General features: G+C 36.3%; 56 protein-coding genes, 1 pseudogene, 1 riboswitch and 1 other annotated feature. Of the genes and pseudogenes, 19 read left to right on the top strand and 38 right to left on the bottom strand.

What is annotated here, in order from left to right:
* Positions 1–240: 240 nt before the first annotated feature.
* The 9 genes from Hs30E_RS02340 to Hs30E_RS02300 all read left to right on the top strand — a co-directional run bounded on the left by Hs30E_RS02340 (position 241) and on the right by Hs30E_RS02300 (position 6,005).
* Complete coding sequence (locus Hs30E_RS02340) at positions 241–477, top strand: YneF family protein (RefSeq protein ID WP_172207667.1); 237 nt, start codon at positions 241–243, stop codon at positions 475–477.
* Between the two features lie 69 nt (positions 478–546).
* The gene (gene racE / locus Hs30E_RS02335; protein WP_172207666.1) at positions 547–1,341 is read left to right on the top strand and encodes a glutamate racemase; all 795 of its coding nucleotides are present in this window, start codon (positions 547–549) and stop codon (positions 1,339–1,341) included.
* Positions 1,338–2,270: a nucleoside-triphosphate diphosphatase gene (locus tag Hs30E_RS02330; protein WP_172207664.1), complete on the top strand. Its 933-nt coding sequence runs from the start codon at positions 1,338–1,340 to the stop codon at positions 2,268–2,270. The genes racE and Hs30E_RS02330 overlap by 4 nt, the downstream gene beginning before the upstream one ends.
* Before the next feature lie 7 nt (positions 2,271–2,277).
* Positions 2,278–2,790 carry a metallophosphoesterase gene (locus Hs30E_RS02325; protein ID WP_172207663.1) on the top strand — a complete coding sequence of 171 codons (513 nt, stop codon included), beginning with the start codon at positions 2,278–2,280 and terminating at the stop codon, positions 2,788–2,790.
* 12 nt (positions 2,791–2,802) lie between these two features.
* The gene (cbpB, locus tag Hs30E_RS02320; RefSeq protein ID WP_172207661.1) at positions 2,803–3,270 is read left to right on the top strand and encodes a cyclic-di-AMP-binding protein CbpB; all 468 of its coding nucleotides are present in this window, start codon (positions 2,803–2,805) and stop codon (positions 3,268–3,270) included.
* On the top strand, positions 3,251–3,973 hold the full coding sequence (xerD, locus tag Hs30E_RS02315; RefSeq protein ID WP_172207660.1) for a site-specific tyrosine recombinase XerD: 723 nt from the start codon (positions 3,251–3,253) through the stop codon (positions 3,971–3,973). The genes cbpB and xerD overlap by 20 nt, the downstream gene beginning before the upstream one ends.
* 14 nt (positions 3,974–3,987) lie before the next feature.
* Positions 3,988–4,737: a segregation/condensation protein A gene (locus Hs30E_RS02310; RefSeq protein ID WP_172207658.1), complete on the top strand. Its 750-nt coding sequence runs from the start codon at positions 3,988–3,990 to the stop codon at positions 4,735–4,737.
* Positions 4,730–5,302, top strand: coding sequence for an SMC-Scp complex subunit ScpB (gene scpB, locus Hs30E_RS02305; RefSeq protein ID WP_172207657.1), 573 nt, complete (start codon positions 4,730–4,732; stop codon positions 5,300–5,302). Before Hs30E_RS02310 ends, scpB begins: the two co-directional genes overlap by 8 nt.
* Positions 5,289–6,005, top strand: a complete 717-nt coding sequence (locus Hs30E_RS02300; protein WP_172207656.1) for a pseudouridine synthase — start codon at positions 5,289–5,291, stop codon at positions 6,003–6,005. The genes scpB and Hs30E_RS02300 overlap by 14 nt, the downstream gene beginning before the upstream one ends.
* 161 nt (positions 6,006–6,166) lie before the next feature.
* Here Hs30E_RS02300 and Hs30E_RS02295 read toward each other — a convergent pair whose 3' ends face one another.
* Positions 6,167–7,546: an ISNCY family transposase gene (locus Hs30E_RS02295; RefSeq protein ID WP_172207670.1), complete on the bottom strand. Its 1,380-nt coding sequence runs from the start codon at positions 7,544–7,546 to the stop codon at positions 6,167–6,169.
* Between the two features lie 148 nt (positions 7,547–7,694).
* A riboswitch (FMN riboswitch) is annotated at positions 7,695–7,825 on the top strand.
* A gap of 60 nt (positions 7,826–7,885) precedes the next feature.
* On the opposite strand from Hs30E_RS02295, the gene Hs30E_RS02290 reads away from it, so the two are divergent.
* The 4 genes from Hs30E_RS02290 (at position 7,886) to xerS (ending at position 11,026) form a co-directional block, all read left to right on the top strand.
* Positions 7,886–8,476, top strand: a complete 591-nt coding sequence (locus tag Hs30E_RS02290; RefSeq protein WP_172207655.1) for an ECF transporter S component — start codon at positions 7,886–7,888, stop codon at positions 8,474–8,476.
* Positions 8,477–8,520: 44 nt separating this feature from the next.
* Positions 8,521–8,655 (top strand) — a sequence feature (ribosomal protein L10 leader region).
* 26 nt (positions 8,656–8,681) lie between these two features.
* Positions 8,682–9,185 (top strand): 50S ribosomal protein L10, encoded by a 504-nt coding sequence (gene rplJ / locus Hs30E_RS02285; RefSeq protein ID WP_172207654.1) that lies wholly within the window; start codon positions 8,682–8,684, stop codon positions 9,183–9,185.
* A gap of 83 nt (positions 9,186–9,268) precedes the next feature.
* A complete protein-coding gene (gene rplL, locus Hs30E_RS02280; protein WP_172207653.1) occupies positions 9,269–9,631 on the top strand; it encodes a 50S ribosomal protein L7/L12 in 363 nt (120 codons plus the stop codon).
* Positions 9,632–9,955: 324 nt separating this feature from the next.
* A complete protein-coding gene (xerS, locus tag Hs30E_RS02275; RefSeq protein WP_172207652.1) occupies positions 9,956–11,026 on the top strand; it encodes a tyrosine recombinase XerS in 1,071 nt (356 codons plus the stop codon).
* A gap of 150 nt (positions 11,027–11,176) precedes the next feature.
* Here the strand turns inward: xerS and Hs30E_RS02270 are convergent, their stop codons facing one another.
* On the bottom strand, positions 11,177–12,325 hold the full coding sequence (locus Hs30E_RS02270) for an AI-2E family transporter (RefSeq protein WP_371864126.1): 1,149 nt from the start codon (positions 12,323–12,325) through the stop codon (positions 11,177–11,179).
* A gap of 234 nt (positions 12,326–12,559) precedes the next feature.
* Here Hs30E_RS02270 and Hs30E_RS02265 point away from each other — a divergent pair, with 234 nt between their 5' ends.
* Positions 12,560–13,570 (top strand): lactonase family protein, encoded by a 1,011-nt coding sequence (locus Hs30E_RS02265; protein WP_172207651.1) that lies wholly within the window; start codon positions 12,560–12,562, stop codon positions 13,568–13,570.
* 22 nt (positions 13,571–13,592) lie between these two features.
* Here the strand turns inward: Hs30E_RS02265 and Hs30E_RS02260 are convergent, their stop codons facing one another.
* The 8 genes from Hs30E_RS02260 to aroC form a co-directional block, all read right to left on the bottom strand.
* Positions 13,593–14,204, bottom strand: coding sequence for a class I SAM-dependent methyltransferase (locus Hs30E_RS02260; RefSeq protein WP_172207650.1), 612 nt, complete (start codon positions 14,202–14,204; stop codon positions 13,593–13,595).
* A 7-nt stretch (positions 14,205–14,211) separates the two neighbouring features.
* Positions 14,212–16,590, bottom strand: a complete 2,379-nt coding sequence (recD2, locus tag Hs30E_RS02255) for an SF1B family DNA helicase RecD2 (RefSeq protein ID WP_172207649.1) — start codon at positions 16,588–16,590, stop codon at positions 14,212–14,214.
* Positions 16,583–17,197, bottom strand: coding sequence for a histidine phosphatase family protein (locus Hs30E_RS02250; protein ID WP_172207648.1), 615 nt, complete (start codon positions 17,195–17,197; stop codon positions 16,583–16,585). The genes recD2 and Hs30E_RS02250 overlap by 8 nt, the downstream gene beginning before the upstream one ends.
* The gene (locus tag Hs30E_RS02245; protein ID WP_172207646.1) at positions 17,194–17,715 is read right to left on the bottom strand and encodes a tRNA (cytidine(34)-2'-O)-methyltransferase; all 522 of its coding nucleotides are present in this window, start codon (positions 17,713–17,715) and stop codon (positions 17,194–17,196) included. The genes Hs30E_RS02250 and Hs30E_RS02245 overlap by 4 nt, the downstream gene beginning before the upstream one ends.
* 313 nt (positions 17,716–18,028) lie before the next feature.
* The gene (gene aroA, locus Hs30E_RS02240; protein ID WP_172207645.1) at positions 18,029–19,312 is read right to left on the bottom strand and encodes a 3-phosphoshikimate 1-carboxyvinyltransferase; all 1,284 of its coding nucleotides are present in this window, start codon (positions 19,310–19,312) and stop codon (positions 18,029–18,031) included.
* Positions 19,309–19,497, bottom strand: coding sequence for a hypothetical protein (locus Hs30E_RS02235; protein WP_172207643.1), 189 nt, complete (start codon positions 19,495–19,497; stop codon positions 19,309–19,311). The genes aroA and Hs30E_RS02235 overlap by 4 nt, the downstream gene beginning before the upstream one ends.
* On the bottom strand, positions 19,481–20,584 hold the full coding sequence (locus tag Hs30E_RS02230) for a prephenate dehydrogenase (protein ID WP_172207641.1): 1,104 nt from the start codon (positions 20,582–20,584) through the stop codon (positions 19,481–19,483). The genes Hs30E_RS02235 and Hs30E_RS02230 overlap by 17 nt, the downstream gene beginning before the upstream one ends.
* 158 nt (positions 20,585–20,742) lie before the next feature.
* Positions 20,743–21,909, bottom strand: coding sequence for a chorismate synthase (gene aroC, locus Hs30E_RS02225; RefSeq protein ID WP_172207640.1), 1,167 nt, complete (start codon positions 21,907–21,909; stop codon positions 20,743–20,745).
* Positions 21,910–22,099: 190 nt separating this feature from the next.
* Here aroC and Hs30E_RS02220 point away from each other — a divergent pair, with 190 nt between their 5' ends.
* Positions 22,100–22,711 carry an ion transporter gene (locus tag Hs30E_RS02220; protein ID WP_172207638.1) on the top strand — a complete coding sequence of 204 codons (612 nt, stop codon included), beginning with the start codon at positions 22,100–22,102 and terminating at the stop codon, positions 22,709–22,711.
* A 41-nt stretch (positions 22,712–22,752) separates the two neighbouring features.
* On the opposite strand, the gene aroB is transcribed toward Hs30E_RS02220, so the two are convergent.
* The 3 genes from aroB to aroE are packed head-to-tail and all read right to left on the bottom strand — an operon-like array spanning position 22,753 to position 26,204.
* Positions 22,753–23,823, bottom strand: coding sequence for a 3-dehydroquinate synthase (aroB, locus tag Hs30E_RS02215; protein WP_172207637.1), 1,071 nt, complete (start codon positions 23,821–23,823; stop codon positions 22,753–22,755).
* Positions 23,820–25,334: a DNA/RNA helicase domain-containing protein gene (locus Hs30E_RS02210; protein ID WP_172207635.1), complete on the bottom strand. Its 1,515-nt coding sequence runs from the start codon at positions 25,332–25,334 to the stop codon at positions 23,820–23,822. Before Hs30E_RS02210 ends, aroB begins: the two co-directional genes overlap by 4 nt.
* A gap of 51 nt (positions 25,335–25,385) precedes the next feature.
* Positions 25,386–26,204, bottom strand: a complete 819-nt coding sequence (gene aroE / locus Hs30E_RS02205; protein WP_172207634.1) for a shikimate dehydrogenase — start codon at positions 26,202–26,204, stop codon at positions 25,386–25,388.
* Between the two features lie 208 nt (positions 26,205–26,412).
* Here aroE and Hs30E_RS02200 point away from each other — a divergent pair, with 208 nt between their 5' ends.
* Complete coding sequence (locus Hs30E_RS02200; protein ID WP_172207632.1) at positions 26,413–26,994, top strand: VanZ family protein; 582 nt, start codon at positions 26,413–26,415, stop codon at positions 26,992–26,994.
* A gap of 24 nt (positions 26,995–27,018) precedes the next feature.
* Here the strand turns inward: Hs30E_RS02200 and Hs30E_RS02195 are convergent, their stop codons facing one another.
* The 16 genes from Hs30E_RS02195 to Hs30E_RS02120 form a co-directional block, all read right to left on the bottom strand.
* Positions 27,019–27,672 (bottom strand): HAD-IA family hydrolase, encoded by a 654-nt coding sequence (locus Hs30E_RS02195; protein ID WP_172207631.1) that lies wholly within the window; start codon positions 27,670–27,672, stop codon positions 27,019–27,021.
* Positions 27,665–29,260 (bottom strand): aldolase catalytic domain-containing protein, encoded by a 1,596-nt coding sequence (locus Hs30E_RS02190; RefSeq protein WP_172207629.1) that lies wholly within the window; start codon positions 29,258–29,260, stop codon positions 27,665–27,667. Before Hs30E_RS02190 ends, Hs30E_RS02195 begins: the two co-directional genes overlap by 8 nt.
* A 48-nt stretch (positions 29,261–29,308) precedes the next feature.
* Positions 29,309–29,971, bottom strand: coding sequence for an acylneuraminate cytidylyltransferase family protein (locus Hs30E_RS02185; protein WP_172207628.1), 663 nt, complete (start codon positions 29,969–29,971; stop codon positions 29,309–29,311).
* Entirely contained in the window at positions 29,934–31,187 is a 1,254-nt protein-coding gene (locus Hs30E_RS02180) for a lipopolysaccharide biosynthesis protein (RefSeq protein ID WP_172207627.1), read from the bottom strand. Before Hs30E_RS02180 ends, Hs30E_RS02185 begins: the two co-directional genes overlap by 38 nt.
* Positions 31,181–32,212, bottom strand: a complete 1,032-nt coding sequence (locus Hs30E_RS02175; RefSeq protein ID WP_228461972.1) for a hypothetical protein — start codon at positions 32,210–32,212, stop codon at positions 31,181–31,183. Before Hs30E_RS02175 ends, Hs30E_RS02180 begins: the two co-directional genes overlap by 7 nt.
* 105 nt (positions 32,213–32,317) lie before the next feature.
* The gene (locus Hs30E_RS02170; protein WP_172207624.1) at positions 32,318–33,163 is read right to left on the bottom strand and encodes a 6-hydroxymethylpterin diphosphokinase MptE-like protein; all 846 of its coding nucleotides are present in this window, start codon (positions 33,161–33,163) and stop codon (positions 32,318–32,320) included.
* On the bottom strand, positions 33,153–34,313 hold the full coding sequence (locus Hs30E_RS02165) for a glycosyltransferase (protein WP_172207622.1): 1,161 nt from the start codon (positions 34,311–34,313) through the stop codon (positions 33,153–33,155). The genes Hs30E_RS02170 and Hs30E_RS02165 overlap by 11 nt, the downstream gene beginning before the upstream one ends.
* 2 nt (positions 34,314–34,315) lie before the next feature.
* Complete coding sequence (locus tag Hs30E_RS02160; protein ID WP_172207621.1) at positions 34,316–34,936, bottom strand: sugar transferase; 621 nt, start codon at positions 34,934–34,936, stop codon at positions 34,316–34,318.
* A gap of 29 nt (positions 34,937–34,965) precedes the next feature.
* Entirely contained in the window at positions 34,966–35,697 is a 732-nt protein-coding gene (locus Hs30E_RS02155) for a tyrosine-protein phosphatase (protein WP_172207620.1), read from the bottom strand.
* A 9-nt stretch (positions 35,698–35,706) separates the two neighbouring features.
* Positions 35,707–36,399: a CpsD/CapB family tyrosine-protein kinase gene (locus Hs30E_RS02150; RefSeq protein ID WP_371864127.1), complete on the bottom strand. Its 693-nt coding sequence runs from the start codon at positions 36,397–36,399 to the stop codon at positions 35,707–35,709.
* A gap of 10 nt (positions 36,400–36,409) precedes the next feature.
* Positions 36,410–37,288, bottom strand: a complete 879-nt coding sequence (locus tag Hs30E_RS02145) for a YveK family protein (protein ID WP_172207617.1) — start codon at positions 37,286–37,288, stop codon at positions 36,410–36,412.
* 35 nt (positions 37,289–37,323) lie between these two features.
* Positions 37,324–38,073, bottom strand: a complete 750-nt coding sequence (locus Hs30E_RS02140; RefSeq protein ID WP_172207616.1) for a hypothetical protein — start codon at positions 38,071–38,073, stop codon at positions 37,324–37,326.
* Between the two features lie 151 nt (positions 38,074–38,224).
* Complete coding sequence (locus Hs30E_RS02135) at positions 38,225–38,761, bottom strand: class D sortase (protein WP_228461971.1); 537 nt, start codon at positions 38,759–38,761, stop codon at positions 38,225–38,227.
* Positions 38,762–38,891: 130 nt separating this feature from the next.
* Entirely contained in the window at positions 38,892–39,506 is a 615-nt protein-coding gene (locus Hs30E_RS02130; RefSeq protein WP_172207612.1) for a hypothetical protein, read from the bottom strand.
* Positions 39,507–39,720: 214 nt separating this feature from the next.
* The gene (locus Hs30E_RS02125; protein WP_172207610.1) at positions 39,721–40,662 is read right to left on the bottom strand and encodes an AEC family transporter; all 942 of its coding nucleotides are present in this window, start codon (positions 40,660–40,662) and stop codon (positions 39,721–39,723) included.
* Positions 40,663–40,887: 225 nt separating this feature from the next.
* Positions 40,888–45,171: a 2-hydroxyacyl-CoA dehydratase gene (locus Hs30E_RS02120; RefSeq protein ID WP_172207608.1), complete on the bottom strand. Its 4,284-nt coding sequence runs from the start codon at positions 45,169–45,171 to the stop codon at positions 40,888–40,890.
* Positions 45,172–45,343: 172 nt separating this feature from the next.
* Here Hs30E_RS02120 and Hs30E_RS02115 point away from each other — a divergent pair, with 172 nt between their 5' ends.
* Positions 45,344–45,958: a TetR/AcrR family transcriptional regulator gene (locus Hs30E_RS02115; RefSeq protein ID WP_172207606.1), complete on the top strand. Its 615-nt coding sequence runs from the start codon at positions 45,344–45,346 to the stop codon at positions 45,956–45,958.
* 101 nt (positions 45,959–46,059) lie between these two features.
* Here Hs30E_RS02115 and Hs30E_RS02110 read toward each other — a convergent pair whose 3' ends face one another.
* The 9 genes from Hs30E_RS02110 to Hs30E_RS02070 all read right to left on the bottom strand — a co-directional run bounded on the left by Hs30E_RS02110 (position 46,060) and on the right by Hs30E_RS02070 (position 54,228).
* Positions 46,060–47,238 (bottom strand): M20 metallopeptidase family protein, encoded by a 1,179-nt coding sequence (locus Hs30E_RS02110; protein ID WP_172207605.1) that lies wholly within the window; start codon positions 47,236–47,238, stop codon positions 46,060–46,062.
* 46 nt (positions 47,239–47,284) lie between these two features.
* Positions 47,285–48,448, bottom strand: coding sequence for an ArgE/DapE family deacylase (locus Hs30E_RS02105; RefSeq protein ID WP_172207603.1), 1,164 nt, complete (start codon positions 48,446–48,448; stop codon positions 47,285–47,287).
* A 19-nt stretch (positions 48,449–48,467) separates the two neighbouring features.
* Entirely contained in the window at positions 48,468–49,772 is a 1,305-nt protein-coding gene (locus tag Hs30E_RS02100; RefSeq protein WP_172207602.1) for an MFS transporter, read from the bottom strand.
* Between the two features lie 223 nt (positions 49,773–49,995).
* Positions 49,996–51,396 carry a flotillin family protein gene (locus tag Hs30E_RS02095; RefSeq protein WP_172207600.1) on the bottom strand — a complete coding sequence of 467 codons (1,401 nt, stop codon included), beginning with the start codon at positions 51,394–51,396 and terminating at the stop codon, positions 49,996–49,998.
* Between the two features lie 179 nt (positions 51,397–51,575).
* Positions 51,576–51,959 (bottom strand): hypothetical protein, encoded by a 384-nt coding sequence (locus tag Hs30E_RS02090; RefSeq protein WP_172207599.1) that lies wholly within the window; start codon positions 51,957–51,959, stop codon positions 51,576–51,578.
* Positions 51,960–51,964: 5 nt separating this feature from the next.
* Positions 51,965–52,303: a hypothetical protein gene (locus Hs30E_RS02085; RefSeq protein ID WP_172207597.1), complete on the bottom strand. Its 339-nt coding sequence runs from the start codon at positions 52,301–52,303 to the stop codon at positions 51,965–51,967.
* Positions 52,304–52,306: 3 nt separating this feature from the next.
* Positions 52,307–53,041 (bottom strand): zinc metalloprotease, encoded by a 735-nt coding sequence (locus Hs30E_RS02080; protein WP_172207596.1) that lies wholly within the window; start codon positions 53,039–53,041, stop codon positions 52,307–52,309.
* A gap of 10 nt (positions 53,042–53,051) precedes the next feature.
* Positions 53,052–53,657: a class I SAM-dependent methyltransferase gene (locus Hs30E_RS02075; protein WP_228461970.1), complete on the bottom strand. Its 606-nt coding sequence runs from the start codon at positions 53,655–53,657 to the stop codon at positions 53,052–53,054.
* A complete protein-coding gene (locus tag Hs30E_RS02070; RefSeq protein WP_172207594.1) occupies positions 53,650–54,228 on the bottom strand; it encodes a GDSL-type esterase/lipase family protein in 579 nt (192 codons plus the stop codon). Before Hs30E_RS02070 ends, Hs30E_RS02075 begins: the two co-directional genes overlap by 8 nt.
* 85 nt (positions 54,229–54,313) lie before the next feature.
* On the opposite strand from Hs30E_RS02070, the gene coaA reads away from it, so the two are divergent.
* Both coaA and Hs30E_RS11075 read left to right on the top strand, forming a co-directional pair.
* Positions 54,314–55,234: a type I pantothenate kinase gene (gene coaA, locus Hs30E_RS02065; RefSeq protein ID WP_172207593.1), complete on the top strand. Its 921-nt coding sequence runs from the start codon at positions 54,314–54,316 to the stop codon at positions 55,232–55,234.
* A gap of 26 nt (positions 55,235–55,260) precedes the next feature.
* A pseudogene (locus Hs30E_RS11075) lies at positions 55,261–55,452 on the top strand (hypothetical protein); the annotation flags it as partial.

Here is a 55,452-nt window from a genome sequence, read left to right as displayed (position 1 = left end):
TTTCTTTTTCTTACCATCGTGTACTAACTTGATAACACGATACTTTTTCAATTCATTCACAGTGAGTAATATCCTTTTCATAAGTATTAGTTTAACATTTGGGACATTTTATGTTTCGACCTACTTAGGACATTATCACTTTCGAATGATAAACTTTGTATGGATTTGATTTTTGAAATGGACAGATTATGTAAAATCTGATATAATAGAGTGACTAAGAAAAAAAGAAAAGAGATTAAAATGCCAATCGTACTCGCTATTTTACTGATTATCGTTGCTGCTTTAGGCGGACTTGCTGGTGGCATGTTGCTTGCGCGCCGTCAAGTGAAACAAATGATGCTTGATAATCCACCATTGAATGAAGATGCCGTGCGTATCATGATGGGGTCAATGGGGCGCAAACCGAGCGAAACACAAGTTCAACAAGTTTTGCGTCAAATTCGCTCAGCAGCTAAACAAGCCGACAAGAAAAAATAAAGGTTATGGATAAAAGCTGAGAACTTCTCGGCTTTTGTTATTTTATCATGCTATTGTGAGGGAGTCAACATGGATAATCGACCGATTGGTTTTTTGGATTCTGGGGTCGGTGGGCTGACAGTGGTCAAAGAACTCATGCGCCAACTGCCTGATGAAGAAGTTGTTTACATCGGTGATTCAAGTCGTGCGCCATATGGCTCAAGACCAGTTGAACAGATTCGGAAATTCACTTGGGAAATGGTCAATTTTCTTTTGTCAAAGAATGTCAAAATGATTGTTTTTGCTTGTAATACAGCGACCGCAGTGGCTTGGGAAGAAGTGAAAAGTAAGCTAGATATTCCAGTCTTAGGTGTTATTTTACCAGGTGCAAGTGCTGCTATCAAAGCGACGCAAATTGGAAAAATTGCTATTATTGGGACAGTGATGACAATAAAATCTGACATTTATCGCGAAAAAGTGCAACTTTTATCGCCAAGTCTAGCAGTCAAATCTTTAGCTTGCCCTAAATTTGTTCCAATTGTTGAGTCGAACGAAACTAAATCAAGTGTGGCAAAAAAAGTCGTTTATCAAACACTGAAACCGCTTGTCGGTCAAGTTGATACGTTGATTTTGGGGTGTACACATTATCCTTTGCTTCGACCAATTATTCAAAACGTCATGGGAAATGAAGTTAAACTCATTGACAGCGGTGCTGAATGTGTGCGCGATATTTCTGTTTTGCTCAATTATTTTGAAATAAATCGTGAACGAATTGACTTAAAATTAAGACATCAATTTTTCACAACGGCGAGTAGTCAAGCCTTTGATCAAATTGCTGAAAATTGGCTACAAATTCCTGTCAAATCAAGGACAATTAAACTATGAAAAAACTTTATAAACACAAAAAATCAGCTATTTTTGCTTATGAGTTAGCAGAACGCAAGCTCATCATTCAAAATATTTTTGATGATAATTTAGAAATTCCTCTATATGATGTCTTTTTTAGATATTTTCCAAGAAAATCGGGCTTGAAAATCGTTGCTGTTGATGAAAATGCTACTGATATTATTGACTTGTTTTTCCAAATTTTACGTGATGTGACTGGTAAAGCTTATCAACATAGTCTAGCTGATAAATTAATTGTTAGCCTTGACGATAAGCAAACCCATTCGGAAACAGTTGATATTATAACGAAAACAGATAAAACAATCTTGATTGCAACGAGAAATGAGGGAAAAACGCGCGAATTTAAGGAAATGTTTAGTCAGCTAGGTTATACTATAAATAACCTCAATGATTTTCCTGACTTACCAGAAGTGGCTGAGACAGGAATGACTTTTGAGGAGAATGCACGACTCAAAGCTGAAACAATTGCTGAATTGACGGGGCAAATGGTACTGGCTGATGATAGTGGGCTTATGGTTGATGTCTTGGGCGGTTTACCTGGTGTATGGTCAGCAAGATTTGCTGGTGACAATGCAACAGATGCAGCAAATAATGCAAAACTTTTGCACGAACTTGCAAGCACGGCGGTAACACCTGAAAGACGGACGGCAAGATTTCACACAACACTTGTTGTTGCAACACCTGAACGTAACTCTTTGGTCGTTGAGGGCGAATGGTTAGGGGCAATTGCGACGATTCCAAAAGGTGATGACGGTTTTGGTTATGATCCGTTATTCATTGACGATGAAACGGGGAAAACGGCGGCACAAATGACTTTGGCACAAAAAAATAAAGTCTCACATCGTGCTCGTGCGCTAAAAAAATTATTAGAGAAATGGCCTGAATGGCTAAATGAAATAACGAGGTAAACTATTTATGATTATTGTAATGAGTGATTCACACGGCAATCGAAAAGTTGTTGAGGACATCAAAGAGAAGTATCTAGGAAAAGTGGATGGCATTTTTCATTGCGGTGATTCCGAGCAACAATTGATGGACGAAACTTGGGATAGGATGTCAATGGTTGTTAAAGGAAATTGTGATTATGATTCTTTTCCGACCATTTCTGAGATGTTAATTGGTAATGACCATGTTTTCACAACACATGGTCATCTACATGGTGTTGCTTGGGGATTGGAGCGTTTAGTTGCAGATGCTAAAAAGTATGACTGTAACATTGCCCTTTTTGGTCATCTTCATCGTCCTATTGCGACTGTGGAAGATGGGGTTTTATGTCTCAATCCTGGTAGCGTTTCACAACCACGTGGTAAGCATAATATCAAAATGTATGCTAAAATTGAGCCAACGACAGATAGTTATAAAATCAGCTACATGGATTTAAATCACCAAGAAATTCCTGAACTTCAGTTTAATTTACCAAGGAAATAAAAGGAACGCGCAATGATTAACAAGCATATCGAATATTTTTTGATGAAACAAAGCGATACTTTTTTGAAACCTGCTAGCGAAGTTGCTGTTTTGCTCAATGAGCATAATGTGTCGCATGCTAAGCTCCTTTTGAGCCAGTACCAATATTCTAAGGTGCCTGTAATCAATCAAGCTCACGAATTTGTTGGTATTTTGGGTTGGACAGACATCATCAATTTTGAAATGAAACATGATTTTTTCTATGATAAGTCAGACAAAACGCCAATTTCGGAGATTGTCAATACTGCTGTGCCGACGATTCAAAAAGATTATGAGCTAAAAGAAATCTTGCATTTGATGGTTAAGGAGCCATTTTTGCCAGTTTTGAAAGGTCGTGAATTTTACGGTATCATTCCGCGGCAAGAAATTCTCAAGGCATTCAATGCTTTTGCCCACAATTTTACGAAAGAGTATGAGATTATTGAACGAAAAAAAGATTAAGGCTTTCATTGCCACGCGTCAAAAAGCCTCCCAAAATACGAAATTAGCTTATTTCTATGATTTACGTGCTTTTTTAACTTTTTTAAATGATGCGCCATTAACACAAACTCAACTAAATCTTTATCAGGCGCAACTTCAAATGCTTGCTAAATCATCACAACATCGTAAAATTACGAATATTAACACTTTTTTGAAATATCTTTATCAAAATGGTGAGTTGGCACACTTTTTTGAGTTACAATCGGTTAATTATCAATATCAGAAAAATGAAGTAATTGTTAAACCGCTTGCCCACTCCCTAGAGTTAGCTGCTTACTATCACGCTATTTCACGCCCAGGTGATTTGATTGCGCTTTTAATTTTGGAATTTGGTTTGAAACCTTCAGAAATTCAACAGTTACATTGGGCTGATTTTAACTGGGATTATAAAATTTTGACGGTTGATAATGGTGGTATTAAACGAATTTTACCCATTCGTGATAAATTTGCTAGACTAGCACGCCCTATCAAAAATGGAGACGAATTATTTTCAAAATCTCGTCAATTTTTGCATTATGAATTGAAAAAATCAAGTCAATTAACGGCAAAATCATTGCGTGAACAATATATCTTACAACGTGTTTCAGAAAAACTACCCATTTCAGAACTTGCTGGTTATTTAGGTTTAAAGTCTAATCAGTCCCTTGAAAAATATTATAGATAGGGAGTTTACATAAAATGAATTATGTAAAAGAAGAAATTACCGTTAAATTTCAAGATTTTGAAGGACCGCTTGACTTATTATTACATTTGGTCAATCAATATAAGGTTGATATTTATGAAGTACCTTTGGTTGAAGTGATTACGCAGTATTTAGCTTATCTGAATGAAATGAAAGAAATGGCGCTTGATATTGCTTCTGAGTATTTAGTAATTGCTAGTCAGCTTGTTTTAATTAAATCACGACGTTTATTACCAACGACTTCAGAAGAATTTGATGAAGAAACGCTTGATTTAGAGCAAGAAATTTTGAGTCAGATTGATGAATATCGCAAATACAAAGCTTTGAGTTTAGAATTAGCAGACAAACATTTAGAACGTAGCTTATTTTATTCAAAAAGTAAGACTGAAATTATCTCTGATGAGGTTAATTTGACTTATGATAAAAATGCTTTAGATTTATATTTCGCATTCTCAGCGCTGATTCAAAAAAAGCAGACTGAGTTTCGCGATCATCATAATACGATTAACTCAGATGAATTTTCTGTGGCAGATAAAATTCAAGACATCACCGCTGTTTTACATAAAAATAAATATGTAAAATTCTCAAATTTATTTCATCAAACAAATTCCCTAGATGAGGTTGTTACCGTCTTTTTAGCCATGTTGGAGTTAATCAAAAATCATTTTCTTGATTTTCAACAAGATAAGGCATTTGGTGAGATTATCCTAGCGAAAACGGAGGTTGTAGAAGTAGAAAATGACTAAAACTGCTGAACTAGAGGCACTCTTTTTCGTAACTGGAGAAGAGGGGCTGACCCTTAGGGAATTGTCGGGACTGCTAACTATCACACCGAGTGCTGTGAGTCAACAAATTGAGAAACTATCTGATAACTATCGCAATAATAAAGACTCAGCATTGACAATTATCGAAACAGCTGGTAAATATCGCTTGGCGACAAAAGCAACGTTCAACGATTTGTTGCAACATTATGCCAAAACACCAATGAATCAATCTTTGTCAAAAGCAGCGCTTGAAGTTTTAGCAATTATTGCCTATAAACAACCTTTAACACGCCTTGAGGTTGATAAAATTCGTGGTGTTAATTCATCTGGGACGATGACAACATTGCAAGCTTTTGAGCTGATTGAAGTCGTTGGAAAAAAAGAGGTTATCGGCGCTCCCAATCTTTATGCAACAACTGCCCATTTCTTGGATTATATCGGCATTAACAACTTAATTGAGTTGCCTGAAATAAATGAAGAAGCACTTATGAATATTGATGAAGTCGATATTTTCAATGAAAAGGAATTAAATCATGAGAATCAATAAATATCTAGCCCATGCGGGTGTCGCAAGTCGTCGTAAGGCTGAAGAACTGATTAAAGCTGGCGATGTGACGGTCAATGGCAATGTCATGACTGATTTGGCTTATCAAGTCAAGTCTGGCGATAATGTCGAGGTTAAGGAAACACAGATTTATAAGGAAGAACCCGTTTATTATGCCCTCAATAAGCCACGTGGTGTGATTTCATCTGTTTCGGATGAAAAAGGTCGAAAGACTGTTTTGGACTTTTTCCACCATATTCCTGAGCGCATTTATCCTGTTGGTCGACTTGATTGGGATACAAGTGGCTTGATTCTTCTGACAAATGACGGTGAATTTGCAAATTTAATGACCCACCCACGACATGAAATTGAAAAAGTTTATATTGCCAAAGTCGAAGGACAAGCCAATAAAGAAAATCTTCGTCCTTTGACACAAGGCATTAAGATTGATGGACAAAAGACTAAGCCTGCTGTTTATCAAATCATTAAACAAGATATTTCAACTAAAAAATCGGTTGTACAATTGACAATTCACGAAGGACGCAATCATCAAGTTAAAAAAATGTTTGAGGCGATTGGCTTACCTGTCCAGAAACTTTCTCGTGTACAATATGGGACACTTATTTTGACAGGTCTACAAGTTGGTGAGTTTCGGAGATTATCTAAAAAAGAGATTAGTCAGCTTATCAATCTTGCCAAAGAATGATTTTACATAATTTGTATTATGTAAAACAAAGGTGTTGGTCATGCTAATTCAAAGACTGTCAAGCGAAATTGAAAATGTCCCAAAAAAAGTCTAAACATGAGTTACATTTATAAAGCAAAATTTGCTTTTAGATTCCATTTTTGATATGATTGAGTTATGATTTAGGCTGAATTTTCAGCTTGATATTCCAGAAGCGTCTTACCGATTCTTCTGAGATACTTTTCGAAAGATGCAAGTTTCCACGGATGAGACTGTTGGGGAATATACTTGCGTTTTTCTTTTTTGCCTTCTTTGGGTTGATCAAATTCTTTTGAGTAAATTTCATGTGTTAGTAACTTTCTTGAGCTATAAATTTTGTCCTCGATATTGATATAAATATTACCGTCAAAGGCTTCCATAACAAGTGCCTTAGATTTTTTAGTAAAGTACATTTCCTTGTCTCCTTTAATTGGTAAGTAGAAGTGATTGTTATAACGGATGTGGTGGCCACTGTCAACGACACGTTTCGCCACGCGAGCTAGCAGTAAATTAATCTTAGAAGCTGAAGGGGCCTGTTCAAAAACGGTCTCTTTTGTTTTATTGCCAAACTTTTGGTTGAACTGTCTGACCCATTTGTTTAGAAAGTCATTAGCGTCTTCAATTGTTGTAATTCCAGCTCTTTGTAGGTCAATCGGTAATCTTGACTGTAAAGTCCCATTTAAACGTTCTACTCGTCCTTTAGCTTGAGGTATGGACGAAGTTTTGACATCAATCCCTAACTGATGACAAGCAAAGCCAAACTGTGTTAAAGTATCGTCTTCCATTTTTTTCCTCGCTTTTTTATGATACTCGAAAACCGTTCGCTTATCTGTCAAGAAAGCGACAGGGATGCCATGTTTAGTTAAGATTTGATGTAAGACATGATAATATCCTTTGAGTGTCTCTTGTGTATCGAAATAAGCGCCTACGATGTTTCCAGAGGCATCATCAATTGCGACATGTAGATGTGTGATTTGTCCACCAAACCATTGATAAGAGCTAGCGTCCATTTGTATTAATTCCCCACTGTATTTCTTTCTCGGCCTGCTTGGATGTGCTTTTTCGACTACTTCTAATCTTTCTTCTGCTTTGTGAAGTAGTGCAGTTTCTTGTGTCTGACTTTCTTTTTTCTTGCTTAGCGTCTTGATTCTTCTTCTCGTTTTCCTTTGAGACTTTGGAGAGAGTAAGCCATCGCTATATATGATTGCCCGTATGGTTGTGTCAGAGTAATGAATGTCCTCCATTTCTGCTAGTATTTCAGTGAAATGTTTGATGTTTGGTGTTAGGTCTTGATAGGCTTTATAATGTTTGATAATTTTTTCCTTGATTTCAAAGGAGATGGCGTGGGCAGGTCTCACGCCTCTATTACCGTGTACAAAGGCTTGTTTCCCTTTTTCTTGATAAGCTTTTAGGAGGCGATTGACTTGTCTAAGAGACAAACCAAGCTCGACACTAGCACGTTGTTTCTTTTTCTTACCATCGTGTACTAACTTGATAACACGATACTTTTTCAATTCATTCACAGTGAGTAATATCCTTTTCATAAGTATTAGTTTAACATTTGGGACATTTTATGTTTCGACCTACTTAGGACATTATCACTTTCGAATGATAGGTGTTTGTCATGCTAATTCAAAGACTTGCAATTTTGTAAGTCTTTTGTTATACTTAAATGGTCTTCAGGGCGGGGGTCGTTTCCCCACTGGTGGTTAAAGTCCATGAAGCTTATCGAATTCTTGGTAGGCCCGAACTTGTGAAAATCAAGTACCAACTGTTAAAGTCAGGATAAAGAGGAGGCAAGAAAATTGAATACCCAATATGATATTTTCAAGTCTTCTAAATAAAATTTAGGAGGTGCCCCAATGACAAATACAACTCACACACGCAAACTGGTACTTGTTGCCATGCTTGCCGCTATCTCATTTATTTTGATGATTTTCCCGCAGTTTCCGCTGATTCCAGGGGCTGATTTCCTCAAAATCGATTTTTCAATTATTCCGATTTTGGTAGGGCTTTATCTCTTTAACTTGCCCGCTGCCTTTACAATTCTGGTTTTGCGTTCGTTACTCAAACTTTTGCTCAATAATGAGGGTGTCAACACTTGGATTGGTTTGCCACTCAATATTGTAGCAATTGGTTCATTTCTTGTGATTTTCGCCATTTTCTTTAAAAAGGAAACAGAGACAAAATCTTATGTAATTGGGAGCATTTTAGCTACAATCGCAATGACGGTAGCAATGGTTGTGATGAATTTTATTTATGCGATTCCTTTGTACGCAAAATTTGCCAATTTTGATATTGGGCAATTTATTGGTATTAGTAAATATTTGATGACAATGGTTGTCCCCTTTAATCTGGCTGAAGGTGCCATTTTTTCAGTCTCATTTGCCATTGTTTTTATTGCCTTAAAAACAATTTTAGATAACATTGCCAAAAAAACTTTAAAAAAATAAGAAAAATGCTTGAAAAATACGGAAAACTCTGCTATACTTAAGTAGTTGCGAAAGTAACTTGACCGAAGACAGTTGGTGACGAAAGTCGTAAATCCAACCGAGGACAACTATTTATTAGATTATAATGAATTTTTGTACTCTCTATGTCTATGGTTGGCGTGGAGTTTTTTTACGCCATCAAATAATAGAGGAGGAAAATCAAACAATGAGTGAAGCTATTATCGCTAAAAAAGCTGAGTTAGTTGACGTTGTTGCCCAAAAATTTGCGGACGCATCTAGTATCGTTATCGCCGATTCTCGTGGGTTGACAGTTGGACAAGACACTGAATTGCGTAAACAATTACGTGAGGCTGGCGTTGAGTTCAAAGTTATCAAAAACTCAATCTTGCGTCGTGCTGCTGAGAAAGCTGGTTACGCAGAACTTACGGAACAATTCGTAGGGCCATCTGCTATTGCCTTTTCAAATGAAGATGCGATTGCACCAGCGAAAATCTTAGCAGATTTCGCTAAAACAGCTGACGCACTCGAAGTTAAGGCTGGTGTTATCGAAGGCAAAGTTGCTTCTAAAGAAGAAATTGCTGCCATCGCATCATTACCATCACGTGAAGGATTGCTTTCTATGCTCCTTTCAGTACTTCAAGCGCCAGTTCGCAATGTTGCCTACGCTGTCAAAGCTGTTGCCGACAAAGCAGAAGAAGATGCTGCTTAAATTGCTATCTCTTCATCTAAAAAATGCGCGCAAGTCGCTTAATTCTTGCACATTAAACTAAAAAATCTAAGGAGATTCCAACAATGGCATTGAACATTGAAAACATCGTTGCTGAACTTGAAACAGCAACTATTCTTGAACTTTCTGAGCTTGTAAAAGCAATTGAAGAAAAATTTGACGTATCTGCAGCAGCTCCAGTAGCAGCAGCAGGTCCTGCAGCTGCAGCTGAAGAAAAAACTGAATTCGACGTTGAGTTGACATCAGCAGGCGACAAAAAAGTTGCAACTATCAAAGCTGTCCGTGAGGCAACTGGTCTTGGCCTTAAAGAAGCTAAAGATCTTGTTGATAGCGCACCAGTTATCATCAAAGAAGGTATTTCAAAAGCTGATGCAGAAGCACTCGTTGAAGCTATCGGCGCTGCTGGTGGTTCAGCAGGTCTTAAATAATCTTTGTGATTATATGACAAAAAACGTTCATTTGCTGAAAATGGGCGTTTTTTGATTTTATCTTATATTGGGTTGGGGAAATACGTTTAAAATTATGAAATCAAGCTAGAAGTCTTTTTGAGACAAACTTTACATTTCATGCGTTTGTCGTGGGTGGTCTGAGAAATTTCATTTTACATAATATTAGTTATGTAAAAACATTGGCAAACTAATTATTAGTCAACTTATAAACTCAATTCCCTAAAATAGGAACCATCCCCAAACATCTTTCCGAAAAACTATAATTTTCTTGACAAATGTTTGGAAATGCCTTATACTATTACTATGAAAAGAGAACGTTTAATTGAGAATATCGAGACTTTGAAGGCTATTATGCCTAACTTTGTACTCGAATATTACCGCTCCAAGTCAACTGTCCCATATTCCCTCAATACTTTGTATGAGTATCTCAAAGAATATCAGCGATTTTTCAGCTGGCTGATAGAGGCTGATGTCACAAATGCTGAAAAAATGTCTGAAATTTCCTTAAAAACATTAGAAAACTTAAAAAAATCTGACCTTGAAACTTATATTTTATACCTACATGAGCGCCCGAGAATGAACACACATTCTAACCGAGAGGGCGTCTCACAAACAACGATAAACCGAACATTATCAGCGCTTTCAAGTCTTTACAAGTATTTAACCGAAGAAGTTGAAAATGAAAATGGTGAGCCCTACTTCTATCGGAATGTGATGAAGAAAGTTGCAACACGCTCAAAACCTGAAACACTTGCTGCGCGCGCGGAAAATATTAAAAATAAACTATTTTTAGGCAATGAAACACAAGAATTTTTAGATTTTATCGACAATGACTATGAAATTAAGTTGTCCAATCGTGCTATGTCATCTTTTATACGAAATAAAGAGCGAGATTTGGCGATTATTGCCTTGATTTTAGCTTCTGGTATTCGTTTGTCTGAAACGGTCAATATTGACTTGAAAGATTTGAATTTACGAACAATGATTGTTGAGGTAACACGAAAAGGTGGCAAGCGTGATTCGGTCAATATTGCATCATTTGCAAAATCTTATCTGGTTAATTATTTAGCAATTCGTGATAAACGTTATTATGCTGAAAAGCATGAAACTGCGCTGTTTCTGACACTTTACAAAGGTAAAGCAAATCGGATAGATAATTCTAGTATTGAAAAAATGGTTGCTAAATATTCAAAAGTCTTTAAAATTCGTGTCACACCGCATAAATTACGCCATACATTGGCGACAAGACTATACGCTGAAACAAATTCGCAAGTTTTGGTCAGTCATCAACTCGGTCACGCCTCTACTCAGGTAACTGACCTTTACACACACATTGTTAATGAAGAGCAAAAGGATGCTTTGGACAAACTATAGTTCAAAGCATTTTTCCGAACACGTTAATTCTATTTATTGTACTTCGCATCAAATGATGTTGGAATATAGCTTGATGCCATTTATTAATTGCAATATCATTATTATCAATTTGAAATTTTTGCGATGTTAAAATTTCAAAAATTTCTTTTGTCATTCCTCATCTTCATAAAGCCGAGAAATTTTTCGATACCATTTATAAAAATAAACGATAATTACTTTAGCTGACGCATAGACGGGAATGCCGACGAGAACACCCCAAACGCCGAAAATCTTACCTGATGTTAATAAAACGAGCAAAATTGTAATCGGATGAATGTTGAGCTTGCTACCAAGGACGAGCGGGCTAACGAAACGCCCTTCAATCGTTTGCTCAATGATAAAGACAATGATAACTTTAAGGAGCATGATTGGTCCTGCAACCAAGCCAATGATAATCGCGGGAATCATGGCTAAAAATGAGCCAAGATAGGGAATCAGGTTTAGAAAGCCAGCCGAAACGCCGATAACAATCGCATATTTCAGCCCAATAATCGAAAACATGATTGAGAACATAAAGGCAACGGTAATTGCCACAATAATCTGACCACGAACATAGCTAGATAGCTGCGAATTGACCTGTGTCAGAACAGTTGACGTATCATTGCGCCAAGCGTTTGGCAAAGCATTTGTAATATATGTATTGAGATTTTTACCATCACGCAAGAGATAAAATAAGATAAATGGGAAAATCAGAACTGAAATAATCACACTTGTTGCTGTTGAAACAAAAGAACTCGTTCCATTGACTAGATTTGTTGAGAAATTTTTGAAAAGATCAATCAAACTATCTGACAAATTGGTTACTGTCGTTTCAATTTGCGGTCTAAACTGTCTAAAACGCTCGTCCTGCAAAAGTTTCGTGATATGTTTTTCACCCGTTTCAACATATTCTGGAAAATTCGCTGCAAATTTCTCAATTTGTGTGGCAACATTTGGAATCGCAACCGCAACACCCCAGATAATCAATGCCAAGATAATGGCAAACAAGAGCGTAATCGTAATGACACGTTTGATTTTATGTGTCTCAAAAAAGTCAACAATTGGATTGAGTATGTAATAAAAAATCGCTGCAAGTACAATTGGCAACATAATCACACCCAAAAAATCGGCAATTGGCTGAAACATAAAACTCAGCTTTGTCAGCAAAAGCAAATTCAGCAAAAACAACAAAATAACCGCAAAACCTGTTGCGATTTTATTGTCAATAACCCATCTGAAAAACCAAGAATTTTTAAAATTATTTTTTTCGTTCATATTCATACTTTATTTACTAACCTCACTACTTTTACGTCAAAAAAGATGACTATAAGTTCATTATATCACAAATGACTGTTTAAATTGGTAAATAAAAATTGTAGTTTAACTTATCTTTTAAATGATACCTATTTTACAATAACAGCTAATTTTATGGTAAAATGGTAGTATGCTCGAAACAAGCACAAAAAATATCTCGATTTGTTCGAGACGATACTATTTGAAAAGGATGATTCTATTTTGACAGACACACTTTATTTTGGGACTTACACTAAAAAAACTTCTGAAGGCGTTTATCGTGCTAATTTAGACATGAAAACAGGACTTCTAAGCAACCTTGAATTGGTTGCCAAAGAGTCAAATCCAACTTACTTGACTTTCGACAAAGCGGGGCATCTCTATACTGTTGGCGCTGAAAATGGTGAGGGTGGTATTGCAGCTTTTGATACTGATAGCAAACTCCTTAACCACGTTGTCGAAGCTGGCGCACCGCTGTGCTATGTGGCGGTTGACGAGGCGCGCGACCTCGTTTATGGTGCAAATTACCATAAAGGGGAGGTTTTGGTCTATAAACGCGCGACTGACGGTTCGCTGACCCTTGCTGACAAAGATGTTCACACAGGTAGTGGACCACATGAAAATCAAGCAACACCGCATGTTCATTTCACTGACTTAACACCTGATAAATACTTGGTAACTTGTGATCTTGGTACTGATGAAGTGATTACTTATGATGTGACAGCTGACGGCAAACTCACGAAACTTGCGACTTACACTACTGCTCTTGGTGCTGGTCCGCGTCATATTGCTTTTCATCCAACAGAAAAATTTGCTTATCTGATGAATGAATTAAATAGCACGATTGAAGTGTTACTTTACGAAGGTGTTGGGCGTTTTTCTCTCTTTCAAACAATCTCGACATTACCAAAAGATTGGACAGCATTTAACGGAACGGCAGCGATTCGTGTCTCATCTGACGGTAAATTCGTTTATGGTTCAAATCGTGGACACGATTCAATCGTCGTTTACAAAATCGGTGCTGATGGCATGTTAGAATTGAGTCAACTTGCGCCAACAAATGGTAAAATGCCACGTGACTTCATCCTATCTTCTGACGAAAACGTTTTGATTGCACCACACCAAGATTCTGATAATGTGACAACTTTCTTCCGCGACTCAAACACAGGGCTTTTGAGTGAAATTCAACATGATTTCGTTGTTCCTGAGGCAGTTTGTGTTTACGTGAAATAACTTAAAAGCCTGATTAAATTCGTCAGGCTTTTTTATGTGCTTGAAAATATTGAATTTGCCAATGTTTTTGTCCTTTTATCAAAACAAAACCTGCTTTTTCAAGTAAAGTGGCTAGTTCGTCAAAATCGTAAACTTTGACATCGCCCTCCTTTGAAAATTGGGCAAGATACCAATTATAAAATTGTCGAAAAATTGGCAATCTAATTTCAGCTATGACTAATTTTCCGCCAACGCTTAATGTTCTCATCACTTCTGCAAGAAATGTCTCAGGATTTGGAAAATGATGAAATGAAGCTGAACAAACAATCACATCAAAGCTCTGATTTTCAAATGGCAACTGCATAGCTGAACCTGTTACAAACTCAAATTTGGGATAAGTTGCCTGTGCTAATTTTGTCATTTCAGAAGAAATATCAAGTCCAAAACCATCGAAATCAGACTTTTCAGATAATAGCGTCAAAAGTTTACCAGTTGCTGATCCAACATCTAAAACTCGTGAACCATCAGGAATATCAAGCTGTTTGACGATATAACGCTTAAAAAAGCCTGATAAGAAGCCATCAAAGGAATCCTCAAATTTCTTAGCATGGGTATTATAATAATTTTCAGATAATTTTTCATAATCTTTTGACATAAATGGCTTATCTTTTTCTATTAAATATGATAAAATCTTTTTCCGTGAGACCAATCATCGGGTTAATTGCTTGATAATTATCTGCTGTTAAGATATAATTATCAGATGTTTCAAGTGAATCGACTTCTGCAATCGTAAGATTTTCAGTTTTCTGAACATCATTTTCAACAAGACCAAAGCGCTCAATCAAAAAAGTCTTGCGGTTAGCACCTTGCCGTGCAACAGCAGTCTGAAAACTGTGCATTTCGCCAAGCAAAATCAGTGATTGCTTGGCGCGCGTAATGGCCGTGTAGAGGAGATTGCGCTCTAGCATGCGCGTATAGCTAGAAACCATAGGTACGATAACGCTCGGAAATTCGCTTCCTTGTGATTTATGAATCGACATGGCATAGGCAAGGGTGATTTTATACCACTCGCCACGCGGATAGTTGACCTCATTACCATCAAAACTCATAATCATCTCATCTTGCTTGGAGTCGCTATATTTGGCGGGGATAAGATCCATAATCTCGCCAATATCGCCATTAAAAACGTCTAGTGCTGCTTCATTGACCAAGTGTAGCACCTTGTCGCCTTTTCGGAAAATCGTTTCCTGAAAGCGAAATTCTAATCTATCATTTAAAGGATTAAAAAGATTTTGCAAAATTTTATTAACATTATTAATGCCCGCAAACCCTTTGTACATGGGAATCAGAACTTGCAAATCAAAAGGATTGTTGCCACGTTTCAACCAAGCACTTGCAATCTGCTCAATGTAGGCTGGAATAGCTGCCGCATTGCTTTCAAAGTAAGAACGATCAGGCTTTTTAGCCGTAAAATCTGCTGGCAATTGCCCATTTTTGATAGCATGTGCCAGATTGGTAATCGTGGAATCTTCCCCTTGACGAAAAATTTTATCTAATTTGACTGTTGCAAAATCTGAAATTTTCAACAAGTCCGCAAAAACTTGACCAGGACCAACAGAGGGTAACTGGTCACTATCCCCGACTAAAATCACTTTCATTGATGGCGGAATTGCGGCAAATAATTTATTAGCCAACCAAGTATCAACCATCGAAAACTCGTCCACAATCAAGAGTGAACCCGCAAACTCATTCCCCCAATCATCATCAAGGTTATCAGAATTAGTCAAGCCAAGTTGGCGATGTATCGTTGCTGCAGGTAAGCCAGTCAATTCATTCATTCGTCTTGCTGCACGTCCAGTTGGCGCAACTTGAACGATTGGAAAAACATCATCTGTATAATTGTCAGGATTTAAATCAAGTTTATTCAAAATCGCATAAGCTCTGATAATACCCGTGATAACAGTTGTTTTACCAGTCCCTGGACCACCAGTTAGGATAAAAAATTGATTGGTTAATGCTTTTTGGATGGCATCTTTTTGTAAAGCGTCATAAGAAATGGCAAGTTCTGTTTCAACTTCTGAGATGATTTTATCAAATTTTGCTTGGTCAACCTTATCAGCAACACGAGTTGTCAGTTTATTAAGACTTTTATAAATGCCCTCTTCTGCAAAATAGAGTGAATTTTCAAATATTTTTGTCTCATCTTGCTGAATTTTGGCATCTGACAAAAGAAAATTGATATTTTCAACAACTTGATCAGCTAAAATTTCAACATTTCGCGATGATTCTAAGAGAAAAATCGTCTTTTCAAGCAAATCACGTGCTTCAATATAGGTATCGCCAGTTTCAAGCGAGTTGGTTAGTACGGTATGAATCACGCCAGCTCGAATACGTGCATCACTGGTCGCTGAAATTCCCTCTTCCTCAGCAATTTTATCTGCTTTTTTAAAGCCAATACCCTTGATGTCAAAAACAAGCTGATAAGGATTTTCCTTGATAATATCAAGTGTTTTTTCCTTATACAAGTCATAAATCTGAAAATTTATCTTGCTTGCAAGTTCATACTTAGCAAGACGCGACAAAATTTTTTCCATACCGTGATTTTCAGCTAGACACGTGACAAAAGCCTTTAATTTTACAGCAGACAAAACGCCAGCCAACTTTTCAGGCTCATCTAAAATGTGATCAATCGTCTCAATTGGAAAAATAGCAACAATTTTCTCAGCCGTCTTTTTACCAATACCTGGAAAATGGTCACTAGATAAATATTTGACCAAACCCGCACCAGACGTTGGCACATTTTTCTCATAAGTTGAAATTTTTAACTGCTCGCCATATTTAGGATGAGTGGTCAACTCGCCATAAAATTTGTAAGAATCGCCTTCAACAACATCTCCAATAATACCATTAACCACGATTTCATCATCAGAAAAATCAGCATTAGTATCTGTAATCTCAAGCAGAATAACCTTATAAAAATTGCTAGGATTGCTGAAAAAAATTGCTTGGATTGTTCCTGTAAAATAAAGTTGTTCAGCCATGTTTTTCATTCCAATTTGTTAAGACGTAATTTTCGCCGTCATAATCAACAATTGACAAGCTATTATTGTCCAAGCCAACACCAAAAGGGCGCAAGTCGCCAATCGGTGTACCTGTTAAAAGTTTAAGCGAACTAGACAAAAAAGCACCATGGCTAATAATCAAGACGTTTTCATAGTCTTGTGTTGATAACCAAGTCATAAAATGACTAAAGCGTTGATAAACTTCTGTCAAATTTTCAGCACCAAATGGATTGCCCCAAAATTGCTCAGGATGATGTCGAAAAGCAGTCATATTTGTAGGTGCTAACTGGTGCGCTTCATCAATCAGCATGCCTTCAAAAGTACCGAGATTCCATTCAAATAACTCCGTTTTCTTAATGATTTCCCGTGGTTGATGATTGTGTCTGGATAAAATCATTGCCGTGTCAACTGCACGCTTTGACGGACTTGAAAAAATGGCATCAAAGGGCGTATCTGCCAAATAGTCGCCAAGTTTAGCAACTTCAATCAAAGCTTCTGCTAACAAGGGTGAGTCGCCTGTCATACCTTGTAAACGGCGCTCTTGATTCCATTCAGTTTTACCATGGCGCACAAAATATAATTTCATTTTAATTTATCTTTCTCATAAGTATGGACTAACTCTAATCCTTGATAATGCTGTTGTCTTAGGCATTCGTAGATGACAATGGCAGCTGCATTTGATAAATTCAGACTTCTGACATGTGCATCATTCATGGGGAGTCTCAGCGCTTTCTCGGGATTTTCTCGCATAAATCTCTCAGGTAAGCCTGTATCTTCTCTACCAAATAAAAAATAATGGTCAACTTTATCAGCTGTGTAAAGTCCATTTTCTGAGTAATCATGTTCTGCGAATTTGGTAATCAGGTGCAATTTAGCGTTCTGATTGGCATTAACAAGGGCTAAAAAGGTCGCCAAATCATCATGGTAGCTGATGTCAACCTTGTCCCAGTAATCAAGCCCAGCGCGCTTGAGATGCTTGTCAGTAATCTCAAAACCAAAAGGGCGAATGAGATGGAGATGTGTATTTGTTGCCGCACAAGTTCGGGCAATATTGCCAGTATTAAAATGGATTCTTGGCTCAAAAAGTGCAATGTGATTTGTCATAGTAGTTAAATTATACCAAATTTTAGCGTATTTTTCTTGAATCATAGTCAAATAAGTCAATTGAAACAAAAAAACTAGAGTACTCGGAGTCAATTTCGGCGAGTTACCCTAGTCGGCAAATGAGATTTGCTTTAATCATAACAGGTTTGATTAAAACAAATTTCTATATATCTAATACTATCAATTATTAAGCGGTCTGTCAAGGTGTTTTTGACAAATTATTTAATTTCATGAGAAATTTTTCTCAAAGCAATCGTTTCCTTTCGTATTTCGTTATTATTAATGATATTTATCTTGCTTGGTTTACTTAAATCTAAACCAACAAATCAGCCAAATCATCAAAAAATGACGGATAAGACGTCCGAATCGCTTCAGAACGCTCCAAAATAACTTCCTCATCATCTACCAACAAACTAGCAATTGCAGCTGTCATGCCGATACGGTGGTCGCCTTGTGTGTTAATCACAGCACCAGTCAACTGAGACTGACCTTTGATAATCATACCGTCAGCCGTTGGCGTAATATCAGCTCCCATGGCATTTAGCATATCCGCTACAACTTGAATCCGATCAGTTTCCTTAACTTTCAACTCCTCAGCATCACGGATAATCGTCGTACCATTTGCCTGTGTCGCAAGTAAGGCAATGACAGGCAATTCATCAATCAAGCGCGGAATAATATCGCCAAAGATATCAGTTGGCTGAAGTTTCGACGTTTTTACTGTCAAAGTCGCTGATTTTGCGACATGATTCACATCAGAAATCGTCAAATCGCCACCCATGGCTTGAATCACATCAATAATCCCTGTTCGCGTTTCGTTAATACCAACATTTTTCAGAATAAGCTCACTATTTGGCACAATGAGTCCAGCCACCAAGAAAAAGGCAGCACTTGAAATATCGCCAGGCACCACAACCTCAGTCGCTGTAAACGTCTGCCCACCTTTGACACGAATTTCCTTGCCATTGACCGAAATTTTACCACCAAACTGGGCAATCATATCTTCGGTGTGGTTGCGCGTGATTTCTTTTTCAGTAATGACAGACTCGCCGTCCGCTTGAAGTGCCGCAAAAATCAAGGCCGATTTGACCTGCGCCGAGGCGACAGGTAGGGTATAAGTAATTGGTTTGAGCGGTACTTCTGAACCCGTGATTTTGAGCGGTGGCAAATCACGATCAGTTTGTCCCGAAATCGTTACACCCATTTGGCGCAAAGGCACAGTCACACGATCCATAGGACGTTTTGAAAGCGAATCATCGCCAAACATCTCAGCCATGAACGGTTGCCCAGCCAAAACGCCAGAAATCAAGCGAATTGATGTGCCTGAATTACCCATATCAAGCTTATTTTTCGGCGCTTGTAACCCTTTAAAACCCACACCGTGAATCACGACTTCTGCGCCATTATCCTCGATTTTAACGCCAAGTTCACGAAAAACACCCATGGTTGATAGCACATCTTCGCCTCGCAAAATGTCGTGAACCCTTGTCACACCGTGAGCGAGCGCACCAAACATGATGGAGCGGTGGCTGATTGACTTGTCGCCAGGCACCTTGAGCTGTCCGCGAAGACCAGCGGCGCTTGTTTGTAATTTCACTTTTCCGTATCCTCATCTTTCTTAACTAGCAAATCATATCCTTTGTCATTTTTTCGACTCCGCGTATAAATCCCCGATTTAGTACCATTTTTCGACTTGACAAATTTTTTAAGTTGATTCTTATTTTTCCGCTTTTTCTTGCGAATGGCAAGTAACATCGCCTCACGCTCACTTGTAGACATCATAGTTTGAATGCTCCTGAATCAAGCGTTCCGCTGTCGCTTGATCATTTTCTGTCTTAAAAGTAAGTTGTAAAACGCCGTTAAGCTCAACACGCGTCTCATTGATTTTAATGTTGATAATACTGAGATCATGCCCTGCAAAATACCCCAAAACTTCATAAATCACGCCCGATTTATCGGGTACGCTGATGAACAAATCATAGAAATTCTCCATTGCACCTTTGTGAATGGGCATCTGACTTCTCAATTGTCGTGCTTTGTCAAAAAATGCCCAAATTTCAGCGCTCTGCTTTTGGGAAATCAGCCGTTTAACCGCATTTAATTTCTCATTAAATCGATCAATTTGATGAACAATATGCTCAGAATTTGACATGAGAATTTCTGACCACATATCTGGCGAACTCTCAGCAATCCGTGTCATATCACGGAAACCACCCGCTGCCAAATTTTCAGTAAAAGGCATAATGGCTGCAAAATCATGCGTATTGTCAACTAAACTTGCTGCAACAACATGCGGAAAATGACTGGTCACTGCCGTCATGGCATCGTGTTCTTCTGCGGATAATTCAACAAATTTCGCACGTGTTCGAGCTAAAAGGTTTTTGAGTTCGTCGAAATCTGCTGCTTTAGATAAACGTGATGGTGTCAGAATATAATAAGCATTTTCAAACAGCAACTCGCTTGAGGCAATCACACCAGTCTTATGTGAGCCAGCCATGGGATGACCGCCGATGAATCTGACCGCTTTACCTTTAAAAATCTCCTCTGCTGCTGTGACAATTTCAAACTTTGTCGAACCAGAATCCGAAATCAGCACATTTTTTTTCAGTGACAATTCTGATAAAAAATCAAGAAATTTAATAGAAAGTTGAACAGGGAAATTCAGAATAATCACATCAGCTTTAACTGCCAAATCGGCAAAATTATCTGAAACTTCATCAACAAGCCGCTCTTGAATGGCAAAATCTCGCGGTGCTTGACTGCGATTATAAGCTGAAACATGATAATCAGGATGACCAGATTTGATTGCGCGCGCTAGTGACCCACCGATAAGACCTAGACCCGCGATTAAGATATTTTTTTTAGGCATCACCTACCTCCACTTTGAACAACTTTAGGAAAAATTCTTGTTTGAATGCTCGAAAATTGTTAAACTTTTCACATCATTTCAACAACACCAGTCAAAACATTTAAAAGAAACATTAGTAATGATAGAAGTTAGCATTTTATTATTTCTTTAAAATTCAATCAGAAGCCTTTGATATAGTCATTATGACGGGCAATGTTTTCTTTCAATTCCGCCAGATTGTCAGATGCGAATTTTGCCAAAATTTCCGTTGCCAAGACTGTTGCGACAACATGTTCTGCAACAACTGCAGCAGCTGGCACAGCGGTTGGATCAGAACGCTCAACTTGCGCTTTATAAGGCGCATGATTTTCTGTATCAACAGACATCAAAGGCTTGTATAGTGTCGGAATTGGTTTCATTACCCCACGCACAACAATCAGCTCGCCATTGGTCATGCCACCCTCGAAACCACCAAGATTATTGGAATTGCGTGTGTAGCCGTCCTGTTCTGACCAGACAATTTCATCCATAATCTGACTGCCCAATTGATAGGCAGAATCAAAACCGACACCAAATTCGACGCCTTTGAAAGCATTAATTGAGACAACTGCTTGGGCAATTTTCGCATCCAATTTTGTATCCCATTGAACGTATGAACCAAGACCGACAGGCACGCCTCCCGCAACGACTTCAACCACGCCACCAATGGTATCACCGTCTTTTTTAGTTTGGTCAATCAAATCTTTGATGTCTTGCTCATATTCTGAATTGACGATTGATACTTCTGACTGACTGGCAAGTTGGCAAATTTGAGCAACAGTCAAGTTTTCTGGTACATCAATTTTGATACCACCAAAAACTGTCACATGACTTGCCACATCAATACCAAGTTCTGCCAAAAGACGTTTTGCCACAGCGCCGACTGCTACACGCATCGTTGTTTCACGCGCACTTGAGCGCTCTAAGGCATTTCGCAAATCGCTAAAACGGTACTTCATGCCACCGATCAAATCGGCATGACCAGGACGAGGTTTTGTGAGCTTGCGCTGCGTTTTGAGCTCGGCAGCAACATCATCGGCAGCCATGATTGTTGTCCAATTTTTGAAATCTTTATTCTCAACATTGAGCGTAATCGGACTCCCCATCGTCACACCATGGCGCACACCAGAGGTAATCTCAACCGTATCGCTCTCAATCAACATGCGACCACCACGACCATAGCCACCTTGGCGGCGTTTTAGCTCACGGTTAATGTCACAAGAACTCAAAGCGAGACCAGCAGGCACACCCTCAATAATCGCCGTCAAACGCGGTCCGTGACTTTCGCCAGCAGTGAAATATCTCATTTTATAGTGTCTCCAATTTTCAGAATTTTATACTTAATTATACCAAAAAAGATTGATTTACGCCATTGTATTTAATCAAGTGTAAAAGTTATCCTTCACCTTTTTTCATGCCATTTTTCTTTCATTTTTTTCAAAATAATGTTATTATAAGAGTATATAATTCAAGCTAAAAAGAAATGGGAGATTGATTTTGAAAAAATATGATTTATTTATCATCGTTTTAGCGATTACTTCTATCGTCTTAACGATTCTCGACTTTTCTGGTAGTATCTCATTAAGCGAATCGCCCTATTTACAACTAGATTGGACAATTTTGGCAATATTTGCTTGCGCCTACTTTACACGCTTTGCCAAAGCTAAGGACAAAGCCAAGTTTTTCCGTCAAAATATCTTTGATTTACTCGCCATCATTCCTCTGGACTCCATGTTAGCGATTTTCAAATTTTTCCGTATTTTTAAACTCACTAGAGTAACAAGAGTGACAAGACTTTTTCGATTCACGCGACTTATCCGCATTTTCGGTGTTTCAGGCAAACTAAATTTTCATTTAAAACGCTTTTTCAATACCAACCGTTTTCTCTACCTACTTTATGCTAGCTTTACACTCCTTTTTATCGTCTCAATCATCTATTCGATTTTTGAAAAAATGCCCTTTATTCATGTTGCTTCTGGCAATGTTAGCCCAGTTACCGCTATCGGTAAAGTAACATCTGTTGCTTTAATTGTTTTGGGAATTTCAATCATCGGACTAATTGGCATCGCCTTTGTTTCAGTTTTCAATAAAAAATTGAAAATCAAGTAAAAACGTAACCGCCTGTCTGGTTACGTTTTTCATATGTTTTATTATCCCAACCACTCTGGGACATCGCTCATGTTAATCTCATTGATAACTGCTTGACCAATTTTCGGAACGAGTACCGTCTTGATTTTTGTACCACGCGCTTTTTTATCAAGTGTCATAGTCTTAGCAAGGACATCAATATGCCAAGGCTCATAAGTTGTTGGCAAATGAAATTTTTCAACCATTGCCCGAATTTTATCGGTCAAACCAAGCGCAACCAAACCTTTTTCTTCAGCAATTTTAGTAATCTGAATCATGCCAATTGCCACACCCTCGCCGTGCATAACCTTGCCATAGCCCGCCGTAGCTTCAACTGCATGACCAATCGTGTGCCCAAAATTCAGATATAAGCGCGTGCCATTGTCAAGCTCATCTTCAACCACAACTTTGCGTTTGACATCACAAGAATGATAAATCAACGCCTCAGCATTGTCAAGCACACTCGCCACATCGCCAGACATCTCTTGTAAAAGCGCCCAAAGTCTGGTATCCGCAATTAAACCGCACTTGATAACCTCGCCCATACCCTCGTAAAGTTCGCGCTCGCCCAATGTTTTCAGACATTCAGGGTCAATCAAAACACCGTCTGGTTGCGTGAAAGTTCCGACCATATTTTTAGCATAAGCCGTATTAACGCCCGTTTTCCCGCCAACAGATGAATCAACTTGCGCAGTCAAGCTAGTTGCAATTTGTAGGAAATGAATGCCTCGCATATAAGTCGACGCCACAAAGCCAGCCAAATCGCCAACGACACCGCCACCAAGCGCCACAATACCGTCAGAACGTGTCATACCAAAATCAGCCAAAAACTTATACGCCGTCTCAACTGTCGTCAAATTTTTTGAGGCTTCGCCCTCAAGAAAAGCGAAAACTTTGACTTCAGCAAAGCCAGCAGACTCAAGTGATAATTTAACCGTTTCAGCATAGAGTTCGCCAACATGATTATCAGTGATGATAACGATTTTTTGCGGTCGCCAAAGTTCTGCCGCCCATTGACCAGACTGTGCTAAACACCCTCGTTCAATGAGGATGTCATAGGCATTTTCGGGTAAGTTTACGTGTAATTTTTTCATTTTATTGCTCCTAATATATCTACTAACAGTTTTTCATTTTCAAAAATGATAAGATTTATCTTTTTCCTTGCTCGGGTAATATTTTGAAAAAGCATTTTAGAGGCTGAATAATAATTTGTTCTATCATCAGGAAATATCAGCTGATGTTTCCTATACTCAAAATGAGGGCCAAGACAAACAGTTACACTGTCAAATTCTTGACCAATAACTTCGTGAGAAGTTTCGGCAACAATTCCTAAATGTATCGCACTTATAAGCTGATAATCTCGATATAGTGGGTAATCATATTTTCCACCAGGAGGAGGAAGAGTATAATCTAAAAAAGTACTATCTGTTTGTAAATATTGAACATAATTTTTAGCCTCTTCTTTAGTTTCAAAATAATCAATATTAATACTATTCTCATCAAGAGATTTCATATCCTTTAAATCAAATAAGCCTTTGATAAAATCAGCAACTTTTTCATTAGTTCTGACTTTTTTGGTTAATTTATGCTGATTAAACTTTGGTTTATTTTTTATTTTCTCAGAAATATTGAATTTTTCTTCATCCATAGCAAGAATTTGATTATCATCTCCACATAATATGATTTTATCCTTAATTATTTCAGATTCAAATTCCATTATTTTATTAAATTGATCTTCCCACTGTCTTTGTGACTCATCAATAATCAAAACATCAATCTCATCTTGTTCTGAAATAGATTCTTTTGCTGCTTTTATATCCCACCCATTGCTGTTCAAAAAGTTTTGTCCTTGATTCAAGTTCCCAGCATGTATAATGACAACTTTTTTCTTTTCTTCCATATATTTTTTGGCTATATCATAAACTAGCAAAGTTTTTCCACTACCAGCAATCCCTGTCACAACATGATATTTCTCTTGTGATTGCATTATTTTCTTTTTAATTTCATCTTGTAACGAATTTAGAAAATAAGTACCTCTCAAAAATTTATCTGCCGTATTAAATGGACTAATAAGAAATTGGCTAGGTTCAAATATTTCCTCTAGGATAACTTCTTCTTCTATTTCTTGGTTGCCCAATAATTCAATTAATTTTTTAAAATCGCTTTTAATTAAATTTTCGCCATCAGTTTCATAAAGTTGATTTTCTTCTTTTACATAAGTAAATTGCCATAATTCTCTTTCTCTTATGCTAAGATAATGTCTTTGTTTTTTTAACTGAGTAACTATCTTTTCTCCTGTATTTTTTCCTTTTAATTCAATATTAATATCAAAATTTGAACCAAATCTTAATAAATCAAATTCATTATTAATCTGGGGAATATTAAATCCGATAAAAAAATTAGATAATTCTACTCCACTATTTTGAATTGGCATACTTGAAACTAAAGATTTTAAGCATGCTATTTCATCTTTAAGGTTCTTTTCTTCTTTTAATCTATTTTTTTCTTTACTTGATTTAAGTTTAATTCCATGTACTTTTAAGTATTTTAAAAGTACATCTTCGTCAAGTTCATTATCAAATACTCTTAAATTGTTTGCTTTCAAAATAAATAATATTCCCTTTCAAGTTCAATTTTGAGGTATAAAAGATCTACATTACTCGTAGATTTTCTCTTCCAATTTCTGCAAAATTAACTCAGTCGGCATGTGTTTCCCAGTCCAAAGTTCAAAACTTTCGGCGGCTTGATAGAGCAACATGCCTAAACCGTTGATCGTGCGGTTCCCTTTTGTTTTGGCGAATTTCAGTAATGGCGTTTCAATCGGCTTGTAAATCACGTCTGCCACTAGCATATTGACTGGGAGCTGCAAGTCTTGCGATATTGGCATGCTAACACCGTCCATACCAACGCTGGTCGTATTGACCAACAAATCACCTGCAAGCTCGCTTAGCGCCGACAAAGGCTTAAAAACAATGTTACCAGGATAATTTTTAAACAAGTCGGGCTTGTAAGTCCGGTTGTAAACGGTAATTTTGTGCGCACCTCGCAGCGCCGCCTCAGCAATTATCGCCCGAGCTGCACCACCCGCACCAATAATCGTGATGTCGCTATCTTTTACCGAAAAATCAGTCAGTGACTTGAAAAAACCCGCACCGTCAGTTGATGTGCCAAAAAGTTTGCCATCGCGGTTGACAATCGTGTTAATGGCAGCAGTCAACTTAGCAACTTCTGAAAGTTCATCAACGTAAGAAATGGCAGCCTCTTTGTAAGGCATTGAGAGATTGATACCATACATATCAAGTATTTTGATATTTGAAATGACTGCCTGTAAGTCAGATTCTAAAACCTCGAAAGCAAGATAAACGCCGTTTTCATCCAGATTTTCAAAAGCCAAATTATGTATAAAAGGCGACAGTGAATGTTTGATGGGTTTTGCTACCACTGCAGCAATCCGTGTATATCCGTTAATTTCCATACTTTATTTTACCCTAATTTTCGCAATTTTTCAATAATTTATTGTTTAGAATAACACTTTTCACAAAAATAGCCACTTAGATATTTTTACCTAAGTGGCTATTTTACTTTAAACTTCATATTTTGACACTAAACAACAAAAATGCAACAATATTTGCTATACTATTAATATTGACTAATCATCCAAATTAAAAAGGAGTTCAGAAGTTTTGCGAAAATTATTATTTTATCTTGGCAGTCTCATTGTGATATTTTATTTCAGCTACTTCATGATTACTTGGTTAATTATGCCAGTCATCTCCCACTATGAGCGCCTTTGGCAACTCGTCAACCGATTTTCTTATACACCAATAATTTTAGTTATTATGTTGACAATTACTTTGTGGCTCTTTCTAATTCAATATCGACTTAAACAATTTTCTGTTTACTATCTTTATATTGTTTATACTTGTTATTTAATTTTACTTTTTACAGTTCTTTTTACCAAGGCAACAAATTATCATGCCTTATCTTTAAACCCTTTTGATTTTATAAAAAATAATCCCAAAACTTTAAAGGAAGCACTATTAAATGTTATTTATTTTATTCCTTTAGGTGGACTTTACGGCATTAATACCAATCGTAAGCAATTCATCGCCATTAGCCTCACGACACTTCTACTCATAGAAAGCATTCAATTTGTTTTTTATCTCGGTACTTTTGCTGTTAGTGATGTTATTTTAAATTTTCTTGGTTGCTTGATGGGGTATTGGGTTTGTTGGAGAGTGGAGAGGGGCACGGGAACTTCTTGAATTAATTATGAGGAGCAAGTTCACTTAACATGTAAGAGTAAGAAGTTGATTTAAGTCATCAGCCCCCTCAATAATAAATTTAGCCTTGCTATCTAAAATTTCTCTTTCACTCTTCATTCCAAATCCATAAGTAACTGCTACAAAATCAACATCTGTATCACTTGCTCCTTTTGCATCATGTTCACTGTCCCCAATCATTAATGTTTCATTTGATATAACTTCCATTCTATTTAAAGCAATTTCAATATTAATCTTTTTATTACGTGTATTTTCAGAATCCATACCAATGATCTCATCAAAATATTGGGCTAAATCAAAATGTGTTAAAATTTTCAGTGCCATTTCTTCTGGCTTCATAGTTGCTACTGCCATTTTAACCCCTTTTTTATGTAAAACCTTTAAAATTTCAGCAATTCCTGGATATACTTTTGATTCATAGATTCCTTTCTTGTTTCCATATTCTCGATGAAAAACAACTGCTTTTTCTGCAGTAATTTTATTTAAAGAAAATTGTTTAACATAAGAATCCAATAATTTAGGTCCAATATATTCAACTAATTTTTCATCAGATAAAGGTATTAGATTCATTTTTTGCTCTGTATATCGAACAGAATTAAAAATACCTAGGGAAGTATCAATTAATGTGCCATCTAAGTCCCAAATTATTGCCTTATACATTTTCTTTACCTTTTTTCTTAATTTTAAAATTTGATGAAGTAACAAATTCCAAATAAATCTTTTCAGAATATTCATCAATAACTGCTTGCATTCCAGCATTCATCAAATGACGAACTTTCTGTTTCATTTCAAACATATAATTTTCATCTGCGTAATTCAATCTAGCATCCACTGAATAACCATCAATTCCTGCAAGATAAATACTTTTAACACCCAAACGCTCAAGTAAACGAATAGCCATTAAGCCTGCATTATCTTCAACAGTAGAAACTTCATTTAATAATTTTACATAATCTACTTTTAAAAAGAAATCTTTTACTGGTACATTAGAAGTTACAATCAATCGATCAGCTACTTTTTTCGATAAAGAAGATAGCCTTCTAATATTACTCAAAAATATATAGTCTGACACCAATGAATATTCATGATTAATTGAAATAATTATTATATCTTTTTCAGAAATAAATTTTTCTACTTTATCAAGTTCTTCTTTAGCACTTTTTCCTGGACCAACGAGTAAGACAGATTTATTCGATAACTTTTCAGTTAATTCATTAATTCTATATTCATTTTCTTCTCCTTCACTCATATAGGCTAGATAAAGATTCTCTATATAATCTGGATAGAAGCCATTCTTCTTTTCCCCTTCAATACGACTAATAATTGTATCCAATCCTTCAAAAGTTAAGGTATTCTTATCATCTAAATATGAGGCATAGTTTGGATGGACATTATGCTTTGCAGAAATATAAAATGGTAAAGAATATCCCCAAAAATTCTTTTCATGTTCTTTAGCAATGACTTCGTCAATAACCTTTAAAATTGGTTCAATAATATAATTTTTACCTTTGGCTTTATTTAAAAATTGTGCAAATAATTCGGTATTTAAATTTCCAGCACCACGCCCCATACCATAGATGCTAGAATCTAAAATCAAATTTCTATCTGTTACTAATGTGGCAAAAGATTGTGCATTAGAATATGCAAGTTGCAAATTATTATGTGAATGATAGCCTAAAGCAATCTCTTTTTTCAAATTATTATGAGACAGATAATAAAAACGCATCAAATCTTGCTGATTCATTACTCCAAAACTATCTACAATGTAAAAAGCATATGGCTTAATTTCATTTGCTTTCTTCAGCGTTTCCAAAAACTCATCATCTGTAAAACTCATTGCCACCATTGGCTGAAAGAAAACCCTATAACCTTTTTCTGATAAAATTTTGCAGTATTCAGCAGCACCTTCAATATCTTTTTTGTGAAAAACTATACGAATTCCATTAATTGAACTGCCATCATATTCCGGAATATCTTCTATGTTGTATTCGCCATAATTTATCATGACAACAAACATTTTATTTCCTCTATCATTTGGTAACACTTCATTCATCTCAGGAAAGGTATTATAGATTGTCTTCCCAATTTTACGTTCCTTTTTCTGTGATAAATAGCCAATTTCAATAATATCAAGATCTGATGCAACTAATCCTCTAATTACTTTCCGAGTATTATCAAAGCCAAAATTCCAGCCATTGACATAACCACCGTCTCTCAATGTACAATCTAAAATAGAAATATTATTCATGCGCGATTCTCCTAATCTTTTAAACAATGTATTTACACTTAAATCATATTACTTTTCTTCAGGTAAAATAATATGATTATAAATTGCATTAGCAATATCAAAATCTATCGGATTATCAATATCACTCGCTTCAATTTTTGAAACCTCAACTAGATATGGCTTATTTCCAATCCTACGATTTTCATTTTTTGCTAAATGTTTTTCAAAAACATAAAAACCTGATGTTTCTTCATACAATGGTTCTAAATCTTGAGTACGTGGAATGCTATCTAAAGAATAATTAAACGGCTTTTCATTTTTCCATAAAAATTCTTGCAATTTTAAAACTGATAAGGAAGAATCATATTTTTCACTTTTTACCGCTCTAACCCCTTTTTCAATGCTACTAGCTGTAATAAAAGGAGCAGTTGCATGAGCTAAAACATAAATATCTGCCTCAACATCTGAGATAAATGAAGAAATTACCTCGTTAATCTTTGTTGTTGATTGATCCAAATCTTCAGAACGCTTTAAAAATTTTGCAGTTGAGGGCATAAAATTTTCAATTTCAGAATTACTACAATATACATAAGTTTCATCAATATTTGTAACTTTACTTAATGTATTCAAAATACGCGTTACCAATGGTTCGCCATTTTCAAAAGAACGCGTATTCTTTCCTGGAACTCTTTCATTATTCATTTTTATTGGTACGAATGCTACTACTTTCATTTATACTTATTCCTCCATTAATATTTTTAAGATGCTTTTTTAAGAAAAACAAAATCAAGATTTGAATAAAAAACTTACAAAATCCAACAATAACTTGGGATAAAGCATAGCCAATCACCCCATATTTGTTAGAAAAAATTATAGCTAGCAATATAGATAAAGAACAGAAAAGAAATTGACTATTTCGTTGATATTTCATTGACAAATGCTTAATGTAATACAAATTAACCAAATTCCATGTCACACTTAGCAATGTTCCAAAAGTTATTATATTTATCAACACAAAAGAGTTACTTGAACTTACATATTCTGGATACAAAAAAGAACAGATAAATTTACTTACTATTGAAAAAGGAAATGTCAAAATTAAGCTTCCAATGATAGCAGCGCCATTCATGATAGCAGCACTTTTTTTATTAAATTCTTTAGAGCTTTTAGCAATATAGGAAAATAAAACATTACTAACTGGCACTGTAACGAACAGTATAATTTTTCCAACAGTACTTAAGCCAAAATATTGACCTAATATTTTAGCGCCTAAGATAGGGATAATTATAAACTTATCCATGTTAGCAACAAATTGAATAAAGAGAGTCGAAAGGGAGAAATTAAAAACTTCAGAAAAAACTTCTTTAAATTTCTCATTGATAGAATAGTTTTCTCCCTTTTTATTATAATTTAAAAAAATATAACATAAGCTAAATATTTCTCCAAATAGAAAAATATACGACCATTTTTTTGAAAATAAAAACAATAAAAAACCAAATAATTGACCAAAAGAATTGAGCATAGTGACAATATTATATTTTTTTAAATCAAATTTAACCCTAAATATATTATTCAAATAGAGTCTCATTGATTGTAAACCCGTTGTCAATAAATAAACTAAAATATCTATTAACTTCAACTTTTCTCCATACATAAAAAACAATGGCATAGCTACTATAACAATACTTATTGATGCAGTAAATGCAATAAGATTAAAATTTTCACCATTGATACTCTGATGTTTAACCCTCATCATCCCAATTGAATTGCCAGCAACTAAAGTTAAAGTGGTATTTATGCCATAAACTGCAACTATCATCCCAAATACAGATGAATCAACTTTAGAGGCAATAAACGGAAAGATCAGCACTTGAATTACTGCCACTGAAATACCATTAGCAACTAGATTTGAGAACATATCTAATAATATGTTTTTATATTTTAACATTCCATTTTCCCATCTTCATTATATTTTAAATATATTTGTTTATCAAACCCAAAAGCTAAAAATTGAATTGGAAACATAACCATTTCATGTCTTACCCATGAACCAAAGTCTGGTTCAAACATTGCTGATAAAAAGATGAAAGATAAAACAATACACAAAGAATAATTTTGAATTTTATTATTATTTTTAAAATTTTTCAAAGTTCTTATCGTAAAAAAAGTAATAGTACATTGAACAACAAAGAAAATAATTTGATTTATGCCTTTAAGCACTATTTCTATCGGAAAACAAATCCTTAAAATTTTTAAAAAATAATTCAATCCAATAGATACAAAGTTAGTTGATAGAAAAATTGGTCGAATTGAAGTATTGGCATCTAATTGAAGTTCACCAGTTCTATTAAGTAAAACATCAAAAAATTCAGGAGAGATTCTTGAAAGTAAGGGAAACATTACTAAATAGCTAGTTACCATTATTGACAAAATAAATAGAATTTTCTTAATTATTGATGATTTTACTAGGTATTTTGATTTTAAAACCACAAAATAAATAAATGGAAAAACAACTAATATTCCGTAGTATGCTCTTAATTGAATAGCATTACCTAAAAAAATAACAGAAGATAGAACAACAATCTCTTTAAATTTCAATTTACTTTTTAAAACAAGATAAACTAACATAACAAAAACAAATTCCGCTGGTTCTTTTAGTAAGTAAAAATCAAAAATATTTAAAAAAAGTATTGTTATGAGTATCATAAAAAACTCAATAAAGGCTAATTTTTTTTTTAAATTAAAGATGACAATAAAAGCTAATACATTACAAAATAGTCTATAATACAAGTTTAAATGAAAATAATTATCTAATCGAAAAATATTAAAAAATTTTATTATTTGAGAAGCACCATTAAAATTTTTATCAACAGCCCAAGGAGGTAACGAACCATTCATTAGTTGCAAAATAGTCCACCCTGTTGTCCGCTCTATGGGAAGCACAGGAGCAATCATAACATTATTAATTATCATTCCAACAATACTCAAAGGTACAAATAAAAACATAATGATATTTCTGCTAAACTTAAAATTGTTATTCATTGCTAGATTACTAACTCCTTATAGTTAAAATATACATTATTTTAATATCATACTATCCAAATCAATTCTCTCAAATAATTCCAAATACCCACCTCTAGTAGCATTTAAAATTTTGATGCCATTTTGTTCCGCATATTTTTTAGCAACCTCAAATGAAACTGTCATTCTTTTTCCTAATTCATCGGCTGTTGAATCTACCACACCATGCTCAATAAAATGACTTTTCTTATTTTTGGCATATCCAAAATCAAATCCCAAAAAGATGATTTCTTTAAACCCCATATAAACAGCTAATTCAACTAAAGAATATGTAATTGTATAACCATCGTAAACTTTATAAAGTGCATTATCACTAAATTTAGCATGATAGTTTTTTTTATGAAAATCAGCCATATGATAGTAAGTATCATATGGAAATTTTATCCAATTTTTAGAAATAAAATCGTTGTCATCAAAAGTATCTGGTAAAAAAACATTCTTTGAATTAGCATAATACTCAATAAGTTTTTCTTTCACTTTTTCAAAAACAAACCTATCTTGAATACCATAAAATGTCGGACGAAACTCATTGTCATCGTATCCTAAAACAAGTGAGTTCATACCAAAAGTATACTCATTTTCTATTTTTTTCAAATCATCATACGTCAAGCTTGGACCAGTAGCAATAATAAAGCATCTTTCACCTTCAAATTTATTTTTCAAATTTTTCAATTCTTCATATCCCACTATATTACCATTTTGACGTTGTTCAGCTTTCTTGTTTATTCTATTTTCTTGTACATTACAATATTTCTTAATAGCAAAAGTATAAAGGGGAGTTAAAAATTTATTTTTTAAAATATACTCATATCTTATTTTTCTAATCACATCACTAATACTCATCGAATGTTCTCCTACTCTTTATTTGCTCTGCTAAATAAAATGTTTCTATTTGCTCTAACATTGTTTCAATAGAAAATCTATCCTTAAAATTCTTATTAACCGCTAGAGGATTCAATGTCAAAGCCTGATTTAATTTTTCAATAATATTATCAGACCACTCCGATTCAATCAAGTAACCATTTACACCATTTTTAACAATTTCACGATTGCCTACAACATCTGTCGCAATAATTGGAACACTAGCACGCATAGCTTCAATTGGCGCATAAGGTAAGCCCTCATATTGTGATGTTGTGAGGAAAACATCATAACCTGTGACAATAAACTCACTATCATTTCGATTTCCTAGCAAATGAATATTCTCATCTAGTTTTTTTTCTTCAATAAATGTTTGACAATTTTGAAATAATTGCCCCTCTCCTGCCCAAACAAAATGAAAATTAGGATCTTGTTCAATCATTTTCTGAGCAATCATCATAAAAAACAAAGGATTTTTTTGTTCAGATAATCTGGCATTATTACCAATAACAATAGCTGTTTCATCTAAACCAAGTTGTGCTTTAACAGATGACTTGTCTACTAGCGGTAAATCAGGAAGCCCATTATAAATTATTTCAAATTTCTCTGCTTTATCAATGCCAACATCAAGTGCTGCTTGCTTTTCTCCTTTAGAAACACAAAACGTTTTTGTCGTTGCGTGGTGACTTAAAAATTTTTCAATTGCAATAAATAATTTCTTTTTCTTAATACCAAATTCTGGTGCTAAAAAAGAATAAGCATGCGGTGTATAAAAAACTCGTTTTACACGATGTCTTTTAGCAGCCATTCTGCCAATAACTCCCGCTTTAGAACTATGACAATGTACAACATCAGGTTTAATTTCTTTTATCTTTTTAGAAACAAAGCGATAAGCATTCATATCACCTTTTAGATTTACCTCTCTTAGTAGAAAATCACATGGCAAAAGAGTGACACAATTATTAAAATCAGCTAAATTCTCTATAAAGTTATAATTAATTCTCTGAGTGGAATAAATAAGAAACAAGTCAAATTTTTCCTGTTCTAAATTTAAAACTAAGTCTCGAACATGACGACCAGCACCACCACTCATCGCTTCAATAACTAATAAAATTTTTTTTCGTTTTTCCATCATTAATGCGCACCGACTCTGTTAAATACAGCCAAAGCCGTCTTAAATAAAATATAAATATCAAACGAAATACTAGCTTTTTCAATATAATAAAGCTCAAGCTCACAACGTTCAGGATAGCCAACATTACTTCTACCAGATACTTGCCACCAACCTGTTATACCAGGACGAACACTTAGAAACAAATCTTTATCTTCACCGTATTCATGAATTTCACGATCAGGTAGCGGTCGTGGACCAACTAAAGACATATGACCTAAAAGAACGTTAATAAGTTGAGGTAATTCATCAATACTTGTTTTTCTCAAAATCCGACCTATCGGAGTAATTCGAGGGTCTTTATCTGTTTCAAGTTTATAGCCATTTGCTACAAATTCTTCATATAAAGCTAAATCATTCATTAAAACAGCCTCAGCATCTGTACGCATTGTCCGAAATTTAAACATCTTAAATTTCTTTCCATTTTCGCCATTGCGAACATGTGAAAAAAACACGGGCGAATGTACGTCTGAACACTTTACAAAAATATAAAGAATCAAAAGAAAAGGAGACAACAAAACCAAACCTAAAAAGCTAAACAGAAAATCCAAACAACGTTTAACAACTGTATAAAAACTGACCATTATAATTCATCTTTCTATTTCTATGGCTATCATTTATAGGGAGTAAATGATACTTCATCGCCATTAATAATACTTCTTGATACTTCTTTCATATCATGCACCAGATCATGCCCAAAGTGTCTGGCAACATATTGATAGGCTTCCTTTAAATAAAAATTTCGCTTGTTAATACCGTGAGCATCCGAGGCAATCATTTGCACGATATGATTGGCAACAAAATGATGACTCAACTTTTGAACCTCCTTACCAAATCTGCCTATCAAACTTGGTGCTGTCAGTTGAGCCAAACATCCCATGCTCAAAAACGAATAAATCGCTTCAGTATCTTTTTGAAAACCACGATTTCGCTCAGGATGAACGATAATCGGAACTATTTCTTTAACTCGTAAATCATACATCAGCCTCTCGGCATAGATTGGAATCTCATCACTTGGAAATTCAACAAGCAGATAACGATCTGTCACATCCGCAAAAAGTATCTCATCACGTGCAATCGCCTCTTCCAATTCTCGAAAAATTCTAACTTCTTGCCCCTCGTAAAGTTTTAAAGGAATCTTTTTATCATCCAAAATAAATTGCAACTCATCAACAGCAGAAATAATCTCATTTTTTTTATTGTGATATTTATCATTATAATGAGGGGTACATAGAACATGCTGAATACCTTGATTAACGGCTTTTTTAGCCATAGCAACCGCAGCAGCAACTGAATCTGGACCATCATCAATATTTGGTAAAATATGGCAATGTAAATCAATCATCTCTAGCCCTCAATAATAGTAATAATCAAACTTGTCATTCTTAGAAACACCGTTATAAACAACACCGACAATATTAGCTTTAGCTAACTTCAAAAGTTCTTGCGCTTTTAATGCCTGTTTTTTAGGTGTTTTTCGTTCACGTACAACAAAGATTGTCCCATCCACACGCGCCGCAACAATTTGCGCATCACTCACATTAACAACTGGTGGCATATCAAAAATGACCAAATCAAACACATCACTCAACTCATTGATAATCGTCTCCATTCGATTTGATGCCAGTAGTTCAGAAGGATTCGGTGGTTTTGGCCCACTCGGTAAGATCCATAAATTATCAATTGACATTTTATAAATCAAATCATCATAGCTTCTCGACTGATCAATCAATAAAGAACTTAAACCAATCACGTTTGGCAGATCAAAAGTCATAGCAACTGTTGGTCGTCTCAAATCACCATCAACCAATAAAACACGCTTACCAGCATTGGCAAAAACAATAGCCAAATTAGCAGCAGTTGTTGATTTACCTTCAGACGGCCCAGCTGACGTTACAACAAGAGATTGTAAAGGAGAATCAACAAAAGAAAAACGAATATTTGAACGAATTGTCCGATATTGCTCTGCAGCAATCGAATCGTGTTCTGATAAAGCAACTAGATGATTTCGAGAACTTTGTTGAAAATTTTTAGCATGTTTCACTATTTATACCACCTTAAATTTTTTCGCGTGTGCGTTGACGTCGGCGTTTACTTCTGACAAATTCAAATTCTTCTTCGGAATCAGAAATGACCGTAACCTCTGGCAACATCTGAATTTCTTCAACTTTGACGAGTTCGACATCCTCAACAACTTCTTCCATTTTTGACACTTTCACTTCCTCAATAACTTTGACCGGTTCGTGGTGGATATTTTTAATATCAAATTGCCCAATAGCACCTAAAATCGGTAATTCTAATTGCTCAGTCACAAACTTATCATCCTTAACTGTTTTATCTAAAAATTCAACTAAAAAGACAAGCAAAGTACCAATTAAAAGACCAAGAACAGCACCAATCATTAAATTCAGCTTATTGTTAGGCGATACTGGCGTTGTAGGCACATGCCCTTTTGAGATAATCGTAACTTTCGTGACATCTAAAACTTCTCCTGCACGAGTTTTAAAAACTTCGGCAACTGTATTGACAATAACTTCCGCTTCTTTAGGATCTTTTGATAGGACAGCAATTTGAAACATTTGTGAGTTTTGAGCTTGCGCAATCGAAATACTCGATTTTAATTCACTAACACTTAAACGATAAGGTGTATTATCAACCAACTGTTTTTGTACTGACTCCATGACAAAGTTTCCCTTAATCATGTCTTTGTAAGTATTGATAAGCAAGACATTACCGCTAATGTCCGATTGGAGATTGGAATTTGTCGTATCTTTTGATTGTACGATAATCTGTGCTTGTGAACTATATTTGGGTGTGATAACTAAAAAAGTTAGCGCAGCCGCAATACTAAGCCCAATAATCAAACAACTTATCAATAACAAAACTCTTTTTTTAATGATATTAAAAATATTTTCTAAACTAATGGTTTCTTCCATTTTTCATTTCTTTCTTCTTATTTATCAATCGCACATTACCCTCGTGTACGAACAACTCTTCTTCTCAAATTTTCACTAACTAGCCATAAAAAAACTGAAACAAGTAAACAAAGACCACCAATATAAATGAAATTTAAAAGAAAATCTGAAATATATTGTTTAAAAAATTGATACATTATTTTTGAACTTAGCCCAATTCGCTGAACTTTTCCAGAAAAGTACAGATAAGCTGGAAAAACAAGCAACATTAACCCTGAACCAGAAAAAACATAAGCAAAGATTCGGAAGCGGATATGCCGCGCTACAACTCGCAAAGTCATTAACATAATAGTTACCAAAAGCAAAAATACCCCGACAATTATTGTAATGAGCGTTAAAGTTGATTGATAACGCATAACTTTTTGTGCATAAGTCAGCAAATATGGTGGCGCAACATATTGTTGCACAACATCTAAAACTGCTACTTCAAAAGCTTTTTCAGAAGCCTCATTAGCAATTGGCAAGCCGCTTTCCTGAGCATATTTTTCCAAGGTCAAATGTAGCGTTTGTGTAATGAAACTCGTCTCTATCAATTTAAACGGCACTTCCTCATAAATACTTGTCATATAAAATTCAACATTTTTTTGAACAAATTTTAAAGGGATAACAGCTTTTAATTTTTCAGGCGGAATATTACTACCGCGACCAATATCTTGAATCTGCTGATTGATTTCTGTTTGTAAACCTTTGGCATAAGAAACCTTTTGTGATTCCGCAATCATGAATTTTTCATTTGCTAGTGTCATTTTTAATGAAACAATAACTAGAAAGAAAAACAAAACAAGTGAACAAATAAAAGATAAGAAAATTTGTGGTAAATCACGAAAAATTTTAGTATTTCTCAAACTTTTCTCCTAATTCTAATTTATAATGTGTCAACAAATTCACACATTTTAACTATTCGTTCTCATTGATAAGCGGTCCTGACACATACTCACACTGAACAAAAATCCGATCATCTGTTCGACCAATACTGTCTATTGGATAACAAGTATAGAGCAACAGTAAAGGTTCTTTCTTTTGAAACAACAAGGAAGTAACCATGGCATCATCCTTATTTTTAATATCTTTTGAAATAATCCTAAACTGGTACTCACCATAAGTTGTTGAAAGATTAACAAGCATACCAATCTCAGCATTATTTAACTTTCCAAATTGATTACCATTATGATCGCCAACAATCGTTGTACCAATCTCTCCTGGAAACTTAGAACTCATGTATTGACCTGCACCATAGCGCAATATTTCTAAAGTATCGCCAAAAAATAGGGGGACATCAACGCCAACGTCTGGCACAGCTATCTTACCATACAGTTCCCCAGGATGTGGATACTTAATCTCACTTGACTTTAACTCTGTCTTATCTGTTGCTTTGGTAAATTTAACATCTTCGAGTTTAATATCATCAAAATCAAATTGGGGTTCTTCTGCCATAACGAAAAGTCCCACAGAAGTCTTTATCATATTAGTCACTGGCGACATAATAAGTAAGATAAGAGAGTAACCAATAATTAAAAAGAGAGTTGGCATGAGAAAAAATATGCCAACTCTCTTTAAAAGAGCTTTATTTCGCTGCTGAAACATAGTTTTTTCGTTTTCCTAAAGTATAAACCACGATGACAGAAAATAACGTAAGCAGAGAAATTAAGATACTTGGCACGTAATTAGAACCTGTATTTTTCACCACATTCTCGTTATTTGAGGCAACTGGTGTTGGAATTGTTGTTTTCCCAGTAGCCGTATTGTCAATAATAGAAATTCCCTCTGGTCCATAAGTAATCGTCAAACCCAAGATACTAGCGATAAAAGATAAATGATCATTTTTAAGCTGTGCTTGAACATCAGCAGGCATCGCTCTAATCAAATCTTCCAAGGTATCAATACCAGAAACATCAATCGTTTGCGCCTCAAGCAAAGTAGTAATCGCATCAAGAGACGGCAAAACACTATTGATTTGATAGTCTGTCAATTCATTACCTTTCAGATGATTTTCTGCTCGTGCAATATGTTGACCAGGCACGTGGAAAGTCTTGCCTCCAACTGTGATACCAGCTGATAGTTTTTCAATGATTTGATGTTCAGTTTCTGTAATCGCACCATCCGCATAAGTCGGTACTGCGAGACCGATAAACACAGCCAACGCTAACACGGCTGCCAGTAAAAGTTTTTTGAGCTTCATTTTGAGTAATCTCCAATTTTTTTTTGAGTCATTTAGGCAACTGTCAAACAAAATTTTGACAATTTTTAGATTTTCATAAGAGAAATAATTGAAAATCAACCATTTTTACTAATGTTTGCATAAAATTAGTAAGCTAAGAACTCATTTATATCTATTAAAACATATTTTTATTCAAATTGCAAATATAAGCTAAATTGCTTTAGTTAAAGGAAAGTCATAATATATAATATAACAAAATAGGAATCACAAATAAATAAGCCAAGACCGAATAAGTCAAGCTAGTTGCTGCAAATTTTTCGTCTGCACCATAGCCGTGCGCTAAAATCGCCATAGAATTTTGCACTGGCATTGCCGATTGGACGATAAAAACTTTTAGCATTAAACCCGAAATGGGCATGAATTTTGATAAGCTAACGACTAAAAGTGGCGAAATCACAAATCTCCCAATTAAAACTAGAAAAGTATCCTTGTTCATTTTCAGATTGCTAATACCTGTTTGATAAATGATAATACCGATGAAAAACATGGATAAAGGTGTCGTCAAATTACTTAACTGTTTACCTAATTTTTCGATAAAAACAATTTTCGGAAAATCAATTAACACACAAATAAGTCCTATCAGAAAACCAATTAAGGCAGGCGAAAAAAGTTGTTTAATCGTCTTTTTAAAGTCAACCTTATGCGTTATCCCCTCCTTGATTTGGCCGTCCTTAGCCAACATATAAATGCCAATTGTCCAAAAAAACAAGGTGTTACAGATATAGTAAAGTAACACATAAGGAACAGCTTTTGGACCAAATATCGCCATACTAATCGGTAAACCCATGAAAATGGTATTGGAAGCACCGTACATGGCACTAAAAGCGCCTCGACGTTGTGGGGCAACGTTAAAAATTTTTGCGACAATTATTCCAACGATAAATGCCAGTAAAATCGAGCAAAATGGTAGTAAAATTCCCGAAAATAACGATAAAAATTCAGCTTTACTAAATGATGAGGTAATTGTCACAAACATGCCAATCGGCAAAGTAATAGTCAAAATTAACTTTGAAAAACTATCTGCCACCACACTGTTGAACCATTTTTTAGCAGTCAAAATATAGCCGATAAAAATCAACACAAAAAATATTAATATATTTAAATACGCACTAAGCACTAGAAAATACTCTCCTTTATAAATATTCTACACTAAAAAAATGATAACTGCACTATTTATTTATGATTAATTGGTTAAATAAATCGAATGAGTTAAATTACCAGAAATTTCACAGTAGCTTTACAGTAACTTTAAATTTTTATAACTTTTTCTATATCGCTATTTATATGAAATAATATTTTTATAAAACTAGCAAAAAACTGCCGTTCAGACAGTTTTTTATCATTATTTCATAACTACTTCTTCAATTGCCATATCTTTTTTCATCTGTTTTTTAGCAGTTGCCATCATCAAGCGAATCCGATTGAGCTGATTGACCACTGAAACAGACGGGTCATAGTCAATTGGCGCAATATTTGCCCGAGGATATTGACGACGCAATTCCTTAATCATGCCTTTTCCAACAATATGGTTAGGCAAACACCCAAAAGGTTGCAGACAGACAATATTATCTACTCTATCCTGTAACAGCTCAATCATTTCACCTGTCAAGAACCACCCCTCGCCCGTGTGATTACCAATGGAGATAACCTTTTGCGTGTCAGCAGCCAAGGCATCAATCGAGTGAATGCCATCAAATCGTTTCGACAGTTTCAATGTCTTATTCATTGGTTTTTCAATCATTTGGATAATGTTAATGAAAGCACGCGCAAAATACTTGCCTTTCTTACCCATACCGAGATGTTCCGATTTCCAAATCTGATTGTAGAGCGAGTAGTTCATAAATCCGATAAGATCAGGTACGACAGCCTCAGCACCCTCAGATTCGATAATGCTAACAATATCATTATTCGCCGTTTTCGAGTATTTGACAAGAATTTCACCGACAACACCAACCCGCGGTTTACGACAATCAAGTAATGGTGTTTCGTCAAATTCTCGAACAATTTGTTTCATGTTACGATTAAACTCAAAAATCGACCCCGATTTAATATTATGTTTTGCTTTTTCTAACCATTTAGCATGTAAACTATCAATTTGCCCCTCAGTTACCTCGTAAGGACGTGTTCGGTAGACAACACGCTCGAATAAATCACCATAGAGCACACCAATAATCACACGCGTCATCATTGGTACCGTCAGCTTAAAGCCAGCAACTTTTTCTGTCCCCTTGTTGCCCATTGACAGCGATACGACAGGGACTTGCGGAAAACCAGCATCTTTCAAAGCCTTACGGAGCAAGGGAATATAGTTGGTCGCTCGACAACCACCACCAGTCTGAGTCATCATAACAGACGTATTATCAACATCAAATTCGCCTGACTCAAGTGCATGAATCAACTGTCCAATACTAATCAAGGCAGGATAACACGAGTCATTATTAACAAATTTCAGCCCTGTATTAATCGACGCCTTATCCTCTGGCAAAAGCACGACATTATAGCCAGATTGTCTGAAGGCCTCGTCAATCAAACCTTCCATATGAATCGGCGACAGCATCGGCATGAGTAAAGTGTGCGTTTTTTTCATCTCCTTGGTAAATGCTGGATGACTTGCAATAATTTCCTTAAAGTCTGACTCGTCTACACTTGGTAACACACCGCGTTTATCACGCTCATTGACCGCAGCTTTCAACGACCGCAAACGAATCCGAACAGCGCCCATATTTGAGCCCTCGTCAATCTTCAAAACAGTATAGAGCTTATTGCGCCCCTGCATGATTTCTTCAACTTGGTCAGTTGTCACAGCATCAAGCCCGCAACCAAAACTGTTAAGTTGAACAAGTTCAAGATTTTTATTCTTCGCCACAACGCGCGCAGCACCATACAACCTTGAGTGATAAACCCATTGGTTGACAACGCGTAAACCACCAACTTCCGCCAAATGCGCAATCGAATCCTCAGTCATCACGTGAAACCCCTCTTGCGTGATAATATCCGCAATCCCATGATTGATTTCTGGGTCAAGATGATAGGGACGACCCGATAAAACAATCGCCTTTTCATTATTGAGATTGATTTTCATCATCAAATCTTCAGCTTGATCACGCAAATCTTGCTTAAAAGCATCCATTTCCTCAAAACCATGTTTGATTGCTTTTTGAACATCTGCTAACGTCACACCGAAAGCCGACAGCGCCTTGTGCAAATTATCAGCCATATTAGCCGAATCTGCCAAGTTAATGAAAGGATGAATATAGCCCACATCGCCATTGCGAATCTCATCAATGTTATTTTTAATCACTTCGGGATAAGACTGGACAATCGGACAATTATAATGATTTTGCGCACTCATATCTTCTTGACGTTCGTACAAAACAGAGGGATAGAAAATCGTTGGAACATCTTTTTCAATCAGCGCCATGATATGACCATGACTAATTTTAGCGGGATAACATACCGTATCAGACGGAATGGTCTCAATTCCTTTTTCGTAAAGTTCCTTGTCTGATTTTGGCGATAAAACAACACGAAAACCAAGGTCAGTTAGCATGGTATGCCAAAGTGGATAATTTTCGTACATGTTTAGTACACGCGGAATACCGATTTCGCCATTGATGGCTTTTTTCTTAGAAAGTGATTTGAATTTGAAAAGTTTTTTATATTTATAATCAACCAAATTGACTTTTTTCTCGCGTTTGTCAAATTTGATTTGCATGGCTTTTTCAGCACCACGTTCACAGCGATTGCCTGAAACGAATTTTGAACCGTCATTGAAAACTGTCAAGGTCATCTTGCACATGTTCTCACATAAACCACAAGTTGTAAATTCTTTTGTCGTTTTGAATTGTTCCAAGTCTGACAAAGCTAAAATTGTAGACGGCGTTGCATCATCTGACGCATTTTCCATCGCAATCAGCGCACAACCATAGGCGCCCATAAGACCAGCAATCGAGGGACGAACAACCTCGCGACCCGAAATTTTCTCGAAAGCACGCAAAACCGCCTCGTTGTAGAAAGTCCCGCCTTGCACAACGATTTTCGTCCCCAAATCTTCGGGACGTTTGACTTTGATAACCTTATACAAGGCGTTTTTGATGACCGAATAAGACAAACCAGCAGAAATATCACCTACTGTTGCGCCCTCTTTTTGAACTTGCTTAACTTTTGAGTTCATGAAAACAGTACATTTTGAGCCCAAGTCAACTGGATGTTCGGTCAAGAGTGCCGCTTGGGCAAAATCACGCACGTCATACTTCAGCGATTTAGCAAATGTTTCGATAAACGAGCCACAACCCGAGCTACACGCTTCATTGAGCTGAATGCTCGACAGCGCGCCGTCATGAATCTTCATCGCTTTCATATCTTGTCCGCCAATGTCAATGATGAAATCAACACCAGGCTGGAAAAAATCGGCTGCTTTATAATGCGCCATCGTCTCAACTTCGCCAATATCAACCTTGAGCGCCGCCTTAATCAACTGCTCGCCATAACCTGTTACAGCTGACTTGGCAATATAAACATTACTTGGCATTTCCTTGTAGAGAAAGGTCATAACATTTAGCACCGAATCAAGCGGATCGCCATTATTTGACCCATAATGCTCAAATAAAATATTCCCCTCATCGTCAATCAGTACAACTTTCGTCGTCGTTGACCCCGCATCAATGCCTAGATAGGCTGCGCCATGGTGGTCAGCCAAATTTTTATGAGCTGCTGACGCTTTAGCATGCCGCGCTCGGAACTCAGTCAAATCAGTTTCATCAGCAAACAAAACTTCCAGTGTATCTTGCGGAATCAGATTATCAGAATTATCATGTTCAAGTTTGGCAATGATTTCAGAGGCTGAAAATTCTGTCGCATTTTCCTCATCAAGCGCTGCCCCCATTGCGACAAACAGTTGTGGATTTTCTGGGAAAACAACATTTTCTGGTTTAATATCAAGTGTTTCGATAAAACGTTTGCGCAGTTCGCTCATGAAATACAGCGGACCACCCAAGAACGCAATATTGCCTTTTATTTTACGCCCAGCTGCAAGTCCTGCCACCGTTTGATTGACCACAGCTTGAAAAATACTGGCTGCAATATCTTCCTTGCGCACCCCCTCATTTAACAGAGGTTGCACATCGGTCTTGGCAAAAACACCACATCGACTGGCGATTGGATAGAGATTCTCATAATTTTTCGCCAAATCATTGACACCCGCCGCGTCAACTTTGAGTAATTCTGCCATTTGGTCAATAAATGCACCCGTTCCACCAGCACATGACCCATTCATCCGCTGCTCCATAGCACCGTCAAAGAAAGTCATCTTGGCATCTTCGCCACCAAGTTCAATCATCACATCAGTTTGTGGAATGAATTTTTCAATGGTCAAAGTTGAGGCAATCACTTCTTGGATAAAAGTCGCGCCAATCACATCAGACAGCCCCATGCCGCCCGAACCTGTGATTGAAAACGTAAACTCAATATCCCCAAGTTCTGCAATCATCTCATTTAAGACTTTTATCGTTGCCGTTTTGACATCAGAAAAATGGCGCTCATAACGCGAGAATTTCATGTCATAATTTTCGTCGAAAACAACCATTTTTACAGTCGTTGACCCAACGTCAATACCAGATTTATACATAAGACTTCCTTATCTTTAAAAACACAACATGATGTTGTATATCTTATTTCTTTCTATTTTACAAGTATTTTGACTTGCGCGCAACCGTCAAAATATGATAAACTGTTGGTAAAGCAACATGATATAACAAAGTGTTGGATAATTTTACAAAATATTGAAAGAAAAATAAAACATGCCTAAAAAAATTGATTTGCGTGTCAAACGCACAAATAAACTTATTACCCAAGCCTTCATCAAATTATTACAAACAAAAACTTTTGAAAAAATAACAATTAATGACATTTCTAATGAAGCAATGATTAACCGCGCCACTTTTTATAGTCATTTTAAGGACAAAACGGACTTATTTGAACAGATTATTGACAAATTTTTGGGCGATTTCACGTCTGTTTTAGACGAGGGAAATCTGATTGACAAAAATTCTATCAATATTAAAAAAATTGAAGAAAATCTAACCAAATTTTTTGAATTTATCAAAGAAAACCCTACTCTCGCCCAAATTACTGTCACTTATAGCAATGCTGAAATGCTATCCAATCGTCTCCTTGCTATTTTATCTGAGCATTATTCCGAGATTTTTGAATCACTTGATGTGCGCAATGAGGCGCTCAAAATTCCCACTGATTTTGTCGTTTCGTATATTGCTAGCATTTTCATCGGCACGCTCAAATGGTGGATTGACCAAAAAAATAACGAGATAACCGCCAATGACTACGCAGCTCTCGTTATTAAATTGATTTCAAATGGGCATTTGACTGTGCTTGGGGTTAATATTAATCGGGATTAAAAACAATTCTTGTTATTCATCATTTTCATGAAAAAATAAAAGCGCAATTTCAAGCTGAAATTGCGCTTTTATCTCCATTAGAATCAAATCAACTACTTACTTCATCCCTCAATCATCAAATCTTTAACCAACTGAACAAACACAGCGGTCCCAACAGGCAAAGCATTTTCATCAATCTTAAACTTAGGATGATGATTGAAATAACCGTAACCGTCTTTGGCAAGACCGCCGCCAAGTCCAAAGAAACAGCCAGGTTTGACATCAGTATAGGCAGAAAAATCTTCGCCACCCATGAGTGCTGGCAACTCAAAGACAGCTTCTTCGCCAACAACTTTGGCGGCACTCACGCGTACCAAGTCCATTTCTGTTTTAGCATTTTGAACTGAGCTATAACCATATAAGAAATCAAAGTCATAAGTCGCACCATAAGCATCACAAATGCCTTTAACTGTTTGTTCAACCATATCACGCATTTTCGTGCGAATTTCAGGATTGCGTGTCCGAATACTTGCTTTAATTATTGCTGTATCTGGAATAACGTTGTGCGTTTCGCCCGCTTTAAATTCTCCCCAAGAAATCAAAGCTGGATCCAATGGCGAAATACGACGTGCAATAATATTATTGACATTTGAAATAATTTCAGCACCAATCGTAATCACATCAACTGAGGTTTCGGGTACACTAGCATGCGCCCCAACACCGTGAATCGTCAAATTTAGTGTATCAGAAGATGCCGTCAAAGCGCCATATTTGTAACCAATCGCTCCAGTTGGAAGTAGCGGGAAAATGTGCAAACCGAAAACCTGATCCACATCATCCATAACACCCGCCTTGACAAACTCTTTTGCGCCACCAGGTGGCACTTCTTCAGCAGGTTGAAAAAGGAATTTAATCGTCCCAGCAATCTGTGCTTGCATTTGCGTAATAACCTTAACAGCACCCAACATCATAGAAGTGTGTGTATCGTGTCCGCAAGCGTGCATCACAGCCTCATTTTCAGAAACAAACTCGACATCAGCTTCTTCCCTAATAGGCAAAGCATCAATGTCAGCACGCAAAGCAATTGTTTTACCAGGTTTGCCACCTTTCAAAATGGCAATCACGCCAGTCGGTGTCGGGCGTTGCAATTCCAAGTTCGGAAAAGTTTCCAAGATTGAGATAATGTATTTTGTCGTCTCAAATTCTTGGAATGACAATTCTGGATGTGCATGCAGATGACGACGCCAAGCAATCATCTCTTTAACAGGTAATTGTGCCAATAATTCTTCTTTTGTAGCCATTAAAGCCTCCTAAATTTGTATTATCTATATTTTAACAAGATTTAACTTAATTTTCAAGAAAATAACGTTTTGCGACCGTCTCATAAATGTCAATCGCCCGATAAAAATCGGCAATTTTGACAAATTCGTTGGGTTGATGGGCATATTTGGTTTCAGCTGGTCCGAGTATTAAAATCGGCAAGTCTTTTTCTAGGCGACTAAACTGCGAACCATCTGTATAACCTGTGATACCAAATAAAGTGACGGGTTCATTTTTGATTTCAGAAACGACTTTTTGGGCTAACAAGGCGAACTCATCGTCCAATGCCGTTTTCATTGACGGTAAATCATTGATATAGTTGACTTCTGCCTTAAAATTCGGTACGGTTTGTGTCAAGTCAGCAAGCAATTCAGCAAATTGTGCTTTCAAATCAGCATGATTTTGCGATTTTATCGTGCGAATGTCAATCTCAACTGTACATTTATCTGGGACAACATTTGTGCCAAAACCGCCATTCATTACATCAATACTTGATGTCGAAGCACCAACTAAATCGTCAATACTGCTTGCAAAATCAAATTTTTCCTTAAATTTTGCTAAGACAAGTAACATGTGTTCAATGGCATTAACACCCGTATTTGGCATAGAGCCGTGCGCTGTTTTGCCATAAGTCGTTATCCGCGGCCAAAGTGCGCCTTTATGCGCAACAGCAATTCCTAAATCTGTCGGCTCACCGATAATCAGTGCATCAATATCATCAACCAAGCCGTCAGAAACTAGGGCACCAGAACCAATAGCAGCGGTTTCCTCACCTGCTGTTGCAATGAATTTTATCGTGCCTTTAAAGTTAGCACCCGCATGTTTCAAACGAATCAAAGCTACCACTTGAGCAATCAAGCCTGCTTTCATGTCGCAAGTGCCACGACCATAGAGTTTACCGTCGGCTTCAATCGCTGCAAAAGGCGCAAATTCCCAAGGAATGTCGCCAGCTGCCACCACGTCCATGTGACCTGAAAATGCCAAAGTTTTTCCGTCGCCTTGTGTTCCTTCTAAAGTCGCAATCAGCTGACTGCGGTTAGCGCCATTATTTTCAAAAATAATTTGCTGGCAAGGTATGTCGTGCGCCTCAAAAATTGTCTGCAACTTATCGGCAACAAGCTTTTCATCGCCTAAAATGCTCTTGATTTGAATCACTTCTTTTAGCAAAGTCAAAGCGGCTCGATTATCCATATCTCACTTCTCCTAAATCTTATAATTCTTGCTGTGATAATTCTTCGAGTTCAGTCATTGCTGGTTCTTCATCAATAGGTGTATAATCTTTTGGCACGAAACGGATAGCTAAGGCAAACAATAAACCTGTAACCAAGAAAAATGTGAAAACACTCGCATAACTACCTGTTTTTTCAACCAAGAAACCAATCAGATAAGGTGCAATGAAACCTCCTAAAATACCACCAGTTGCCACACACGCATAGCTAGGCGCAAATTCAGCTGGTTTGAAACGTTTCAAAGGCAAACTCATAAGAATGACAAAGCCCGCAGAATAACATAAGTCGCCAATCGCTAGACAAAGTGTAATCGGCCACATGTTAATTGCCCCACCATGTGGAATTTGATAGGCAAGAAACAAAGCAATCGAACCGATAATCGCAAAAATTGTAATCGCATCACGCTCTTTATCCGCAAAAAATTTCCCGATAATATAGCTACCACCAAGTGACCCAACAAGGAAGAAAATACCGATAAATGATGTCATATTCCCTTGTTGAATCAGGCTAAAACCGACTTTATCGCTCGTCAGAAACGATGGTGTCCAGTTAATCACACCATACATAACCGAATTGACGAGTAAATCGCAGATAAACAAGAACCAAACAGTTCTATTTGCTAAAATTTTGCCCAGCGAGACTTTTTCAGCTGCTTTTTTAGCAGTATTAGCAACAGCAGCAGTTTTATTATTTGGAATAACAGCAATTAAAATCAAACTGATGAGGATAGCAATAATTGTCAAAATCAGATAAGTTTGCTTATAGCCAAGATTTTGAACAGCTGGCGAAACCAACTTTGGTCCAAGAACACTTGCAATTCCTGAAGAACTAATCAAAATCCCTTGTGCAAAAGTTCTTTGTGAAACAGGGACACTTGATTGAACTTCTTTACTAGCACTTTGAGCATAGCCTGAGTGAGCAATCGCACCAGACAGAAAACGAATCAGCATGAAATAAATCACTGATGTGCCAAAACTAAATAAAGCTGCAAATAAACCTAGCGCAAACACACTAAAAATCAAAATTTTCTTTGAACCAAGTTTGGCATTTAAAAAGCCAACAGGCACTTGCATAATCGCGTAACCGAGGAAAAAGGCGCTCATAATCATACCTTTTTGAGAGGGTGTAATGCCGAGTTCTTCCGACATTGGCACAAGACTAATACCGATAGATAATTTATCAATATAAATCATCGTGTAGCCCAAGAACATCGAGGCAATGAGTAGCACTGTGTGTAAGGTGTTTTTTTCCTTAACCACTGTGGCGTTGCGGGTTGTTGTTGTCATAGGTAAATGTTTTCTCCTAAAATAGATTGTTTTTATGTTGCGAATGTTGTGAAAATTCAACATAATTATTTACTTAATTATATCATGATATTGTTTAACTGAAAAGCAGTAATAGTTGAAAAAAATAAATTTTTATCAAAAAATGTTGCCAAAACCGAACAATAAAAAATAACAAGATAAGACACAAATAAATGTGTCATTCCCGCTATTTTAAACCGTCAAATTAAATTTCCTCTGCTTTATTTTCAGCCTCAACACTCGCAGATACTTTTTTATCAGAAACTGTTACTAAACCAGAAGTTCTCTGGTCAATAATTTGATTCAAATCAACACCCGTTGCACTCTTAACAAAGGCCATTGTTTGCGCAATTCCCGCAACTGAATTATCCGTTACCCCTTTAGTACCATTGAAAACAGTCATGTTATCAATGTTTGACAAAGGTTCAGACAAGGCTTTGGCAAGTTCAGGCAAAAGTGCGATGATTTGTTGGGCAAGAACGGCTTGACCGTTGGCTTCCATAGCTTTAGCTAATTCTGTTTGAACGCGCGCCTCTGCTAAACCTTTTGATTGAATCGCTTCGGCTTCAGCGTTACCGATTGCTTTGATTTGTTGGGCATCAGCTTCAGCTTTGGACTTAATCGCTTTAGTTTCAGCATTTTGTTTAGTAACAATCGTTGCCTCAAATTCTTTTTCAGCAACTTGAACTTTTTTAGTCGCAACTTCTGCGGCTTTTTCTTGTTCAATAATCGCCACATCCCCTTCGGCTACGGCAACTTCTTTTTTCGCTTTTGCTGTTTCTAGTGCGAGCGCTTGTTCTGCTATCGCTTTAGATTCCGCAGCTTCTTTGTCATTTTTTGCTTTGATAATTGCTGTTTCTTTTTCAAAATTCGACACGTGTTGCGCTTTTTTCTGCTCTGCTTCTTGCGCTGCTTCTTCATTTTCAGCCGCTACTTTACGCATATCAAAGTCAGCAATCGCAATCGCATTGGCAGCTTCACGACGTTTATCAGCAATATCTGCCTTATAAGTCGAGCTATAAAAGCCATTATCATCAGAAATATTAGTAATTGTAAAACCAGTCACTTCAAGACCAAATTTGCCCATTTGATCTACCACATTATTCAAAACAGATTCAGAAAAGCCTTGTTTATCTTGTACCAATGCAATTGGTTCCATCTCTGCTACAATCGTTCTGATTTGACCACGAACCATTTCTTCTAATTGCTCACGTAACTCTTCACCTGATAACCCCAAAATCTTTTCAGACGCGATAGCAATCATCGGTTTTGGCGAACCTACACGCAAAATAGCGGTGGCATTAACATTTACTGGAACCATTGTTTTACTCTGAGTATTTGAGACTGTGACATCAATTTTCATCGTTGTCAAACTCATGGAAGTTGCTTGTTGCAAGATTGGGATGACAAAAACGCCGCCACCTTTGACAATTTTAACTCGTGAATTTGTTTCCTGATTAACTTCAACCGAACTGCCTGAAAGCGCCGCTCCCGTGATAATCAAAGCCTCATCAGGCGCTGCTTTTTTGTAACTTGCAATGAGGACAATGAGAAAAACGAACAGCACAAGCGCTGCAACAATGATTGTCATAACTTTTGTATCCATATTTTTTTACCTTTTCTTTCTAAATTCTTAATATTTTCTAGCCTTAATCAATGTAGAATTGACTAAAAGTTACTTCTAAATTATAGTATAACAGTCTCCATTACTCCTCTCTCTCATTTTCTCTTCACCACACAATACTATTTTCCGATTAATAAATTTTTCAAGTCATTCCGCCATCTCTACTCCCAAATTCGCTGATTTTCAAGTTCAGCAATTTGCCGATCGAGCATTGCTCGCTCAGATTTAAGTTCTGCCAACTTTTCAACTTGCATCGTTTCATTGATTGTCGCACAATAACTTGCGATTAACGCCGTCAGATTTTCAAGTGTCTGATCAATGAACTGCTCCCATTTTTGATCAAGCAAGCCATCAATTATCAACGCGTCATTTGATTTTGCTGACTCAATGTTACCATAAGCTCGACCGCCCAACTCAAATAAACCATTTGCCGAACTATGATTAACATCCAACACCTGCAAGTTCAAGGTTAAGCGCTTCGAGCCTGAGGTCTCTAAAACTTTTTGTAGCTCTAAGATTTTCTCCTTGTCATGATTTACTACCATTTTATTTACTCCTTTATTATTGTTTTGTTAATTTGTTCAAGCAACCAATCAGCAAGTTTTAGCTCAATTTTAAGTTCGCCTAAGTTTGACATATTTTTACTCATCTTGCTTTGATTTAAAATCTCTAAAGCCTTGTCAACATTTTCCTCGATATAAAACGTATGAGCTGCGATAACTCGCTGATAATTCATCTGTTTTTGCTTCAATGTTTTCTGGACAATATTATCTTGCCAAAGCTTTGCAAGTCGCACATCAGCAGGATTTTGCACACATAAATTAAAGAGCAACTCTGTTTTTAGCCAAAGTTGATGAGGCAAGATATAGACATTCAATTCACGCCACATTTTCTATAAAATAACCGTTTCATGTTCAAAATCAAGCATTTCTAAAGCCTTAGCAGCATTTAAAATAATTTGATAATCTGTGAAATGACTACGAATAAGCCCATCATTATCAGAAAAAACTTTAAAATAGCTCGCAGGGAAATCACTATAATTTTTCCCTTGAGTGAATTGATAATTAATCGCTAATTGTAGAAATAGAAAGTAGCGATTCTTCGGATATTTCGAGAGTAATTTGACATTCATGCCGTCATTAAAGCCATAAGGAATACCATTTAACAAAGCACATAAAAAACCAACAGTAGAAAAAATAGCGATGTAAGGGACTAAAAAGCTCAAAATTAAACCAAGTAAACTAACAATCAGATTGGCAAGAACGCCACCCAAAAGATAACGTTTACAAGGGAAATTATTCTCGCTATAATCAGGTGGTATCATCAGACACTGCCCCAATGTTCCAGCAACTTTTTCTCGCTTTAAAGAAACCTTTCCCCTTTCATTCCAAACCCACATAAATGAAAAAATTCTAAAACTAAGCAACCAATAACCAGACATACGCCCCAAAAACGCATGTCCCGCTTCATGAATGATGAGTTGCAGAACGTAGGAAAGCACTAAAACGATGACAAAAATAAAGGGATTGATTTTTTTAGTGATAATCAACACCATAAGAAATGCGCCTAAAATGCCACAAGCAAAGAAATAAAGTAAGGCATAGATAAGTTTTATATATTTTTTCATCTATAAACTCTTAATCTTCTCTAGCAGATTGTAAAATAAAATATCCTTTATCTTTTTTAATAACATCACAATTTCCAAAAACATCAATCATTTTCGCCTTGGCACTCGGTGCGCCCTGCTTTTTTTGAATGACAATGGTCAATGTTCCATTTGGTTTGAGATACTCAAAAGCACCAGAAATGACACCATGAACAATCTCTTTCCCCGCACGAATTGGCGGATTTGAGACAATGTTGTCAAATGTTCCCGTCACATTTTCATAGAGATTAGATTGAAATATGTCAACTGATATATCATTTTTGAGTGCATTTTTTTCTGCCAAGGCAAGCGCTCTCAAATTAACATCTGTCATTGTTGGCAATACTTTCTGCACTTTTGCCAAAGTCAGACCAATTGGGCCATAACCGCAACCAAGATCCAGTAAAGTCGAATTTTCTGAAAATTCAACCGATTTTAACAAAAGTTGGCTACCAAAATCAATCGCTTTCTTACTGAAAACACCCGAATCTGTCAAAAACGACATTTTCTGCCCAAGTAAAACGACGGCCAACTCATGAATATCATGTGCTGCATCAGGATTTTCAGCATAATACATCTTTGGAAATTTTTCAGTCATGAGATTTTTCCATCTCCCGCGTCCTCACATTGACAGCAATCAGCGATGTTACCAGTTCATAGCCGACACGCGTGAAATGCAGGCCATCTGCGCCAACAAATTCATCAGAACCTGGATAAACAGTCATAGCATGATTAAGGTCAAGGATTTGTGCCCCTGTTTGCTCACTAGCTTTTTTTGCTGCAGCAACATATTGCGAAACATTGGCATTACTGCGCCCAACCATTAACTGCGTTTCAGCAATCGCCTCTTCATTAACATAAGGTGTTGTCAAAAATGTTGTTTTCTCAACGCCCAAAGCTGTCGCAAATTTTATCAAATTTTCAGTAAATTGTTCTGGCGAAACATCATGATGAATTGCCGCATCATTGGCACCAAAAAAAATAAAATTATAGTCGGCATTGGCAGGAACAACTTGTACCAAACGCTTTTTAGCGACAGATGTATCTTCGCCAGCAACCGCAAAAAGTACAACCTCGCCTGGAACTCCCATCTGTTCCAAAAATTTCTCAGTCAACGTTTTCATCTCGACTTTTGTTGAAATCGAGTCACCAAATATAGCGATTTTCATATTTTCCTCTTTCATACATAAAAGTTCTAATATTTCTTATCCCTATTTTAACATAAGAAAACGTTTTTATGGTAAAATAACTTTTATGGAAACCGAACTAATTAACTATGATAAAATTACACGTCATATTTGGCAAAATCTCTATAAAAAAACATTGCCAACATTGACAGAAAAAGAACTTGAAAATATCAAGTCAATCAATGATGAAATCAGTCTGCAAGATGTCAACGATGTCTATCTACCACTGATACAGCTTATCCGCATCTACAAAAAAACGATGACCGACCTGACTTTCTCAAAAGGGCTTTTTCTGCAAAAAATCGCTCACACGCAACCCTTTATTATCGGTATTTCAGGCTCTGTTGCTGTCGGAAAATCAACCATAGCACGCTTGTTACAGCTGCTTTTAGCAAGAACGTTTAAGACGGCACATGTGGAACTTGTAACGACAGATGGCTTTTTATACCCCAACCAAACTCTGATTGACAAAAAACTCCTCGACCGCAAAGGTTTTCCAGAATCTTATGATATGGAAACACTCATCACTTTTTTATCCGAAATAAAATCTGGTAAGGATGTCGAAATTCCTGTTTATTCACATGAAACTTACGATATTTTACCCGATAAAGAATTAGTCAAATCACCTGATATATTGATTATTGAGGGGATTAATGTTTTTCAAAGTACTCATAACAAGCACTTATATATCAATGACTTTTTCGATTTTTCGATTTACGTTGATGCAACTGAAAGTAATATTGAGCGTTGGTACTTAGAACGATTCAAGACTTTATTAGAACTTGCCAAGAAAGATACCAGTAATTATTATCATCAGTTTACAACATTATCCCAAGAAGAAACGCTGAAAATGGCAAAAGAGACTTGGAAAAAGGTAAATTTGGTAAATTTACGTGAGTTCATCGAACCAACTCGCAGTCGGGCGGAAGTCATTTTGCACAAGGACAAATCACATAAAATTGATAAGATTTATTTGAAAAAATATTGAATTAATGAGATAGTGACAAAATAAAAATGGCAAAATTTACACCTTTTTATTCACGTTCTTTACGAAAGTGGACAACTAGTCGAAAGTTGGCTGAACAGCTGATTAATTACAGTCCGATACTCTATCAAGGCTGGCAAGTCTTACAACTAGCAAGTAGCTATTTCAGGAACAAGGATGCTCAATCATTTTTCGCTTTGATTGAGTCGCTCAATACAGAG

It is taken from the genome of Pseudolactococcus hodotermopsidis (assembly GCF_011170085.1).
In the GTDB taxonomy this organism is placed as follows: domain Bacteria; phylum Bacillota; class Bacilli; order Lactobacillales; family Streptococcaceae; genus Pseudolactococcus; species Pseudolactococcus hodotermopsidis.
This window is presented reverse-complemented; position numbering and strand designations above follow the sequence as displayed.

Excerpts from the sequence above, each read along its gene's own strand:
- Hs30E_RS02145 (WP_172207617.1), bottom strand. The coding sequence starts at position 37,288 with ATGGAAGAAACCATTAGTTTAGAAAATATTTTTAATATCATTAAAAAA.
- Hs30E_RS02185 (WP_172207628.1), bottom strand. The coding sequence starts at position 29,971 with ATGAAAGTAGTAGCATTCGTACCAATAAAAATGAATAATGAAAGAGTT.
- xerS (WP_172207652.1), top strand. The coding sequence starts at position 9,956 with ATGAAAAGAGAACGTTTAATTGAGAATATCGAGACTTTGAAGGCTATT.
- Hs30E_RS02300 (WP_172207656.1), top strand. The coding sequence starts at position 5,289 with ATGAGAATCAATAAATATCTAGCCCATGCGGGTGTCGCAAGTCGTCGT.
- scpB (WP_172207657.1), top strand. The coding sequence starts at position 4,730 with ATGACTAAAACTGCTGAACTAGAGGCACTCTTTTTCGTAACTGGAGAA.
- Hs30E_RS02260 (WP_172207650.1), bottom strand. The coding sequence starts at position 14,204 with ATGTCAAAAGATTATGAAAAATTATCTGAAAATTATTATAATACCCAT.
- Hs30E_RS02110 (WP_172207605.1), bottom strand. The coding sequence starts at position 47,238 with ATGGCTACAAAAGAAGAATTATTGGCACAATTACCTGTTAAAGAGATG.
- Hs30E_RS02100 (WP_172207602.1), bottom strand. The coding sequence starts at position 49,772 with ATGACAACAACAACCCGCAACGCCACAGTGGTTAAGGAAAAAAACACC.
- rplL (WP_172207653.1), top strand. The coding sequence starts at position 9,269 with ATGGCATTGAACATTGAAAACATCGTTGCTGAACTTGAAACAGCAACT.
- Hs30E_RS02115 (WP_172207606.1), top strand. The coding sequence starts at position 45,344 with ATGCCTAAAAAAATTGATTTGCGTGTCAAACGCACAAATAAACTTATT.
- Hs30E_RS02090 (WP_172207599.1), bottom strand. The coding sequence starts at position 51,959 with ATGGTAGTAAATCATGACAAGGAGAAAATCTTAGAGCTACAAAAAGTT.
- Hs30E_RS02270 (WP_371864126.1), bottom strand. The coding sequence starts at position 12,325 with ATGAATATGAACGAAAAAAATAATTTTAAAAATTCTTGGTTTTTCAGA.
- aroB (WP_172207637.1), bottom strand. The coding sequence starts at position 23,823 with ATGAAAAAATTACACGTAAACTTACCCGAAAATGCCTATGACATCCTC.
- cbpB (WP_172207661.1), top strand. The coding sequence starts at position 2,803 with ATGATTAACAAGCATATCGAATATTTTTTGATGAAACAAAGCGATACT.
- Hs30E_RS02070 (WP_172207594.1), bottom strand. The coding sequence starts at position 54,228 with ATGAAAATCGCTATATTTGGTGACTCGATTTCAACAAAAGTCGAGATG.
- rplJ (WP_172207654.1), top strand. The coding sequence starts at position 8,682 with ATGAGTGAAGCTATTATCGCTAAAAAAGCTGAGTTAGTTGACGTTGTT.
- Hs30E_RS02245 (WP_172207646.1), bottom strand. The coding sequence starts at position 17,715 with ATGACAAATCACATTGCACTTTTTGAGCCAAGAATCCATTTTAATACT.
- Hs30E_RS02230 (WP_172207641.1), bottom strand. The coding sequence starts at position 20,584 with ATGCCTAAAAAAAATATCTTAATCGCGGGTCTAGGTCTTATCGGTGGG.
- Hs30E_RS02075 (WP_228461970.1), bottom strand. The coding sequence starts at position 53,657 with ATGACTGAAAAATTTCCAAAGATGTATTATGCTGAAAATCCTGATGCA.
- Hs30E_RS02175 (WP_228461972.1), bottom strand. The coding sequence starts at position 32,212 with ATGATAATTAATAATGTTATGATTGCTCCTGTGCTTCCCATAGAGCGG.
- Hs30E_RS02340 (WP_172207667.1), top strand. The coding sequence starts at position 241 with ATGCCAATCGTACTCGCTATTTTACTGATTATCGTTGCTGCTTTAGGC.
- Hs30E_RS02105 (WP_172207603.1), bottom strand. The coding sequence starts at position 48,448 with ATGGATAATCGAGCCGCTTTGACTTTGCTAAAAGAAGTGATTCAAATC.
- Hs30E_RS02250 (WP_172207648.1), bottom strand. The coding sequence starts at position 17,197 with ATGAAATTATATTTTGTGCGCCATGGTAAAACTGAATGGAATCAAGAG.
- Hs30E_RS02235 (WP_172207643.1), bottom strand. The coding sequence starts at position 19,497 with ATGATGTCTACAAGTGAGCGTGAGGCGATGTTACTTGCCATTCGCAAG.
- Hs30E_RS02120 (WP_172207608.1), bottom strand. The coding sequence starts at position 45,171 with ATGTATAAATCTGGTATTGACGTTGGGTCAACGACTGTAAAAATGGTT.
- Hs30E_RS02155 (WP_172207620.1), bottom strand. The coding sequence starts at position 35,697 with ATGATTGATTTACATTGCCATATTTTACCAAATATTGATGATGGTCCA.
- racE (WP_172207666.1), top strand. The coding sequence starts at position 547 with ATGGATAATCGACCGATTGGTTTTTTGGATTCTGGGGTCGGTGGGCTG.
- Hs30E_RS02170 (WP_172207624.1), bottom strand. The coding sequence starts at position 33,163 with ATGAGTATTAGTGATGTGATTAGAAAAATAAGATATGAGTATATTTTA.
- Hs30E_RS02180 (WP_172207627.1), bottom strand. The coding sequence starts at position 31,187 with ATGTTAAAATATAAAAACATATTATTAGATATGTTCTCAAATCTAGTT.
- Hs30E_RS02190 (WP_172207629.1), bottom strand. The coding sequence starts at position 29,260 with ATGAATAATATTTCTATTTTAGATTGTACATTGAGAGACGGTGGTTAT.
- Hs30E_RS02140 (WP_172207616.1), bottom strand. The coding sequence starts at position 38,073 with ATGACACTAGCAAATGAAAAATTCATGATTGCGGAATCACAAAAGGTT.
- Hs30E_RS02290 (WP_172207655.1), top strand. The coding sequence starts at position 7,886 with ATGACAAATACAACTCACACACGCAAACTGGTACTTGTTGCCATGCTT.
- Hs30E_RS02310 (WP_172207658.1), top strand. The coding sequence starts at position 3,988 with ATGAATTATGTAAAAGAAGAAATTACCGTTAAATTTCAAGATTTTGAA.
- Hs30E_RS02135 (WP_228461971.1), bottom strand. The coding sequence starts at position 38,761 with ATGGCAGAAGAACCCCAATTTGATTTTGATGATATTAAACTCGAAGAT.
- Hs30E_RS02085 (WP_172207597.1), bottom strand. The coding sequence starts at position 52,303 with ATGTGGCGTGAATTGAATGTCTATATCTTGCCTCATCAACTTTGGCTA.
- aroE (WP_172207634.1), bottom strand. The coding sequence starts at position 26,204 with ATGGAAATTAACGGATATACACGGATTGCTGCAGTGGTAGCAAAACCC.
- Hs30E_RS02080 (WP_172207596.1), bottom strand. The coding sequence starts at position 53,041 with ATGAAAAAATATATAAAACTTATCTATGCCTTACTTTATTTCTTTGCT.
- coaA (WP_172207593.1), top strand. The coding sequence starts at position 54,314 with ATGGAAACCGAACTAATTAACTATGATAAAATTACACGTCATATTTGG.
- Hs30E_RS02330 (WP_172207664.1), top strand. The coding sequence starts at position 1,338 with ATGAAAAAACTTTATAAACACAAAAAATCAGCTATTTTTGCTTATGAG.
- Hs30E_RS02160 (WP_172207621.1), bottom strand. The coding sequence starts at position 34,936 with ATGGTCAGTTTTTATACAGTTGTTAAACGTTGTTTGGATTTTCTGTTT.
- Hs30E_RS02325 (WP_172207663.1), top strand. The coding sequence starts at position 2,278 with ATGATTATTGTAATGAGTGATTCACACGGCAATCGAAAAGTTGTTGAG.
- Hs30E_RS02165 (WP_172207622.1), bottom strand. The coding sequence starts at position 34,313 with ATGGAAAAACGAAAAAAAATTTTATTAGTTATTGAAGCGATGAGTGGT.
- recD2 (WP_172207649.1), bottom strand. The coding sequence starts at position 16,590 with ATGGCTGAACAACTTTATTTTACAGGAACAATCCAAGCAATTTTTTTC.
- Hs30E_RS02130 (WP_172207612.1), bottom strand. The coding sequence starts at position 39,506 with ATGAAGCTCAAAAAACTTTTACTGGCAGCCGTGTTAGCGTTGGCTGTG.
- Hs30E_RS02095 (WP_172207600.1), bottom strand. The coding sequence starts at position 51,396 with ATGGATACAAAAGTTATGACAATCATTGTTGCAGCGCTTGTGCTGTTC.
- Hs30E_RS02195 (WP_172207631.1), bottom strand. The coding sequence starts at position 27,672 with ATGTATAAGGCAATAATTTGGGACTTAGATGGCACATTAATTGATACT.
- aroC (WP_172207640.1), bottom strand. The coding sequence starts at position 21,909 with ATGAGATATTTCACTGCTGGCGAAAGTCACGGACCGCGTTTGACGGCG.